Raw genomic sequence first — 57,671 nt, forward strand, 5'->3', positions numbered from 1 at the left:
GCCATAGCCCGGCCCGGCATGCAGGAACTTGGAGCCGATGCGGTTGTCGAGGCCGATGCCGCGCGCGACATCCTGCACGTTGGCGCCGACCTTCTCGCACAGATCGGCGATTTCGTTGATGAAGGTGATCTTCACCGCGAGGAAGGCGTTGGCGGCGTATTTGGTCAGCTCGGCGCCGCGGCGGTCCATCTCCACGATCGGCGATTTGTTGATGTGGAGCGGACGGTACACCTCCCGCATCACCGCCATGGCGCGCGGATCGTCACCGCCGATGACAATGCGATCGGGCCGCTTGAAATCGTCGATCGCCGCGCCCTCGCGCAGGAATTCGGGGTTGGAGACGACCGCGAACTCGGCGTTCGGATTGGCTTCGCGCATGATCCGCTCGACCTCGTCGCCGGTGCCGACCGGCACGGTGGATTTGTCGACGATGACGGTGAAGCCGGTGATCGCCTGCGCGATCTCGGCAGCGGCGGCATAGACGTAGGACAGGTCGGCATGGCCGTCGCCGCGCCGCGATGGCGTGCCGACCGCGATGAACACCGCATCCGCGCCAGCAACGCCTGCCTTTACGTCGGTGGTGAACGCCAGCCGCCCGGCGGCGACGTTGCTCGACACGAGATTGTCAAGACCGGGCTCGAAGATCGGGATCTTGCCCGCCTTAAGCGCTTCGATCTTGCGTTCGTCCTTGTCGACGCACGTCACGTCATGTCCGAAGTCCGCGAAGCATGCTCCGGATACCAGGCCGACATAGCCCGATCCGATCATTGTGACTTTCATGTGAAGAGCCCCCGTTTGTGTTCGTAGAGTGGTGCCGGCGATTACGAGCCGAAATCGCGCGAAATCGTAAAGGTGAAGGTGTTGGCCGCGTACGGATAATCAACCCGCGTCGAATCGCGTTGGTTATGCTCATAAGTGAGAGCGAGCGAGAATTTTAGCCCGGTCATGTAAGAAAGGCCCGCATTGGCGACAGTCGTTTGCTCGGTTCGGTTCACCGCGAACGGATCTGTCGCACGCAGGTCGTAGCGGAACCGACGGTTCTCGCGACTAAGCCCGACGTTCACACTCAGCCTGCCGAACACCGTCTCGCTGACCGACAGGCTGTACCGCGTCGCCACCACACCGTTGGAGAACAGCAGGGTCTCCGACGAAAAGCCACGCCGGAACGCCGGTTTGACGACCAGCCCCGGCAACGGTGACCAGCGTAGTGCGATACTGCCGACCAGCCCCGCGAAATCGGCGTTTAGCACTGATCGATCGTTATGCCTGGTATAGCCGAACGTGCCGTTGATGCTGGTGAGGCCGGTGATCTGGTAATCGACATGCGACAGGATCGAACTATCGAGCGCATTGCCGCGATACACTTGTACCGCGTTACCGATCAGGACGGGGCGTGCGGAATCCCCGGTCGCCTGTGTGCGGGTATATTCGAGCGTTATGCTGTTCCCGCTCCGCGAATAATAGCCGAACCCGCCGCTGCCGGTTACGCGGTCCGAACTGTACGCGGTGAGCCCGCCACCGGAGAGCGCGATCTTGAGATATTCGAACCGCCCGACCGCACGAAAATCGCCGAGCAGATCGTGCGACGCATCAAGGTTCAGATCGGTCGTGCTGCGCAATACCCGGCGGGTACTGTTCGAATCCGCGAACGACACCGGCGCATGCAGGTACGACGCGGACGCGTCCACCGTCGCCTGCCCCGTCTTGTACATCGCACTCAGTTTGCCGATGTAATTGAACGTGTCGACAGCGGGATTGTTGGCGTGGAAGGTCTTGCCCGCCATGGCCTGCGCATCAACCACGATCACGCCGATCCGGGTCTGCGCATCGCCGTTCACCGCCAGATAGGTGACGACGTCCTCACCATGATCGGGCAAGCTCTCCCGGATCGCGGGGGGAAGCCGGAACAGGTTGTCGTCATAGCTGACCGACGCGGTCGGGGTGACGCGGTAGCTTTGCGCAGCCGCGCTCCCGCTCGCGAACAATGCCGCTCCGGCCAGCAATCCAGCCGCACAGCGCGATCGCGCCTTACCTGGCAGGGTCGATGCGGTGTCGTGTTCGATGACGATCATGCCGCGACGCCTGCAAACAGTTCCGGAAACGTCGTCCGCGCGCACGCCGCCCAGGTAAAGCGTTCCGCGCGCGCACGCGCCGCCGCGCCGCGCGCCGTCCGCGCCGCCGCGTTGCCGGCGAACTCAGCGATCCGCGCCGCAAACCGATCAAGGTCGTCCGGCGCGACCAGTGCGCCGGTTTCGCCCAACACCTCCGGGATGCCGCCGACCGACGCCGCGATCGAAGGACAGCCTTGCGCCGCTGCCTCGACGAGCACAAGCCCGAAGCCTTCGATCTTGCCGGGCAATGCGCGCGCGAACAGCAGGTTCGCGGCGGCGCGCGCATAGACACGCTTGATATCGTCGACCGACAGGCGCCCGGCCAGCACCGTGCGGACCCGGTGCGCACGGCCTGCCTCGGCGATCGCCTGCGCATAGCCATCATCCTCGGCCCGGCCGACGACGACATAGACCGGATCGGCCATGCCATGTCCATCGCGCGCGCGGGCAAGCGCGGCGATCGTATCGAGATGCCCTTTGCGCGGTTCCAGCCGCCCGACGCTGCAGAACAGCGGCCCATCCGGCACCGACGCAAGCGCCTGATGCTCGAAAGCACCGGCCGCCGGCGGCGCGAACCATTCCCGGCCAACGCCAAGGTAGGTGATCGCCTCCCGCACAGGTTGGCCGATCTGCGCGCGGAAGATGTCACGCGTCGCCTGCGAATTGTACGTGACCAGTTCCGCCGCGAGATAGGCCCGCCGCACGATCGCGAACATCGCGCTGCCGCGCCGGAACTTGCTCGCCTCGCTGCCGTGCACCATCACGCGGTAACGGAGACCGTGGAACGGCTGAAGCATCCGCAACACCAACAGGCTGCGGATATCGGCGGCGAGCACGATCGTGTCGGATGGCAGGCGCCGCAAGACACCGAGCAGCCTGGGGGCCGCCGCCAACGGCACTTTATGGTGGCGCAAGATCAGATGATGTTCGATTCCCGCCGGCAGCATCTCCGCGCCATCGTAGGCGGCTGCGACGACGATCACCCGGTGTCCGCTCGACACCAATGCGGTGGCGAGTTCGACCGCATAGGTGCCGATGCCACCCGGGAAGGGCGCGTATTCGCAAGTGACGATCATCACCGGCGGGTGGCCGCGTTGCAACATCATGCGACGCCCAGCGCCGCTTGACGCGCCCGCCCACCCGCGCCCAGCATCTTCAGCGCGAGCCTGGGGAACAGGCTTGTTGCGACGAGCGACTGCCAAGCGCGCCAGTTAAGCGGATCGAGCCGCACCGCCAGCCGCAACAGCCGCACCGCGCCCGCCGGGTCGTTGAGCAGGAAACGATGGTTGCCGAGCTTGCGCGCACGCTCCGCCAGGCGGCGCGGCACCAGCGGCAACAGCGCAGGCGCGTCCGCCGCCGCCTTCAAAGCGACATAGGCGTGGTGCGCCATCAGATCCTTGCGCCCACCGGTGATGCTGGTACCGCGCTGTCGCTTATACAGGAGCGGCATGTCGACCAACGCGAAGCGGGTCACGCCCGCGAGCCGAAGATAGAAGTCGGTGTCCTCGAAGACACGCACCGCCGCGTCGAACCCATTCGCCGCGTCATAAGCATCGCGGCGCAACAGCGTCGTGGACGGGATGATCGGTGGATCGTTGAGGAAATAGGTGCGCGACAGATCAGCCTCGGCGGTGATGTCCAGCACGCCCGCGCGCCGCGCCGCGCCAACGTCGCCATCGGGAAACACGTAGAAATCGGCGTAGACCAAGCCGACGGCGGCGTCCCCCGCCAGCACAGGCATTTGCCGTTCGAGCTTGTCGGGTGTCCACAGATCGTCACCATCAAGGATGGCGAGCACCGGCGCACGCGTTTCGGCGATCGCGCGGCGGCGCTGGCCGGGTACACCCACCCCGCCCTCACCGTACAGGACGCAGATTCGCGCGTCCCACCGTTCCAGATCGCGTAGAACCGCGAGGGTCGCGGGATCTGAACCGTCGTCGGCGATCACCACCGCTTCGATCAGGTCAGCACGGGTCTGGTCCAGCACGCTGCGCACCGCCGCGCCGATATACGGGCCCTCGTTATAACAGGTCATGATAACCGCGACTGTCAGCGACATGGCAGTATCTCCGGACAACATGCGTGCCGAGACACGCGGGCGGACAAGGCGAACGTGCGGGACATCACTCAGGCGAGCCGGGCCGAGCGGCGCGGGCTGCGCACGATGCGCATATCCACACGAGGCGCCAGGCATGCTGGCGGCGCCAGTCGCAGGCCACGCGCGGTCGCCGTCATGCCCGCGTTTCGATCAGATCGTTGGCACGCACGGGCTCGGCGACGGCTGTACCCGTACGGTCGATGGCGTCTATCGCAGCAAGTGTGCGGGCAGCGATCGCGTCGATCCCGATATTTTCCTGCGCGAACGCGCGCGCCGCCAGCGACATTTCACGCCGCGCCGCCGCGCTCAGATCGAGCGCACGGCGCATCGCCGCAACGAACGCCTGTGGGGTGGAGTCTTCCACGATGAAGCCGTTCCACCCGTCCGAAACGACCTCCTCGACTCCGCTTGCCTTGAACACGATCGGGATGACACCCGCCGACATCGCTTCGAGCAGGGCGTTGGACTGCCCTTCGCGTTTGGAGGCGCACACGAAGAAATCGCTCACCTGCAATTCGGGATAGACGTCCGCGACGAACCCGGCGAACGACACTGCGGAGGGATGCGACGAAGCCGCCGCGATCGGGGCGAGCCGGTCCTTTTCGGGTCCGTCACCAACCAGGCGAAGATGCACTCCGGCACCTTCCGCAGCGAGCCGCATCGCCGCTTGATAGAGCACATCGACGTTCTTGTCGGGGTGGAGGCGCGCCGCATAAATGAAACGACGGCCGCTTCGCGTGGCGATCGCAGCCTCCAGCAACGTCATTGCCGGCAACGCAACGCCGTTGGGAAATTTGGCGATGCGTTCCCGCGCGATATCGAGCTTGCGCAATTCGCTGGCGATCTGCGTGCTGTTGGCGACGAACAGATCGACCCGTCGCCGCAACAGCCGCTCGACCCAATGACCATATAGGTATTTCTTGGCGCGCAGCGCCGCGAACTCGGACGCTTCGCCGCCGCCGCCGAGCTTGATCAGCAGCGGCGAGCCGAGCCGCATCGCCGCCAGCGCCGGCCCCAACGCATGCAGTCGGGCGTGAAACACGTACACTGGCACGCTGCGCCAGCGGGCGTCACGCAATCGCCACGGCACCCACAGGCTCCACGCGAGGAACGCCAGCAAGTTGCGCCCGCCAAGGTTCGGATAGGCCGACAACCGCTTGCGCACGATGCGGCCGAACACCGCCTCTTCGACCGCGGGCACATCCCGCGCCACGGTCGGCGCGATGAGCGTGACGGTCACGCCGCGCCGGCCGAGCGCTTCGGCGAGGATCAGTGCTTGCCGCTCCGCCCCGCCGTAGCTGTCGGGGAAATAGGCCGCTACGACGAGGATGAGCGATCGCTCGCGCGTGTCCGCCGGCTTTCGCGCATCCTCGTCGTCGCCCATTATTTCCAGACCTTTACGTAGTCGAACAGGACCGTTTGCGGCAACGTCGCCGGTGTGTCCTTCGGATTGATCGAAAGCGTCAGGTTGAAGTAGAACGGACGCGTGAAATAATCCGCGTCCGCTGCAATTCGGCTGACTTCCTTGCCGTCCATGTAAATGACGATCGCAGGCTTGCCGCCCAGCGTCGCAACCCCGCGCAGGTCCGCACCATAGGTGTGCCAACCAAAGTCAGCGATGGCGTTCATGCCGGTATAGTCGTTATGCTGGGTATGGCCTTTTTTCTCGTTCGGCCCCCAGCGGTGGATCGTGTGATGATGGCCGCGCTTGTCGCTCGAACCGTAATATTCGATCGCGTCGACCTCGAGATGCCCGCGCTTTGACGGCAGATCCGGCGTCAGCAGCCAGAACGCCGCCCACGTGCCCTTCGCCTCGGGAAAACGCGCCTTCGTCTCGAAATAGCAAGCGGTGCACGAGAAGCCATTCGCTCCCGGCACTACCGGCGCACCGTCATATGCCTGGCTGCTGTTGACCGACTGAACGTGCCCGCTGTGGATCCCGGCATCGTCCTTATACGCCTGAATCGCCAGCGCACCGCTTTGGTTCTGATACGCGCGACCGCCTGCGGCGTCGAACTTCTCCAGACCAACGTTGGTGTGCTGCTTTGCCCACAAGACCGGACCGGAAAACGGTCGCGGCGTATTGAACTTCTCGCCATAGACCTGTTTCGATTTACCCAGGTCCAACACAGCACCGCGCTGTGCCTCGCTCCATCCGTTGTCGGCGAACGCTGCGCACGGCCACAAAGCCAAAGCGCACACTGCGCCCTTAATGCCAGCACGCTTGATCGTTCCTACCATAACCTTCCTCCTGCAAGAGGACATTCGCAAGCACCCGCTGCCAGCCAACGCTCTCGTCCAAGACAATATAGAAGGTTTAGTTTATTGATTACGCAGATAGGCATCCGCAGTACTGCGGAATAGATGACAAATCTTAGATATATAAACGAATGATTCACCAAGAATCTTTCAAATTACGACTTTTTACAGTCGTCCCCCTTGCCAGAACTCTCACCGCTCTTCAGGCGCAGCGATATACGGCCTGCTGCGCGCGCGCATCTTCACGCGCGCCCATCCGTGCCACGACGCGGGGAAGCGCCAACGTTTCACGATACGCTTCGTCAAGTTGCGCGAACATCGACGGGAACTTCCAATCCTCGACCGGGGCAGTCGATGCCGCCTGAGTCATGTCTTTCAGCCGACCGGTATCGTTCACCAGCGCAACCGCTTCGCTCGCGACCGCCTGCGCATCCTTGCTGCGCACGACGATACCGTTGCGCCCGCTGTCGATGATCTCCTCGATCCCTCGCAAAGGACTGACGACCGCCGGCTTGCCACCTGCAAGGCTCTGCACGATCGTGCGCGGCAGTCCTTCCCGCAAAGACGCGAGCGTTGAAACGTCGGCCAGTGCGACAAGCCGCTCCGGATCGGACCTGTGGCCAAGCAACTTGACCCGATCGCCGACGCCAAGCGAGTGAATCAACGCCGCAAGAATTTCATTATCCGGTCCATCGCCGGCAAGCAGCAGGCGGATGTTTTCGCCCGGACGCGTCACCCGGGCGAAGCCGGTAATGAATTCCGCCTGCCGCTTGCGTGCCTCCAGCACCGCCATCATCAGGATCGTCCGTGGCTTCTCCGCCGTCGGGCCGACGCCCAGCATCCCGCGCCAGTCGTCGGGCATCGTCGCGGTCTGAAATCTCTCGATATTCATGCCCGAGCGCACAACCGAATGGAGTCGCTGACCGCCAAGACGCGCCAGTGCGTAGGCGCGGCGCGTGCCGTGGCTGACGTGGATGAAGTGATCGGTCATCGGCGCGGCGATGTGCTCGGCGGTAAGGTAGACCAGCTTTTCCGCCAGGCCGACATTGCTGAACGGCAGGATATGGACGCCATGCACGATCGCCGGTACTTTTGCATTGCTCGCCGCGAGGCGCCCGACGATGCCGGCCTTGCTGGTGTGCGTGTGGACGATATCGGCCTGCACCTCGTCGAACAACGTCGACAGCTTGCGGTAGGCGGCAAGGTCGTCCTGAGCGGATACCTCCCGCACCAGTTCGCTAACCAGATGCACGCGCACCGGTGTGCCGCGACCCGCATATTCCTCAACGTCGGAGGATCGGCCACAGAACAGATGCACAATGTGCCCCGACTGCGCCTGGTGGACACACGAGGCCCAGGTATTCTCTTCAGCACCGCCAGACCGGTTCATGCGAGTCTGTACGTGCGCAATCACAAGCGGCCGCCCAAGACGTGCAGGTTCGCTAAACTGATTATGCGATAGCTTACCCATCACGATTCCCTTTAATTACCCCACATCATTTAAAATTACGAAGGATATCCAATCGTAATTTGAAGCAACAATGTAAGTCTTATCCCGTTATTGCAGATCGTATCGCAGGTTGGCGACGTGACCTTCGAGTATCATGTTATACGTAGGTATATACACGTAACCCGGTCAGTCAGACTGTTGTTAGATCGACTTCGGATGTTTATTGACGAGGATCTCGCCCAGCGGCGCACTCGCGGTCTGGACCAGTTCCCGGAAAAAACGGGCAAGCAGATTGGCTGGCGTGGTCGCTCCGCCCTGCGCGATGTCATCTTCCAAAAACGAAGCCCTGACCATCACGCCGTCGGGAAGATGCATGGCGAGGCTTTGCCGGAACAAGGCCGCACGAACAGCCAGGGATCCGGACGGCACGGCATTTCCAATTCGCATGAAATAGCCGACGCGCTCGCGACGCTCCTCGCGCTGGCCGACGAACTGGGTGAGGGTGACGTTGTCGCCAGCCGGTCCTAAAGCGATCGGCGCAAGCCGTTTCACGTGGAAGCCTTGCGTCGCATAACAGAATTCCGGCCAGTGGAACCGCTCCTCCTGACGCACTTCGCGCTTGTACGCGATGTTGAGCATGATGCGCGGCAGCACCGGCGAAACATAATCGCGCTCGATCACGCGGTCATACATTTCCAGCGCCTGCGAGAACGCAATGTCCACCACGACCGGATCGATCATGTCGGCGCGCGCAGCCTGTAAATGCCACGAGCCGAGTTGCGCCGGAAGGTGCGTCAGAATGGTACCTCGCCCAACCGGCACCTCCTGCTGCGCCCGCCGAAAGGCGATCGCTCCGGCCGATGCGGTTGCGGCAAGCCCGGCGAACACACCCGCTCCGATCAGGTCACGCCGGCGCATCATGCGGCCTCAGCCCGCGGTCCGAGCGCCTTGCCGAGCAGCATGAACGCGAACAGCACAATGCCGACCTCGAGATACGCCGCCACGTCATGCATGAACGCCTCGCCGCCTACGCCCGCCACGGCCGTCGTCACGATCAGGCCGAATACCCGGAGGAAGTTCACCGCCAGCGCGATCATCGGCATCAGCACGACAAACAACAGCCCGGCGCCCAGTGACCGCGCCGGAAAGAAATGCAGGAAAAGGAACCCGATCGCCGTCATTGACACCATTGCGCGCAGCCCCACGCACGCGCCAGCGACGTTCAGTTCGACGAACCCGACGTAGATGAACACGCCGGAGGTACTCACGGGAAAGCCCAGCCAAGCCGCGAGCCGTGCTGCCGAATGCGTCAGCCCAAGCCGCAACGGCACCAGCAAGGCATCCGCGATCGGCCCGAACCACGGCACGATGAAGATCAGCAACGTACTGAGCAGCAGCCACCGCCGCGCGAGCGCGAACCCGCCAGACGCCATCGCCAGCCCCGTCATGATCGCCGGCAGCGACACGCCCTGCATCTGCACCGAATCCGTGATCCGGCCGACAAAGTACAACAGCAACCCGCACAGGATCGCTGTCGCGCCATAACCCACCTCTCGCGACGTCGCGGTCCACGCGAACGCCTTGCGATCCTGCCAATAGCCGAACAATACCAGCAACAGCAGCAGGCCACTGTGGTTGTCGTCTTCGCTCCACAGGAACAACGCACCATATTCGATCAGCACCGGCGCGTAGAGCGCGACCAGCCCGACCAGGATCAGCCCGAGCGCAACCAGTTCGCGACCCTGCGGCCTGGAGACCGCACCGGCATCCTGAGCCGGCACATCCGACATGCCCTCCGGCAACCGAATGGCGCCCGTCCCCATCACGGTCGCAACATCACGCCGCCGACGATGGCGATCCCGGCATCTTCGCACAGGTCGAGCACCCGCGACGAGCGCCGCGCACGGGTTACGCCTTCACGCGTCACGCACAAGGCCCCGGCGGTGGCCAGTCCGGCGATCTGATAGTCGTTGGAGGTCGCCGCCGCCGGCGTATCGACGAAGATTACTTCGAACTCGCTGCGCATCGTCTCGATCACCGACTGCAACGCCGATTGCATGAAACGATCCGACTTCAGCTCCAGCAACGCACTCGCCGTGATCACCGCGAGGTGATCGACGCCCTGCACCGCCCGGCAGATCGTGCCAGGTCGGGGCTCGTCAAGGCCAAACTTGGCGTGGATCGCCGGATTGTGCAGATCGCCGTCGATCAACAACGTCCGAACGCCCGATTGCGCGAAAATACACGCAAGGTTCACCGCGACGGCGGTGCGCCCCTCCCGCCGGTCCGCGCTTATGATCGAGAGCGCGGGCTGCTTGGGATTGCCAAGGAACCAGCGCATCGCCAGCGTTTGCGCGACACGCCGCAGATCCGCAACGCGCGGTGAGTGCGGGCTCTTCAGAACGAACAGATCGTCCGCCACCCCCATCCCCGGCGGTAACGCGCTGATGTTGCTGGCGGGCGCCGCTTGGCGCGGGGCATCTGCCAGCAACGCCGCCGCACGACTGAACAGCATTTCGCGGTCCTTCACCAACGCGGATTGATCCTCTGCCGCATCACCGGTGCGCTGACGCTCCGCGGCCAAGAGATCGGCGATCCGAACCGAGAGATCGTCCCATTCGTGGCTGACGTGCTCCATCATTGTGCCCTCGTGTTTGGCAAAAGGCCGGTAACCATGCGCGGCAACCGCATCGGCCGCGGTGGGCTGATCCGGATCGCGCCCAGATCCGGAATACCAAGCCAGCTTTCGATCTCGCTGCTGAACCGAATGCGGCGGTCGAAGAACTCGATCGTCAGCGCGAGCAAGATGCCCACAACCACGCCGGTCATCAGCGCCAGCGCCAGCGTCAGCAGCCGCCGCGGCAGCACCGGCGTATCGCTCGGCGTGGCTGGCGACAGCAAGGAAAGGTTGGTCTGCCCGGTATTGTCGAGCACCTGAAGCTGCGCGCGACGTTGCGCGATCTGATCGTAAGACGCCTGGAGGTTGGCGATGTCCTGCTGCATCACCGACACTTCGCTTTGCGCAGCACGCACCTTGGTTACGCGCCCGCGCTGCGCCGTCACCGCGCCGTTGAGACCGGACTGCATTGCCTGCGCCTGTGCCGCCGCCGCTGCCGCCGACTTGCGGATCAGCGCCTCCTGGCTCGATAGCTGCCCGCGCAAGCCGGCGATCTGCGCAACAAGCTGCCGATAATCAGGATTGTTCGGTCCGGCGGTGGCGCTCATCTGGCTGCGTTGCGCTTCGAGCCGGGCGATCTCGGTCTGCAGGCCCTGTACCACCCCGCTCGCCATTGTGTCCGGCAACGCTCCGGCTCCCGCGTGCGCCGATGCCGCGGCGCTCTGCGCCTGTGCGGCAGCGAGTTGCGCGGACAACGCATTGAGCCGCGCGCTGTCCGGGTCGTTCTCGCCCTTGCCCGCTACGATATCGAGTGTGCCTTCCTTGGCGACGAGTTGCGCCTGCATCTCGTGCAGTTTGCCGCTCAACGCGTCGAGCTGGCGCGTGTACGAGGCGACGGTGCGGCGGGCCGGATCCGCCTGCAACTGTACGTTGACGTCGATGAAGGCATTGGCAAACGCGTTCGCCATTGCGGCGGCGAACTGCGGATTCCCGCTCAGGAAGCTGATCTCCATCACGCGCGAATTGGTCACGCTGGAATCGACGAGCAGACCGTTGCGCAACTTGCTGGCGATGAAATCGGGCAACGCACCGTCCGTGGGCTCCCAGCCATATTGCTGGATGACGCCAGGCGCGTTGGCGAGGCCAGTGTCGGTCACCACCTGCCGCGCGACACGGTCGCTTTTGAGGATATCCTCTTGCGTAAGCAGATAGTCCGAAGACAGCTGCTCCGCGACCGATTGCGGGCCGATCGTCTCTGGCGCACGCACGCCCGCGACCACGGTTGCGGTGGATTTATAGACCGGCGTGGTCACGACCAGATCGAGCACCGCCAGCGCCATCGCCAAAGCGATACACAGCGCGATGATCCTCCACTTTTCCAGAAGAACCTTGCCGAGATGCTTGGGAGTCATCGCTGTCGCCTGTCTAGAAAAGTCGTGCGCCGACGGTGATGAGATCGCGCGGTTGCACCGGATCCTGCGGCTTGGCACGGATCAGTTCGTCCGCCGCGCCAACGTGCCGCGTAACCTTGAGGTGACTGCGCGCGCCGCGCATCGTGACGCCACCGGCGAGCGCGATCGCGCGCTCCATCGTCAATCCCGGCTCAAGCGGGAACGAACCCGGTCGTTGCACCTCGCCCGAAATGTAGAATGTCGCGCTCTCCGTCACGATCAACGTATCATGCGGCTGCAGCGGCTGGTTCACCGTTCCCGCCAGCACCTGATCGGCGGCGAGATCTTGCTGCGAGCCGTCCTGATGCAACACGCGGACCGTGCCGCCGCCGACGCCCAGCGTGGCCCCCGCCCGTGCGAGGATCTCGGTGATGGTCAGACCACCGCGATCGAGCGGATATTCGCCGGGCTTGGCAACCGCGCCGAGCACCGAGACGGTTCGGCTGCGGTAGGTTTGCACCAGCACGTTGACCACCGGATCGCGGAAAATACCACCCGTTTGCAGTCGCCGCGCGATTTCGCTGCCGACCTGCGCGGTGGTCATGCCAGCCGCCTTAACGCGCCCGATCGCGTTCAGCACGATCGTGCCGTCGTCGGCGACTTCCACGGTGGCGGCATAGTCCGGCGCGCGGTAGACTGTGACGGTCAGCACATCACCGGGACCAACCGTATAGGATGATGCGTCCGCCGGCGCGCCGCGCGGAGCATCCTGTGGCGCGGCAGTCGCCGGTGCCGACAGCGGCGCGACCACAAGCAGGATCGCTACGGATAAACAACGCAGCTTCATGATTTTGGCGCCTCTTGCGTGTTGCTCGCCGACGCTGCTTTCAGATTGGCGTTGACGATTTCGACGTTGCGAGACTTGCGCAGGGTCTTGACCGCTGCCGCCGTGATCGCCGACGTCCGCTCCGCAGCCAGACTCTGCTCGATGCGCGGCCGTGCCAGATCCAGCGCGACCGGCTCTACCGTTGCAGACTGAATACGACCGAGATGAATTTGGCCCGGCGACTGGTAGACGATGTTCGATCCGGCGCCGAGCTTCTCGAGCATACCGCCGCGATCATCGGGAAGCTCGTCGCTGAAACGGGTCACCGTTGCCGGCTGCATCCCCGGGATCTTCGTCGAAACCAGCGTTGCGAGCGTGGCGAAGTCGCCGTGATCTAGCGTTTCCACATACGACCGCACGTCGGGCAGATCGCTACGCAGCACATATTCTTCGACAACGAAGCGCCGACGACTGCCGAACAGCGCGGGACGGCTGTTGTAATAGCGCTCCACCGCGCTTTCGCTTGGCTTGGGCACGTTGCCGGTCAGGGTATGGACATAAGCTTGCGCGAGAATGTTGCGTTTTGCCGCTGCGATCGCCTGGCTGTTTGCGGGGTCGCGGTCCATGCCGGCGCCCGTCGCCGCCTCGGCCAGCAGCTTCTCGTCGATCAGTTCCTGAAGCACCGCCCGTCGCATCGGCGCGACCGCTTCTTTCGTCACCGGTGGCAGGCCGCGCAGCAACTGCTCATATTCCTGGAGCGTGATCTCGAACTTGTCACCCTTGACGATGAGCTGTTCGGGGTTCTTGGCTGCGCCGCACCCGGCAAGCCCGGCGGCAAGCGCCAGCGCCAGTCCGCGCGACGCGTAGGGCCGATTGCACCGCGCAAGCGGGTGCAGGACGAGACTTAGCAACATCGATACCCCACATAGCGACGGTACGCGAACGCGATCCGTGCAGCTTCCCCACTTTGAAAAAAGCGGGTGCGGTCGCCGCGCGACCGCACCCGTTCACGCTTCGATCAGGCGAGGCCAGCCTTGGCCTTCTGACGACGACGGCGCGCTGCCATCAACGCAGCCGCGCCACCGACGAACAGGATGCCAGCCGGCCCCGGAGCCGCTGCAGGCTGGCTGCTCAGCAGCGACAGCGCGTAATCACCGCCGAGCTTCGGGTCGACCGCAGTGCCGGACACGCTGATATAATAATTGCCTGCCATCAGCTTTTCCACAGTCGTGGTCTGCTCCGTTGCCGCACCGGTGATGTTGGCGATGCTTGACACAAAGGCACCGGCCGCAGTGTAGAGGCTGGCGGTGAGGCTGGTCAGGTAGAAGGTCTGCGTGCTGCCGTTCTTGGGTGTAAGCGCACGCAGCGAACCCTTCAGTACATCAGCATCCAAAGTGTTCTTCGCGGCAACCGAGAAAAACACGCGGTCCGAAGGATTGTAGACGATGCCGATATGACCACCCGACGTTTCGGCAACGCCGGTCTGCAAGGTGCCGAGTTGATAGTCGAACGCCAACGAAGGCGTCGCAACGAAAGCCGCGCAAACACCTGCTAGTATCGAAATTCGTCTGCTGAACCTGATGCCCATAAGGAAACTCCCTAAATGACTGTTGTTGATGAATGCTGAGGACGTAGCGCCGATTAGATAAGTCTATCGGACGGTAACATCATACGTATATTTCCGCATTGCATCAAAACTTATTCGCCGTTTAATCTCTGTGATATCGCCATAACGGACATGTACATGTTATATGTCATGGACGCTTTTAGAATTATCGCAGCTTCAGATACAATTACCTTATGAATTACTACGTTGATACGTAGACTTGTCACTTTTCAGGAGCACGCACACCGCGTTGCTGCGGCTACTCTATTGTGGCAAGTCAGTGTTCGCGGGAACCATTTCTCTCAGCTTTGGATGTATTTAACGTAATAGCGGGAGCGTCGGGCGGCGGCATTTCCCTGGCGCGAGAGGGAAGGCGCTGTACCAGCGACTGCGCAAAGCCGACTATTATGTAGGCAAAACAAAGCGACCGCGCTGTTTGTTACGTTGTCTGTTACGTCGCGCTCCGTAGCCGCGCGAGGAGCGACTACACCGGGCCGGACCGCTCCAACGCGGTGTATCCGCAGTGTGTACCGATTCGCAGCAACCCTTGCGGCGTCAACCGCGTCGCCGCAGCGTCCCGACAAGCTCGGGCTTTCGCCTGCGAAGCGACGCCGCCCGGTTGCGCGGTGCGAAGCGCAGCGCGCCCGATCGCAAGCTGGACGGCGCAACCGGCAACGCACCGACGATCGCCCCGACCGCACCGATCAACAGCAGCATCGCCGTGTCGACCGCCTCGGCGTAACAGTAGCTTAGCAGCAAGGCGACACAGTAGAGCGGCACGCGGTCCAGTGACGGCGCCGCCAGCCCTCCCTGCCGCAAGGCGTGCCGGATCGCCCGCCATAATGCCAGACCCAGGAAACCGATCGCTATGGCGATACCGAACACCCCGCCTTCGACCGGCACGCGGTGATATTCACCGTGCACGTTCATCGCCAGTCCGGTCGGGCCGTAGGTGCCGATCGCCCATGTCCAATATCCGGTTGCACCTAGGCCGAACAGCGGATGATCCGCAAACAGCCGCCGGGCGTTGCGGTTCACGAACTCGCGGATCATGTCGCTCTGGTCGCCGATCGATTGGACCGTGAAGAAGTAGCGGGTCGAGGCAGCGCTATAGTCATGTGAGGCGCTGAGCAGCTGGCGGTGGATGTACCCGCTGTCGTCGAGCAGGATCAGCCCGGTGGTCAGCGCGATCACGCCCGCCATTCCAAGCTTTACCGCAAGCGGCATCCGGCACAACGCGAACAGGATACAGAACAGCATCAGCGCCTTGCGCTCGCCGCTGAGCAGGATGACGATGAACGCCAGCAGCAGCGCGGCCGGAAACAGGATGCGCGCCTTGTCCTTGATCCAGTCCTCCAGACCGAACAGCGGAATAAGCGCGAGCGACAGGATCAGCTTGGTATCGGACAGGTATTTCCACGTCACATAATGGTGGTGGAGCAGATGCCAGACGATGAGGTGCAGCGCGATTGCCGCGCTCACGATGCCGACGCCTTTCAGAAGGAATGCGGCATCGACCCGCCTGGCCGCCTGTGCGTAGGCGTATAGCCCGAGCAGCGCGAAGGCGGTGATGGCAAACTGCACCGTGCGCGCGACGCCTGCCGAGCGCGACACCATGAACGCGGTGACGGTCGCGTCCGCCACGTACAAGGTGGCCAGCACGAACACCGGATCGATCCGGCGCCAGCTGGCGCGAAACGCCCAAAGCCCGACCCCCAGCGCCAGCATCACCACCACGCCCAGCGAGAACAGCTTGTAGCAGAGCGACACGACCAGCAGCCCAAGCGCCGCCAATATCGCGCCGCGCGGCGTCACCAGTCGCACCGTCCCGGCGCGGCGCGGCCCGGTGCGCAGGCCGGCACGACGGCTTTGGAAGGGCGCGCGGCTACCGTGGGCAAGGGCCTGCGTCATGTGCCTGCGCCACCGCGCACGTGTCTGTATCGCTCCATCCGGCGCGCGTACCATGCGCACCGCCTGCGCGGCATCGCATCGCCTCGGTTTCGGTGCGATCTCCCGCCATGATGCGCGCCGCATCGCCCGATTATGATCACCACGAGCCTGAGGCGTCCGGCGCTGCCTGTTGGTCGGCATCGTGCCGCGCATCGTGGGAGGCGGTGGGCACCGCTCTGGTGCTGGTCGAACCGTTGATCACCGCGTGGTCGTGGAGCAGCGGCGGCGCGATCCCTGCTCTGCCAGTTGTGCCGCCAACGCTCTCGCCGAGCGAAGGCATCGGCGGTTACGCTTCGCTTTTGTCCAAGTCGACCTGTTTTACACCGACGGGATCGGCATAGGGCATGATGATCGTGCCGTCGGGCGCGGCTGTGTAGGTGGTCTGGGTCGGATAGGCGATCGTGATCTTCTCATCGGCGAAGCGGCGCATGATGCTGACCATCAGCCTGTCGCGGGTCGGGTGCGCGGTGCCCCAGTCCTCGCCGGGGATGTCGAACAGAAGCGCGAAATCGAGCGAACTTGCGCCGAACGATTCAAACCCCGCCCGCGCTGCCGTCGCGCCTTCCGCCTCCACCAGTTCCTTGAGGATGCCAGGCAGCCGCGCCAGTACATCCGGCGGCGTTTCATAGGCGACGCCGATCGTAAATCCGAGGCGGATGTGGTTGCGCTGCGAGACGTTGAGAATTTCCTTGTCGAGCAGGTTCTTGTTGGCGATCACGCGCAGTTCGCCGGAATAGGCGCGGATGCGCGTCGATTTCAGCCCGATGCTGTCGACGATGCCGCTGCTGTCACCAAAGCTGATCTTGTCGCCACGCCTGAACGGCCGATCGAACAGGATGGCGAGCGCCGCGAACAGATCGGCGAAGATGCCCTGCGCGGCAAGGCCGATCGCAATGCCGCCCACGCCAAGCCCGGCTACCAGCCCGGTGACGTTGACACCGAGATTGTCGAGCACGACGATGAACGCGATCGCGAATACCGCGAAGGTGATGAGCAAGCGGATGATGCCCATCGCGCTTTCGAGCGCTTCGCCGGCATAATGTTCGGAGCCGGTACGCCGCGTGATCGCGCCGAGGATGATCTCGCGCGCCCAGATCGCCACCTGAAACACAGCCGCGATCGTGAACAGGAACTTGATCGTAGCGGCGACTTCGGGTGGCGCGCCGGCATATCCCTGCACGAGTTTGGCGGCGACCATCACGATGAAGAAGTTCTTCGTCCGCACGATCGCATGGCCAACCACCGGCCCCCAGCCAGCGAGTTTGAAGCGGCTGCTGCATAGCTTTGCCCCGAGCTTGCGCAACGTCGCCAATACGACGACGATCACCGCGCCGACGCCGAGCGCGATCAGGATCTGCAGCCAGTGCGTGCCGAGCCAGTCGAACGTCGCGCCGACCAGGTCGCGGACCTGCATGTTGATGTCGCGCACCTTTACCGGCGGAAGGATCGGCGCGGTCGTGTTACTCATGTCAGTTATGCAGCCCTTGATGCTTCGGGCACGCCACCCGCCTCCAGAAACGCGATCAGTCCGCGTTCGGTGCGGCTGAGATAGCGCGCGCTTCGTGGCAGGCGTATCGCGCGAAGCGATGCCTGCCCGCTCTTGGTCGCCTCTATCAGCAGCGGATGAACGTAGGATTTCCGGGAAATCGCCGGCGTATTGCCCAGCGCCGCCGCGACCGGCTCCAGCATCGTCTTGAGGCCGATGTCATGCTCCGCACCGATCAGCGTTTCAAAGGCGACCACGCTCGCACTCCAGGTGCGGAAATGCTTGGCGGTATAGTGGCCGTCCATCGCCTCCCGGATATAGGCGTTGACGTCTGATGAGGTGACCGGGTGCGACTCGCCGGCATCGTCCAGCCAGCGGAACAGGTGCTGACCGGGCAGATCCTGGCACTTCTTCACGAACCGGCTGAGCGAGGCGTCGGTAATGGTGAGCAGCCGCATCTTGCCGGACTTGGCCTTGTACTGCAGCTTGAGCGTCTTGCCCTTGAGCGCGGCATGGCGGCGGCGCAGCGTGGTCGCGCCATAGCTCTTGTTTTCCTTCACATACCCTTCGTTGCCCACGCGGATATGGCCGAGATCAAGCAGCCGCACGATCGCCGAGACGGCAGCGTCCTTGCCGAGCCCGCGCCGCTTGAGATCGGCCTCGACCCGCGCACGCAATTTCGGCAGCGCGCGACCGAACGGCGCGCACAGGTCGTATTTGGCGCAGTCCTGCGCGGTACGGAAATCGAGGTGATAGCGGTACTGCTTGCGGCCGCGTTCGTCCCAGCCGACCGCCTGAATATGGCCGCACGGGTTCGGGCAGAACCACGCGTCGCGGTAGGCCGGCGGCAGGCCGATGCGGTTGAGCCGGTCGATTTCGTCACGATCGGTGATGCGGTTGCCGTCGGCGTCCCAATAGCCCCAGCCGTTTCGCACCTTGCGCCGTGTAATGCCCGGATCGCTGTCGTCGTGATAGGTGATCTCGCCGGTCATCGTGCTTTGCTCCATGGCTTTCAAAATGCGCGGTCTGTCGCTTCGTTCCGGAACGGAGCCGCACGGCCGGGGGTTTGAGGCGCATCTGCCAAGGAGATTCCCCGTGACCGACCTTTCCCACGCCCACGTCCTCATCGTCGCCACCGATGGCTTCGAGCAGGCCGAACTGTTTGAACCGCGTCAGGCGCTGCTCGATGCCGGCGCGAAGGTGACGCTTGCGTCCTTCTCGACCGATCCGATCCAGGGCATGAAGCAGGACGAGAAGGGTGACACGATCACGCCCGACCTGACCATCGACGATGTCGATACCGAGGATTACACCGCGTTGCTGCTGCCCGGCGGCGTCGCCAATCCCGATGCGCTCCGCATGAACGATCGCGCGGTCGATATCGTCGAGGAGTTCGTCGACGCGGACAAGCTCGTCGCGGCGATTTGCCACGCACCGTGGCTGCTGATCGAGGCGGACGTTGTCGACGGCAAGACGATGACGAGCTGGCCTTCGCTGCGCACCGATCTCGCCAACGCCGGTGCTGACGTGGTGGATGAGGAAGTGGTGCGCGACGGCCAGTTCATCACCAGCCGCAAGCCCGACGACATTCCCGCGTTCAACAAGGCAATCATCGCCGCGCTGGCGGAAGAAACCGCAGACGCCTGAGGCGTTCGGGCCGGGCGCTGATCGTGCCCGGCCCAGACCCCTTGCCCAGACAGGATCAGACCGGCGCCGGCTCGGCCGCACCACTCGGCACGGTCTCGCGCTTTGCCTTGCGGAACGGCCGCCAAGCTCCTTCGGATCGCTTGCGCGCCAGATAGGTGTCCAGCCCGATCTGCGCGCCGATCAACTGATAGATGAACGGCTGGAACGCGATGCCGACGAACGACGCGCCGAGCAGGTAGATCAGCAACGCCGACTGCAATGCGCCCGCCAACGGCGCCACCCACGCATCCTCGGGCGCGGGCTTGCGGTAGCGGCGCCTGAGCATCTCCATGCGGAAGATGCCGACCAGGTTCAGACCGCCCCACAGCACGATCCCGGGCCAGCCCTGTTCGCCCAGCATCTCGAAATACGAACTGTGATAGGCGCGCGCCCGGTCCGATGTCGGAATATGCTTCAGCGTCATATTGCTGCCGGTGCCTTCCGCCACGATCAGATCGTAGTTGAGCACGTCCTGCCGGTACATGTCGAAGCCGCCGCCGAACGGGTGCGTCTTCGCGTAATTCCACGTCCACTGCCACACCGCCAGCCGGGTCGAGGCGGATTCGTCGGCCTTGTAGGTCTTGATCGTTCCCATCCGCGACACGAACGCCGATGGCAGGAACGGCACCGCCACCACACCGATCGCAGCGATCACGCCGATATACAGCATCTTGCGTTTGGCATCGCGCAGCAGCAGCACCGCCGCCAGCACGATGCACAACAACCCCGTCCGCGCCGAGGTGCCGACCGGGATCATGCAGCACGCGAACACCAGCGCGTAGCAGAACAGCTTCACCTTCCAGTCGGGTTTGAAGATCGTGCCGTGGCTGGCGAACCACAGCACCAGCGGCACGATCGCCACCGCTACGGTCGAGATGATCGAGCCTTCGTACAGGCCGCTGTTGTTCGAGACCATCAGGTTCAGCTCGCCGTAGCCGCCGCCCGACACCACCGTCTTGATCCCGCCGACGATGATGATCGACGACGCCGACAGCACCATGAACAGCAGCAGCGCCTCCACGCGCAGCTTGGTGCGCAGCGTCAGCGGCAGGAACGCGGCGAACACCAGCGCCTTCCAGACCCAGTCCCATTTGTCGGCGGCGGCCTGCGGGAAGTCGGCGTTGATCGTGGTGATCCCGCAATATGCCAGCAGCAGCAGAATGATGAACTGGCGCGGCGCGAGCCGCACGTCGCGCTTATCGTCGATCATCGCCCAGCTCAGCACCGCCGCGCTGAACGCGATCAGCGAGATCGGGATCGAATTGAGCAGGAGGTACGTCAGCCGCTGCGGACTGACCACGTCTATATAGATATAGGCGAGCACGAAGATGAACGGCTTGCGCAAACCCGCCAGGAAGAACGCAGCCAGGAACGCAACAAAGATGAGGTCACGCACCCGGCCGATCCTCCCTACCCGGCTTGGTCCGCGCCGGCCGATCGCGCGGGCCGGGCTCGCGATCGAGGTCGGGCCGCTTCAGCAACGCCCAGATCGCCAGCATCATCAAGCCATGGCTGATCGCGAGCGCAAAATTGTCGATCATAAAGTCGTCCCTGCGCTGCGTAGCCTCGGTTCGCTCCCGCATAGCCCGCGCGAAGTTGAGGCTCCGTTAAGCAGTCGCGTGGCAGATGAAGCCCCATGAAGATCCTGCACGTCCTCGATCACGGGTTGCCGCTGCAAAGCGGCTACACCTTTCGCACGCGCGCGATCCTGAAGGCGCAGCAGGCACGCGGCTGGGAGGTCGCGGCGGTCACCGGCGTGCGGCAGGGCGTGTCGGACGTGAGCACGGAGACGATCGACGGTATCGACTTCCACCGCACCCCACACGCGCCCAAGCTGCCGCCGGTGCTGGGCGAGCTTGCCGAAATCCACGCGCTGTCGCGTAGCGTCGCGGCGGTGGCGGAGCGGTTCCGGCCCGACATCATCCACGCGCATTCGCCGGTTCTGGGGGCGCTTGCCGCCTTACGGGTCGCGCGCGCGCGCAGGCTGCCGCTGGTGTACGAGATCCGCGCGTTCTGGGAGGATGCGGCGGTCGGCAACGGCACCGGCAGCGAAGGCTCGCTTCGCTACCGCGCCACCCGCGCGCTCGAAACATGGGCGGTGCGCCGCGCCGATGCGGTGTCGGTGATCTGCGAAGGCCTGCGCGGCGACCTGATCGCGCGCGGGATCGCGCCGGACAAGATCCTCGTTTCCCCCAACGGCGTCGACCTCGCACTGTTCGGCGAACCTGCCGCGTATGATGACGTCCTGGCCACGCGGCACGGCATCATCGATGCGGAGGTGATCGGCTTCATCGGCAGCTTCTACGATTACGAAGGTCTCGACGATCTGATCGCCGCCATGCCCGCCCTGGTCGCGGCACGGCCAGCCGCGCACCTGCTTCTGGTCGGCGGCGGGCCGATGGAGGATATGCTGCGCGCGCAGGCCGCCGCCTCGCCGGTGGCGGCCCACATCCACTTTGCAGGCCGCGTACCGCACCAGCAGGTCGAACGTTATTACAGCCTCGTCGACATTCTCGCCTACCCGCGCAAGCACATGCGGCTGACCGATCTCGTCACGCCGCTCAAACCACTGGAAGCGATGGCGCAGCGCCGCCTCGTCGCGGCATCGGACGTCGGCGGGCACCGCGAACTGATCCGCGACGGCGTCACCGGTACGCTGTTCCCGCCCGGCGACCCCGCCGGCATCGCTGCCGCGCTCGCCGATCTGCTCAGCCACCGCGAGGGCTGGGAAGCGCGCCGCACACGCGGTCGCGCCTTTGTCGAAGCCGAGCGCAACTGGGCGGTGAACGTGGGCCGTTACGAACCGGTTTACCAAAAACTTACCGATACTGTGCCATCACACGGATTATGGTCGCGTCCCCCCGTCAGCGTCTGATCCTTCCGCTCGCGCCCACCGGCGCGGGAGTGGCAGGCGTGCTCATCGCCCTTGTATTCGCCGTCATGCCGACCTCCACGCTGGAGTCGCTCGTCGTCGACAGCGGGATCGCCGCGCTGGTCAACGCGGCGCAACCGCCGCTCGGGCTGACCGCACGCGCGATGTTGGCGCTGGTCGGTGGCGGGGTCGTGTCGGTGCTGGCCTGGGTCGCGCTGTTCGTCGCGGTCGGCACGCGCTTGATCATCCTGCAAAATCCCCGTGCGACCGGCGTTGCCGGGCCGGCCTTGCGCCGTGCCGACGTGCATCCCGATGCGCCGCCGCGCCAGCCGGTGTTCGCCAACCGCGATCTCGGCACGCCATTCCTGGAGGTGCGCGCCGAAGTGGCTCCGATCGAGCGGACCCTGCCCGACGATCTCGACATGCCGCTCGCCGCGTTCGATCCGCAATCCTTCACCGCGTCGTTCGACGCGCAAACGCCGGAGCCAGAGCGACTGATGCCGACGCCCCGCCTCGCTCCCGCCGAGCCGCCGCTGCCGATCCGGCTCGACACGTCCGATACGCCCGACCGGATCGCTGCTTCGCTTCGGCTGACTCCCGCCCCATCGCAGGCCGAGGCGCCAGCGCCGCCAGCAGGGCAAGCGGAACCCACCGCCCTGCCCAGGCTGATCCGGCGCGACATCGGTCGCGCCATCGACCTGATCGCCGCTTCCATGCTTCATGCAGCGCCGGCGCCGACGTCCGAAGATCCCACCGAAGAGCACGACGACATGCCGGTCGACCTGCCCGCCCCGGTCCGCGTGGAAACCGGCCAAGCGATCGGCCTGATCGCCGCCTCGATGCAGCAGACGCCCGCGCGCACGCCAGAGGGTGATTCACCCACGTCGGTCCGCGCGCTGCTCGACCGGCTGGAACGCAGCGTCGCCCGGCGCGACGTCACGCCGGACCCCGCTCCGACACGGGCCGCACGGCAGGAGTCGATCCGCGACACGCTCGACACTCTGCGCGGCCTCGCCACCCGCGCCGGCTGATTTGGGGCTCGACCGGAGCCGATTTGCGGGCCGGCGCGCGCGCCGCTAAGGGCTGCGTGATGACCGGCACCCCCCTCACGCTCTACAACAGCCTTACGCGAACCCTTGAGGCATTCGCTCCGATCGATCCCGCCAACGTGCGTGTCTATTCGTGCGGGCCGACGGTCTACAACTATGCGCACATCGGCAATCTGCGCGCCTACGTCTTCACTGACACGCTCAGCCGGGTGCTGACGTGGAAAGGCTATCCCCTCACCCACGTCATCAACATCACCGACGTCGGGCACCTCACCTCGGATGCCGATGCTGGCGACGACAAGATGGAAGCCGCCGCCCGTGCCCGCGCGATGAGCATCTGGGATATCGCCGCGCACTACACGCAGGCGTTCAAGCAGAACCTCGCAGATCTCAACATCCGCAACCCCACGCACTTTCCGCTCGCCACCGATCACATCGCCGAGATGATCGCGTTCGGCGAGAAAATCGCACCCGATCACTGCTACCAACTCGATAGCGGTCTATATTTCGACGTGTCGACCGTACCCGATTACGGCCGACTTGCCCGCGTGAGCGACGATGAGCGCGAAGGACGGATCGATCCCGTCGCCGGGAAGCGCCATCCGCAGGATTTCGCGATCTGGCGCACGTCCGAGCCCGGCGAGAAGCGCCAGATGGAATGGGACTCGCCCTGGGGTCGCGGCGCACCGGGCTGGCATCTCGAATGTTCGGTGATGAGCCGCAAGTATCTCGGCGACGGTTTCGACATCCACACCGGCGGCATCGACCACCGCGAGATCCACCACCCGAATGAAATCGCGCAGAACCAGGCGTTCTGCGATTGCGCGGACACCGGCGCGCGGGTGTGGATGCACAACAACTTCCTGGTCGAACGCGCCGGCAAGATGTCGAAGTCGTCGGGCGATTTCACCACCCTGCAAACACTTGTCGACGGTGGTTTCCACCCGCTCGCCTATCGCCTGATGTGCCTGTCGGCGCAGTACCGTAGCGAACTCGAATTCTCGTGGGAAAACCTTGCCGCGGCGTCCACCCGGCTGAAGCGGCTGGTGATGGCGGTGGAGGCGCTGCGGGCGCGCGACGATGGCGCGGTGAAGGGTGATGCGACCGGATATCGCACGCGGTTGGACGAGGCGGTGTCGGACGATCTCGGCACGCCGCGTGCACTGCCGGTGCTGGACGAGATGCTGGCCGACAAAAAGCTGTCACCAGCGGTTCGATTGGCAGCACTCGCGGATTTCGTCGACGTGCTCGGCTTGCCGCTGCTGACCCTCGCCCGTGCCGATCTGCGGGTGATGCCGGCGGGCGTGGCGATCACGCCGGACGAGATCGAGGCACGCCTTGCCGAGCGCAAGGCTGTGCGGGTGGCGAAGGATTTCGCCCGCTCCGACACACTGCGTGACCACCTTGCTGCCGCGGGTGTCGAGGTGATGGATGGCGATCCGCTCGGGTGGGACTGGAAGCCGGCGGTAGACTGACGACACGATTACTCCAATCGGGTAAACCCACTTGCGGAATTTACCCCGTTCGCGTAATCGTGCCGCATGACGACGCTTGCCGGCATCAAGATCAAACGCTTCCGCGAAGACCGCGCGCTTAGCCGGGCGGCGTTCGGCGCGTGGTACGGTGCGCCCGGCAGCACGGTGCAGGGCTGGGAAGAAGACGGCAAGCGCGCCGGCAGTCAGGCCGTCAACCAGATCGCCGCGAACGGTATCGCCACGCATGCCGACTGGTACATCCAAATTCGAATGGAGAACGACATGAGCACCTGGGCGCCCGATAGCTGGACGACGGCCGAGGCCCGCCAGATGCCGACCTATCCCGACGCCGCCGCGCTCGACGCGGCCACCGACCAGCTCGCCAGCTTCCCGCCGCTGGTGTTCGCCGGCGAGGCGCGCAACCTCACCGGCGATCTCGCCAAGGTGGCGGAGGGCAAGGCGTTCCTGCTGCAAGGCGGTGACTGCGCCGAATCGTTCGCGGAGCATAGCGCCAACAACATCCGCGATACTTTCCGCGTCATCCTCCAGATGGCGGTGGTGCTGACCTATGCGTCGAAGCTGCCGGTGGTGAAGGTCGGCCGGATGGCGGGCCAGTTCGCCAAGCCGCGTTCGGCCGATACCGAGACGATCAACGGCGTCGAGCTGCCGAGCTACCGCGGCGATAACGTCAACGATATCGCCTTCACCCCCGAAAGCCGCATCCCCGATCCGCAGCGCATGGTGCGCGCCTACAGCCAGTCGGCGGCGACGCTCAACCTGCTGCGCGCCTTCGCCGGCGGCGGCTACGCCAACCTGCATCAGGTCCACCGCTGGACGCACGATTTCATGGGTCGCAGCCCCTGGTCGCAGAAATACGCTGCTGTCGCCGACCGAATCGGCGAGGCGCTCGACTTCATGGAGGCGTGCGGGATCAACCCCGAAACGGTGCCGCAACTTGCCGAGACGCGCTTCTATACCAGTCACGAGGCGCTGTTGCTGCGCTACGAACAGGCGCTGACCCGGCAGGATTCGCTGACCGGCGACTGGTACGACACCTCGGCACACATGCTGTGGATCGGCGACCGCACCCGTTTCGAGGGCAGCGCCCATGTTGAATATCTGCGTGGCATCGGCAACCCGATCGGCATGAAGTGCGGGCCTTCGCTGGAGCCGGACGCGCTGCTGCGCCTGCTCGACACGCTCAACCCCGCGCGCGTACCCGGTCGCATGACGCTTATAACCCGCTACGGCCACGACACGATCGAGGCCGGCCTGCCCAAGCTTGTCCGCGCGGTGATGCGCGAAGGCCATCCGGTGGTGTGGAGCTGCGACCCGATGCACGGCAACGTCGTCAAGGCCGCCAACGGCTACAAGACCCGACCGTTCGAGCGCATCCTTGCGGAAGTGCGCGGTTTCTTTGCGGTGCACCGCGCCGAAGGCTCGATCGCGGGCGGCATTCATGCCGAGATGACCGGGCAGAACGTAACCGAATGCACCGGCGGCGCGGTGGCGGTGACCGAACAATCGCTGGCGGATCGCTACCATACGCACTGCGACCCGCGCCTCAACGCCGGCCAGAGCCTCGAACTGGCATTCCTGCTGGCGGAAATGCTTAACGACGAAATGTCGGAGCGTCGCCGCGCCGCCGCATAGCGATAATCCGGCTTGACGCAGCGGAGCGTGCGCCGTACTGCGCCGCTTCGACTGCGTACGGCCCCTTCGTCTAGCGGTTAGGACGACGCCCTCTCACGGCGTAAGCACGAGTTCGATTCTCGTAGGGGTCACCAGGTCGCATCATCGCCTCACCGGCATCGGTTATTGCTGCTAAACACGTGGGTGAGCGCAGGCATGACAGCCCGGCGTGCCGCATGGGCAGATTCCCACCCGTCAACGATCGGCACAAGACGGACCCGACGCGTGACTTGAATCAGGACGATTGTCGGCAAGTTTCAGCCGGGCTTCAAGTTACTCGGCAGTGACATGCGGCGGCACTGCGAAGGGCGGTTGTGCGATGAATTGCGTGGCGAGACATCGGCTCGCAACGAAACCGATGCCTCCGCCGAGCATTTCCTTCCGTTCCGGACTCGAAGGAGAAGAGGGCGATGACGAACCAGACACCAACCGCCGACTCTTCGTTCAAGAATGATCGCCAGCCATCTGGCGATGCACAGGCCCAAGCCGCGCTACTGCTTGTCGAAAGCCTCGTGCACAGCCTGCTCGACAACGGCGCGCTCACCAAAGCGCAGGCGCTCGAGGCAATCGACAGCGCATATGCTGTCAAGGAAGAGAGCGCGAAGGACGAGAAGGAGTTGGCCGCGACGCTTCGGCACTCGTTGGGGCTTTTGGAGAAGATGCGAAACAGCATCAATGCGCACCAGGGCCGCTACGATCATGCATCCAGCGCAGGACCGCAGCCCGCGCAAGTCGGCAGGGGCGCCGATTGACCCCGCCTGATCTACGCATAACCGGCCTGTGTGCGCGACAAGCCCGGCGTGGCGATCCGCGCGGCGCGCTTAACCCTGCGTCCGGCTGCTATTGCCGCACCTTGCCCTCACCTTGTCTCAGCGCGGCTGCGGCAGACGCGCGACGTGGGCGGCGTGATCGGCAACAACACGAACGGTCGTGTCGCCGGTAAAGATGCCGTACCACCCTTGTGGCTCGTGTGGCGGGTCGCCCATATAGGCACGGTCGCCGGGGTGGAAGCGGAAGTCGCCATGCTGTGCGCGCGCCTCACCGTTCCACGCCCAGAAATTGGTGCCGGCGATCGGCCCGCCCGCCGCCATGTCGCGCTCGGCAGCGGCGTAGATCAGCTTGTAGAACTGATCCTTAAACCGCGTCGCGACTGCCGGATCGTTGCTGCCGCCGTCGCGTGGATAGCCGAACTCCTCGATCACCAGCGGCTTGTCGAGCGTGCGCGCGAAGCCGATGTGCTGCGCGATATACTCCTCGGTCAGCGTCTCGCCGCGCGCATAGGTGCCGGGCAGGTCGGTCTGGCGCACCCATTCCCAGTTGTTCGGCCATATGTGCGCGGTGAGATAATCGATCTCGGCGATGCCATGTTCGGCCAGCACGATCTCCGGCTGTTCAAGCGCGCCCTTCAACCCTTCCGAGCCGGTGCAGACGAGGTGGTTGCGATCGAGCGACTTGATGAGCCGCGCGGTGCCCCGCACCCACGCATAGAATTGTGGCAGCACCGCATGCGCGGCATCGCCGGCAGGCCGCGGTTCGTTGGCGAGCTGCCACGCCATGATGGTCGGATCGTCGGCATAGGCCTGCCCTGTCACACCGTTGCGACGCGTGACGAGCCGACGCACCCAATCGTGATACAGGCCAACCGCACGGTCATCGCCGTAGAAGTTTGCGTTGAAATTGGCGAACGCCGGCCACGGATGCGCGGGGTCGTTCATGTCGAGGTAGTGCCCGCCGTTGACGTACCACAGATACGTCATCATCCCGCCCGACCACTCCCAGAAGTTGGTCAGGTACAGCACCGCACGGATGTTGCGCTTCGCCATCTCGGCCAGCGCGAAATCCAGCCCGCCGAGCAGTGTTTGGTTGACGGTGGTGGCGGTGCGGAACCCCGGCTTGATCGCATTGTGCAACGGGCCTTCCTCGGCGGAGGCGAGGATGCGCAGGTTGGTCACCCCCATCGCCGCCAGCGCGTCCAGCTCCCGCATCAGCCGCGCGCGGTTGCCGTACGGCGCGTCGGCGCCGAGGTAGGCGGCATACCACATGTTGCCACCGACGAAGCGGTACTGCCGCTCGCCCGCCATCAGCCGCATGCCGTCACGCCGCACGAAGTCGCGCGCCGGTCCGGCGGCTCCGCCCGCCGCTACCGTGGTACATCCCGCCAGCAGCGCCGCCGACCCCAGCAGCGCGCGCCGATCGATCTTTCCGGTCATCGCATTCCTCTCCCCCGCCGCGCGGCGATCTCGTCGAGCGTCAGATAGCGTTTTGCTGTATAGGCCGCGCGCAGATCGGTCACACCGTTCTGATCGGGCGATTCCAGCCAGCGCGTGTGCCACGTCATGAACCACAGCCAATCGGCATCCGGCCCCAGCGTCGTCGGGTCGGGAATCGGCCCGTTCTCATGCAGGCAGATCGGCACGCTGTCGCTGACGATCCGCTTCACTTCGGCGAACATCGGCGCAAGGTTGCCGTGATGATCGACGTATATGTCCGCCCCCGCAATATCCACCATGCCGCGCCCAGGGTAATAAAGCGCGTCGACGTTCTGTCCCGCCCAACCCAGCACCCAGATCAGATTGTCGAGCGCATGGTGGCCGCAAAACCGTTCGTACATCGTTCGCCACAGGCCGAGGAACCCCTCCGGCCCATGCTTGCCCCACCAGAACCAGTCGCCGCTGAATTCATGAAATGGTCGCCACAGCACCGGCACGTTGTGGTCGCGCAGCCACGCCAGTTCGCCCGCCACCGCGTCCATCTGCTCGGTCATCAGCCGATGTTCGGTGGTGCCCGGCCGCAGCGCGGCGGACACGTCGAAATCGCGCTTGGAATTTTCATATCCCGTTCCGATGTCCGGCGCACCCCAATGCCAGCACACCGTCACGACGCCGCCACGCTGGTGCCAGTCGAGCGCACGCTCGCGCACGCCGCCCCAGTCGGCCGGGTCAATATAGTCGAAGCCGAGCAAAGCGGGCAGCTTGCCGGTGGTACGCTCAATGTACCTCAGCTCGTCACGCGATTTACCCGGGCTTTCCTGTTGCCCGCTCAGCGTTCGCCGACCGTAAAGCGACCATAGCCACGCATAGAGCGCCCGCGCCGGCCTGTTTGCAGCCGGGTTGGACAAGCTTCGCGCCGCGCTGGCGGCACCGAGCCGCCGAGGCAGCATCGCACACGCCGCCGCCCCGGCCAGCGTGTTCCGCCGCGTCAGGACCGGCCCGCCGCCCCTCACCGCGTACCGCAACGAACCGGGCCGGCGACATCCAACGCGCCAGCGGTAAGGCCGCTGATATATCCCGCAGCATGAATGTCGCGCAGCAGCTCTTCAGAAACGCGCGTGTCGCCCTGGTCACGTCCGCCGGTGCCGCCATCGCCGAGGAAATGCCTGATCGAGGAGATGACGTGGCCGGGCTTCATGAAGTCGTCACCAGCGCGGCGCTGAATGCTCTCGACCATCTGCTTAGACGATCGCGGGACGTCGTCCGGCACCGGAGCCATGCCTACGATCCAGTCCTCAGCCACCGATGACCTCACGATCTTTCGTCACCATACCACGGTGGCCATAGACATCGGAAAAGCAAATCATTTCTCTACGTTGTCCGGCCGCCGATGCGCGCCTAGGGTATTCGCCAACAACACAAAGAGGGGAAGAGGATCATGGTCGGCAGGCGCTTCGATCACAGGCTGGTGCTGCTCGCGGTCGTGGCCGCCCCGCTCTGCGCCGCGTCCGCTCCGCAACCGCCGGGGGCGATCGTGCAACTCGGTGCCGATGTCGCCCAAGGCCGCCCGCTTGCGCTTCACATTGGCGGGCGTGTCGTGACGAACGGCACTGCGCCAGATATGCGCTATCAACGACAATGGCCGGGCACCTATCTCGAGGCGCGCTTTCGCGGTCCGGCGGTCGATCTCGCAGTCGGTCCGGGTGACGTCTCGCTACGCATAACGGTCGATGGCCGTGCGCCGATCGCGCTGGTGCGGCCGGCGGCGGCCCGCTACCGGATCGCAGCACCCGGCACAGGCGATCACCGCATCCGCATCGATGTCGTCAGCGAGAGTCAGGCCGGCCCGACCAGCTTCGGCGGCCTGTTCGCACCCCCTGGCACGACCCCGCTCGCGCCCCCGCCGCCGCGTCGTCGGCAGATCGAGTTCATCGGCGATTCGCACACCGTCGGCTACGGCAACACCGCGACCACCACGGATTGCACGCAGGATCAGGTCTGGGCGACGACCGACACGCCACACGGCCCCGCCGGCATTACTGCCGCGCATTACGATGCAGACTATCAAATCAACGCGATCTCGGGGCGCGGCATCGTGCGCAACTACGATGGTTTCGCCGCGCCGACCATGCCGCAGGCCTACCCCTACGCGCTGCTCGACGGCAAAACGCCCGAGCGGAGCACCGGCTGGCATCCGCAGGTGGTGGTGTTCGCACTCGGCACCAACGATTTCTCGACAAAACTAAAATCCGGCGAGCGCTGGGCCACCCGCGACGCACTCCACGCCGATTACGAGCGCACCTATGCCGCATTCGTGCGTCAGGCGCGGCAGCGCTACCCGGGGGCGTTCGTATTGCTATGGGCCACCGACCTAGCCAATGGCGAAATCGCACGCGAGGCCAGTCGTGTCGCCGCGAACCTGCGACAGGCAGGCGACCGGCGCGTCGCGTTCGTGGAGGTCGACGGCCTGCATTTCACCGGCTGCCATAGCCACCCCGATCTCGCCGACGATCGCACTATTGCCGCCACGCTGGAACGGGTGATCGATGCGCAACCCCGCGTATGGGATCGGCACAAGTGATCGCGCCGCTGCTGCTGGTAGCGTCGGCGCCGGCGGTCGATCCCGTCGTCTCGGGCGACAATGCCGCCTGCCGCGCCAGCCGCTATTCATGATCTTCGGGAAGGACCACCATATGGCACGCATCGGCCGGTTCACCGCATCCGCGACGCTACTCGCGCTGCTCGCCAACACGCCTGCTCCCGCGATCCACCTCAACCAGATCGGCTTCCGTCCCGACACCTCACAGCGTGCGATCCTCGCCACGTCCGCTACCGCGCCGCTGCCGTGGCGCCTGCTCGACGCGCAGGATCACGTCGTGATCACCGGTCAGACCCAGCCGTTCGGTGACGATGCCGCCTCCGGCGATCACGTCCACCGGATCGACCTTGGCGGGGTCCGCACGCCCGGAACCTATCGGATCGAGGCCGGCGGCGTGGAATCGCACCCGTTCGCGATCGGTACGGAGGTTTACCGCCCGCTGTCCCGCGCCGCGCTCAACTATTTCTACCAGACCCGCGCCGGCATTCCGATCGAGGCGGCGTTCGCCGGCGGCAAGGCGTGGGCGCGCGCCGCCGGCCACCTGCACGAGGTCGTCACCTGCTTCAAGGGCGTCGATCGCGCCGGCACGACATGGCCGGGCTGCGGCTATTCGCTCGACGTGACCGGCGGCTGGTACGACGCGGGCGATCAGGGCAAATATGTCGTCAACGGCGGCATCGCGGTGTGGACGCTGCTCAACCTGTACGAGACGAACGCCGCCGCGCCGCCCTTCCCGGACGGCAGCGCCGCGCTGCCGGAGGCGGGCAACGGCAGCAACGATCTGCTCGACGAGGCGCGGTGGGAACTGCGCTTCCTGCTCGCCATGCAAGTGCCCGATGGCGAGCGTCTCGCGCTACCGCACGGCCGACAGGGCGACGGCCCGCTCCACCTCGCCCTTACCGATGCCGGCGGCATGGCGCATCACAAGGTCGCGGATCGCAACTGGACCGCGCTGCCGACCGTCCCCGCCGACGATCCGGAGGAGCGGCTGCTCTACCCGCCCAGCACCGCCGCCACGCTGAACCTTGCCGCCACCGCCGCGCAATGCGCACGCATCTGGAAGCCGATCGACCAAGCGTTCGCGCACCGTTGCCTCATCGCGGCGACCAAGGCGTATCAGGCGGCGCTACGCAACCCGGATGTCTACGCCGCGCAGCATTTCGACGGTAGCGGCGGCTATGGCGACGACGATCTGTCGGACGAACTCTACTGGGCCACCGCCGAACTCTACGCCACCACGCGGATGCCCGAACTCGCCGCCGCGCTGCACCGCATGGCGCTCCACGCCGCGCCGCTGGGCGATGCCCCGGGCTGGGGCAGTACCGCCGCGCTCGGCACGATCACGCTTGCCACCGCCGCTGGCATACCGGCGGCGGAACGCGACGCCGCCCGCGCGAAACTGATCGCGCTTGCCGACCGCTTCCTCGCCGAGGATGCCCGCTCCGGGTATCACATCCCCTATGCGTCCAACCGCTACCAATGGGGATCGAACGGCACCATCCTCAACCGGGGCATCATACTGGCGCTCGCCGCGCGGTTCACCGGCAAGGCCGCGTATCGTGACGCGGTGGTCGATGCGGCGGACTATGTGCTCGGTCGCAACCCGCTCGATCAAAGCTACGTGTCAGGCTTCGGCTGGAAGGCGATGCGCCACCCGCATCATCGCTTCTGGGCGCATTCACTGGATCCGCGCCTGCCCGGGCCGCCTCCCGGTGTGATGAGCGGCGGCGCGAACAATACCGCCTTCGCCGATCCCACCTCCGCCACCCTTAAGGGGCACTGCGCACCGCAGCGATGCTGGCTCGATGACGCGCGCGCTTATGCCGACAATGAGGTCGCGATCAACTGGAACGCGCCGCTGCTGTGGGTGTCGACGTATCTGACCATGCCGGACTAACGCCTAGCGCACGGATGTCGTGCGCTCGCGAAAGCCTCACAGCATGGCGATTGAGCGGTTCACGTTCGGTTGGGCTTAGTCGCGGTGGGAGGGCTGCTGCTTCGCCATCCGCTGGTCGCGGATCGCCAGCATCTTGGCATGACATGTCGGCGAGGTCTCGTCGATGCGCTGGATCATGCACGCTTCGGCGGCCTTGCGGTTGAAAGCCTTTACCTGGGCGGGGCAAAGACGCTTGGCATCCGCGAAACAGGCCTTGCGCCCCTCGTCGGCAGCTGCCGCGGGCGTGGCCGTGCTCACGACGGCAAGCGCCAGAACCATCGCCAGATATCCTGCTCGTTGCATATGTCGTCCTACTCGTCCGGGGGTTGCTTTACGTAGCGCATCATCAGGCGTGGCTCACCCCGTTGTCGCCTAACGCACGGTTTTCGGCGGTCATCCTGATCCAAAGCACCAGCGCGTTGAGGATCGAGAACAGCAGCGCCACCCACGGCAACCCGAACGCCAGCGGCAACAACGCAATTTCGGCGATCACCACGCAATAATTCGGGTGCCGCAGGAAACGGAACGGACCATTCGTCACCAGCGGCGCACCGGGCAGCACGATGATACGGGTGGTCCATCGCCGCCCCAGCGTCGCCAACACCCACACGCGCAGCACCTGCATCACCATGAACAGCGCGAACAGCGTGAGATTGACAGAAGCCCGCCATCCGAACCACCACAGCGCGGCGAGCCACGATGCGTGCAGCACGACCAGCAGCGGATAATGCCGACGACCGACTTCGTAGGCACCACGGCGCAGCAGAAACGCGGTGTTGCTGCGCGCGATGACGAGTTCGATCAGTCGCTGCACGGTGACAAACACCAGCACCGCAATGGCAAGCGTCATGCCGCGCGCTTCAGGGTAACGGTGCTGGCGGTGAAGCCGGGTCCGAGCGCGGTCAGCACCGATACCGGCGGCAGCGCGTCGGCCCGCACCCGGTCGAGCACGAACAGCGCGGTCGGGGCCGACATGTTGCCGTGGTCCCGCAGGGTCGCGCGTTCATGGTCGAGCGAGCCCTGATGCAGCGACAGGGCGAGTTCCAGCGCGTCCACCACTTTCGCACCGCCCGGATGGCAGATGAAACGATCCACCGCCTCCACCCGCAGGTTTTGCGGACCGAGCATCTCGTCCATCGCCGCGCGCATATTGCGGCGCGCGAACGCGGGTATCGCGCGGTTGAGCACCACGCCGAAGCCACCCGGCTCGATCTCCCAACCCATGATGTCGAGCGTGTCGGGCCATGTCTTCTCGGCGGAAGCACTCACCTCCGCGAAACCCTCGTCGCCCACCTTCAAGATGCAGGCGCCCGCGCCATCACCAAACAACGCTGTCGAGATGATGTCCGCCTTGCCGGTCCCTCGCGTCCGCAACGTCAGGCTGCACAATTCGATCGTCACGAACAGGACGATCGATCCCGGTGTCGCGCCCGCCAGCTTCGCGGCCAAGCCAAGCCCCGTCACACCGCCCGCGCAGCCAAGCCCGAACACCGGCACGCGGGCGACGTTCTGGCGGAAGTCCATACGACGCATCGCGCGCGCTTCCAGGCTTGGCGTGGCGATGCCGGTGGTGGTCACGGTCACGATCGTATCCACATCCGCCGCCGCCAGCCCGGCGGCGGCGAGCGCCTTGCCGGCAACCTCGACGAACAGGTCGTCGGCGGCGGCCAGATAGGCAGCGGTCTTTTCGGTGAAATCGCGCGGGGTGCGATACCAGTCCGGCGGGCACGCCAGTTGCCGGGTCTGGATACCGGCGGTTTCGAACACCGATGCCATCCGCTCGAAATCGCCGAAGCTTTCGCCGAGCACGTCCCGGCTGATCTCCAGCGCGACCGCCTGATCCAGGATATGGGGTGGCGTCGCGGTCGCCAGCGACAACATCGTTACCGGGTGGCGCATGCAGGTCCTATCCGACCGGCGTTCCCGGCACATCTGTTATGACGCGAAGGAAACGATCTCCCGCGCCGTGGGTTCCGGCAAGGGTTGATCCAGCCCGCCGAAGTGTCGTTCCCGAAAGGTATCATGACCGAGTCCCAACCGCACGTGACCGCCCGTACCTGGATTGGTTTCGCCTTCATGTGCCTCGGCATGTTCATGGCGATCCTCGACATCCAGATTGTTGCGACCTCGCTACCGACGATCCGCGCCGCGCTCCACATCGGTGCGGATCAGATGGTCTGGGTGCAGACCGCATACCTCACCGCCGAGATCGTCGCCATTCCGATGACCGGTTATCTGACACGGCTGCTCGGCATGCGCAGGCTGTTCGTGGTGGCGATCACAACGTTTACGCTGGCCTCGGCGGGGTGCGCGATCAGTCACGACTTCGCGACGCTGATCGCATTCCGGGTCTTGCAAGGATTTGCCGGCGGCACGCTGATCCCGGCGGTTTTCTCGGCGGTTTTCCTGCTGTTCCCGCAGCGTAGCCAGGGGCTGGCCACGACGATAGCCGGTCTGGCCGCCGTTTTCGCGCCCACGATCGGCCCGATCGTCGGTGGATGGTTGACGCAGACCTATTCGTGGCATTGGCTGTTCCTGGTCAATATCGTGCCTGGCATCGTCGCCGCGACCGGCGCCGCCGCCATGCTGCCGCACAGCCCAATCGATCGCCACGCGCTGCGGACGATCGACATCGTCGCCGTGCTCTTGCTGGCTGTCGCGCTGACCGCGCTGGAGATTGGGCTAAAGGATGCACCACGCTTCGGCTGGGGCTCGCTGCGGGTGGCAATGCCGTTGGCGCTATTCGTCGTGGGCGGCGTCGTGTTCGTCTGGCGCACATTGCGGTCGCAGCATCCCATCGTCGAGCTTCGCAACTTCGCCGATCGCAATTTCACAATCGGCTGCGCCTTCAGTTTCGCGCTCGGCGTCGGGCTGTTCGGATCGACCTACCTCATGCCGTTCTTTCTCGGACTGGTGCGCGGGCACGGCGCGCTCGAGATCGGCGAGATCATGCTCGTGACCGGGATCGCGCAACTCGTCGCCGCCCCGATCGCGGTTGCGCTGGAGCAACGCGTCGATGCGCGCGTGCTGACCGGCCTCGGCTTCGCGGTGTTCGCCGTCGGCATGGGGATGAGCGTGACGCAGACCAAGGATACCGACTTCGCGCAGATGCTCGTGCCGCAAACCCTACGAGGCGCGGCGATCATGTTCTGCCTGCTGCCGCCGACGCGGCTGGCGCTCGGCAACATCCAGGCGCGGATGGTCGCGGACGCAAGCGGCCTGTTCAACCTCATGCGCAATCTCGGCGGGGCAATTGGGCTGGCGCTGATCGATACCGTCATCTTCAGCCGAAGTGCCGGACATGCGCGAGACATCGCGAGCAGCCTGCGCCACGGAGACGTCGCCACGGCGGTGTCGATCGGCATTCCGCGCGACGCGTTTCTCGATCAGGTCGGCCAGCCGATCGGGCCGGAGGTCGAGGAGATGGTGCGCCCCTTGATCGCAAAAGCCGCGCTGGTTCACGCGATCAACGACGCATGGTTGATGCTCGCGGTGCTGACCGCGGTTTCGCTCCTGCTGATCGCGCTGGTCCGCAGGGGGAAACAGGCGGACCAACACGCATCGCAGCGCCCGTAGACGACAGGCGGCTGCGCCTTGGCCGACTTACGTCCCGCACAGACGCCCCCGTCCCGCCGCGAAGGCGAAGCAGTTCCGCTCCTCAACCCTCATCCAGATCGAGGAACGCGACCACGTCGCTTTCCGTCGCCAGCCAGAGGCCGGTCTGTACGTCCTCGGGCTGCTGTCGCGCCACCATCAAGGCTTCGCCCAGCGGCCCGTAGAACAGGGTCTGCGCAGCCGCATCCTCTTCGCTCAAGTGATATAGACGGGCGCTGGCGGTGCTGGAGACGGTACGCATCCTACTTTCCTGTCATTGCCGCTTGTCAAGTTCAAGTTCCGGGCGGGTAATCGCAAGGATCACGTAACAAAATCAAGCAGACACGAAGAAGCTGCGGTTCGATATGACTAGACACATTTCGGCAATTGTTCATATCGTGGCCGATCGGCAGAGTACGCCGATTGGGGGGGAAGCACATGAGCAAGGTCGGTATCGACGCATCCGCGCGTCGGTGGAAGTTCGCTGTCGGTAGCAGCGCGATGGCGCTGATGATGGCGAGCGCCAGTGCGGCGACGGCGCAATGTTCACCCGACCCCACCATTGCGGACGGCACCACCGCCTGCTCCGGCAATGACACCGACGGGATCCGGGTGACCACCGCGAACACAACGCTGACGGTCGCGCCAGGCGCGAACGTCACCACCACCGGCACCTCAGCGATCACGGTCGACGTCCTGCGTGGCGATTATAGCTCTTTTACCGCGAACACGATCAACGTGGGTGGCAGCGTTTCCGCAGACGGACAGAGCGCGATTGCGGTCATGTCGGGGACTTCGACAACGCCATCTTACTACAGTACGCAGCAAATCGCGCTCACCGTAGGCGCAGGCGGTGCTGTTTCGGGCGCGACGGCACTCGCCTTGCTCCCGTCGCCCGGCAATGCAAGCGGGACGATCTCCGCGACAGTGGATAACGCCGGAACCCTTACCGGTACGGGCGGCATCGCCCTGCTCGGCAACGCTACCACAAACACCTACGGCTACGACCAATCGATCGCAACTTTCACGACGATTACCAACCAGGCGGCCGGCGCAATCGTTGGCGGCATCCTGGGCCCGGTGGTCACGCTGGGCAACGCGGGCAGCATCGATGGTGGCGCGAGTAGCGCGGTGGACTCCGGAAACTCCAATAGCAGCTACTACGCCACCATCACCAATTCAGCGGGCGGCGCGATCCGCTCCACCTCGAACGCCGCGACGCTACGCAATACCACCGCTTCAACGACCATCACCAACGATGGTACGATCGCCAACGCAGGCTCCGGCGCGGCATTGTCGGCCGGATTACTGACGATCGCCAACAACGCAGACGGCGAGATTACCTCTGCGGGCAGCACAGCAGTGCAAGCGTCGTTCATCAACCTTGTCAACAAGGGGGTCGTCACCGGCAATGTCGTGGCGACCGGCGGCGGCAATACGATCGACTCCACGACGGGGCGGATCGATGGCGCGGTAACGTTTGGCAACGACAACAACACGGTGGCGGCAACCTACGTCGGCCGTCGCGCGCTGGCGACCGGGATCACCGGCACGATCACCACCGCCGGCACTAACAATGTCGAGCGTGTAGTATTCTCCGCAGACACCGACGTAACTACCCCGATCGACCTCGACGCCGGGTTTCAAAAACTCGTCCTGGCGCCTGACGCCCAGGTGACCGCGACGCTTTTGGCGGGATTTTCGACCGCAAACTCCCTGACTCTGAGCGGCCGTGGAGCGGTGATCAACCGGACGACCCTCACCGCGCCTGGCATCAGCGATCTCGATTACGGCTTCGCCTCCTCCGCCGTGTTCACCAACGAAGGAACGATCGAAGGTTCCGGCGTCGTGGATACCTATGGGCGTGGTGGCTATGCGGTAACCTTTAGCAACCATAACTTCATCAATCGCGGCATCGTGACCAATGATAGCCGTGGCGTCTCGATGTTCAACAACACGTTGGAGAACAGCGGCCAGATCACGACCAAGAACACCGGCGTTGAGATGTCCGACGCCGTGCTGAACAACAGCGGCACCATCACGTCCACGGCAGGGGTCGGTGTCTCGCTGTTCGGAAATGTCGGGCTTCGATCGTCGAACAGCGGCACGATCACTGGTGCGACCACCGGAGTGATGTCGTACGGTTATTATCTTACCAACACGGGGACGATCAGCTCGGCCGGGACGGGTGTGTCGATCGATCAGTCCTTTACCAATGCTGCAGGCGGCGTGGTAAGCGGCGGCAGTGGTCCGGCTGTCATGGGTGGATACAACGCCAGCATCGCCAATGCGGGTACGATCAACGGCAACGTCGTGGTGGGCGATGGCGCCGCCGCGTACCTGGCGCTGAGCGGTGGCACGCTCAACGGAAACCTTGCGATGGGTGATGGCAGCACGCTTCTCACGGATCTGGTCAACACCGGCACCGGATCGTTCGCGGGTATCAACGGAACCGTTACCGTGACCGGCAAGGCTTCGCTGCTTTACGCCATCAACACCGACACATCCGCGAATTTGATTTCCGGCGATACAACGCCGTTTTCCAGTGTCGGCTACCAAGTCGCCCACGGCGCCAAGCTGACGCTTAGCGGTCCTGATGGCCAAGCCCGCACGCAGACGCTTGTTTTAGCCGGCAACGGGAGCGTCGATCTCAACGGGGCGGTTTCGGTCATCGATGCACCGGCGATCCGGTCAACCAAAGCGATCACGTATCCGGACGGCAGTCCTGAAACCGCGGCATTGGCAATCACCAACCGCGGCAACATCACAGTCTTGCAGTCAGCAGATAGCACGGCCTATTCCCTGTCCGGCGTATCCCTGAATAGCGACGACACTTTCGCGAACCTCGGAACAATCACCGTGACCAACCGAGCTGCCGCCGGCTCACTCACCGCCATTACCGGTGGCGCTAGCATCACCAATGCCGGCTCGATTCTGCTCGATGGCAGCACCGGCATCAGCAACTTCCAGCCTGAAACTCTGGTCAATTCGGGTGACATCACGCAGGTTGACGGCGGCGCGATGGCGAACGGCATCACGGGGCCAATCACTGTCAACAACAGCGGGACGATCCGCGTCGGCGGCGTCGCGGTCGAGGCCTCGGGTTCTACGATCTCAAATTCAGGCACCATCGCCAGCACTGGTGGCGTCGCGATCGGCGCCATTCGTAACAGCTATGGCTCCGCGACGGCTGTGATCGTCAACGCGGCAGGCGGCATGATAACGGGGACCGGCGGCACCGCGGTGCAGCTGTATTCCGGTCTTTTCAGCAACGCCGGAACCGTGAGCGGCACCGTCGACCTGGGCTATGACGTTTCATATTATTCTGGCGCACCCACCCGCTCCTACAGCAACAGCACCTATGTGGCGGCCGGCGGCACCATCGCAGGTGACCTGCTGTTCGGCGACGGCGACGACCTGTTGTTGCAAACTGCGGATGCGTTAGGTGTTTCTGGCACCATCGATGGTGGCGCCGGGCGGGACATATATGGACGTTCTTTGACGAGCAGCGACACGGTCGCGCTCGACCTTTCAAAAGTCCGCAATTTCGAAGACGGCCTCGTGCAGGTACTCGGCGCCGACACGGTCGCCACGGTAACGGCCAACGGCACCTTTGGCGGCAACCTGTTTGTGGCCGGCAACGGTCAGGTCGTCAATCAGGCCAGCATCACCGGCAGCTTGTCGACTGCACTGCCTAGCAGCATACCATATTCATTTGCTTCGGCCGCGCTGTTCCCGGACGATCAGGTTCTGGCGGCGATCACCAACACAGGCTCGATTGCGGGCGGCGTTTCCGTCACGACGTCCGCCTTCACCAACAGCGGCACGATCACGCAAGCGGAGGCGTCGCTCCCCAGCTATTCCTACCCCGGTTACCCATATTATCCCTACGGGGACTCCACACCGAGCGTCTTGCTAAGCGGGACCAGTGTCATGACGATCCGCAACAGTGGCCAGATCAGCGGAGGCGGTTTAACGGCGACGAACTATAGTTACGTGGATGTCGCCCCCACCGCGATCGACTTCGCGAACAGCGGTACGATCTCCAGCGACAACAAAGCGGCGGCAGCCGCAATCAACGTCTATGATTTCGGGTCGGACAACGGAGGCACGATCCAAATCGCCAATTCAGGTACGCTTTCCGCGCAGGTCGATGCGGCAAGCGGCACGAACGCGACTGCGCTCAGCCTGAATGCGGATCCGGATCCACAGCCGATCGCGTACACCATCACCAATAGCGGCACGATCCGTGCGACCGCCACCGGCGCTAGCCCCGATCTTTACCCGCAGACCAACGCGTTGCTGGTGAGCGGCGCCGGGTTGTCGGGTACGATCACAAACACGGCTAGCGGTGTGATTACCGCCAGCGGTGAACGTGCTTACGCCATCCTCATCGCGGAGACCGCGCTGAACCTGAGCAATGCCGGCGTCATCACCGCGACCGGCACGAAGACGAGCACCGCAATCCAGACGTTCGACGCGTTCGACAACGTGATCGTCAACACCGGCACGATCACCGGCGACATCTTTCTAGGTGATGGCGCGGACACGCTCGACAATGCCGGCACCATCAACGGTGCGGTTTCGCTCGGTGCGGGCGACGATCGCTTCATCCAGCGTGTCGGTGCGACCGTGAGCGGCCTAGTTGACGGCGGTGACGGTAACGACCGCTACATCGTCGATGCGAGCGGCGGTACCGCCACCCTCGCCGCATCGCAGATCAGCAATTTTGAAACCGTCACGCAAACCGGCACCGGCACCGGCACCGGATACTACTCGGGCACGTTCAACGTCGATACGATTGCGCTCGCGGGCGGGACGCTGGCAGTGGCCGCGGGGCAGACGCTGGCAACGTCAGGCGTAACCACGATCACCGGCGGTGACGCGGGCGTCAGCATCGTGAACGCCGGTCGCATCGCCGGCGCGGTGAGGCTCGGCGCGGGGGACGATAGCTACACGGACATGGCCGGCAGCATCGCGGCCGGCGGCGTTGATGGCGGCGGCGGCACCAACCTATACCGCGTGATCCTCAACGGGAATCGCAGCGGGATCGGCGCGCGCGCCAACTTCCAGCAACTCGCCGTGGCCGGCACCGGCACGCTTACGCTGGCGCTCGATCAGAACTTCCAGTCGGTTTCGCTCGCCGGTGCGAACCTGAACGCGAGCCTGGGCGGGTTCACGATCGGCCGGATCGACGGCAGCGCCGCTGCCGAAAGCGCGTCCGTCGACGGCGACGTCGCCGCAGCCTCGCTCGGCGGTGGCGACGACACGCTGGCACTCGGCGCGACGACTCTGGCCGGCCGCTACGACGGCGGCGACGGGACTGACGTGCTGCGCCTTACCGCTAACGGACCGGTCACGCTTACTGGCACCGCCACGCATTTCGAAACGGTATCGCTGGCGAACGGCACGCTGACGATCGCAGGAACGCTTGGTAGCGATGGTGCGGCACTCGCGTTTGGCGACGGCGCGCAGGCGGTGACGGTCGCCTCCGGCGGCACCTTGGCCGGCTCGATCGACCTCGGCGCGGGCGACGACAGCTTCACGCTGGCGCGTGGCGGCGCCTTGATCGGAACCGTCGCGGGCGGCGCCGGCGCCGGCACCGACACGGCAACGCTCGATTTTGCGAACGGCCTGACCCTCAACAGCGGTACGCTGACCGGCTTCGAGCAGCTGGTCGCACAAGGTAGCGGCACGCTGGCGCTGAATGGCGGCGGCTTCTCGTTCGACACCGCCACCATCGCCGGCGACCTGACCATCGCAGCAGACGCATCGCTTACCACCTCACACCTCACGTTTGGCCCGGCCGACAATCGGCTCACGATCGCGGGTACTTTCGCCGGCTCGGTCGCCGGTGGCATTGGCACCGACAGCATCGACGTGTCCGGCGGCAGCGTCGCCGCACCCGTCGCATTCGAAACCGTCTCCGGCATCGAGGCGCTGCGGATGAGCGCCGGTTTCGCGACCGTGTCGGGCGATGCCGCATTCGGCACGGTGGCGCTGGCGGGCGGCCGCCTGGTCGGTCTTGCCGGGTCGACCATCGCGGCGTCCAACATCACGGTGGGCAGCAACGCGACGTTTGGCTCGGCGGGCACCGTCAATGGCAACGTCACGGTGAACGGCACGCTCAGTCCGGGCGCATCGCCCGGCACGATGACGGTCAACGGAACCGTCTCGCTGGCGGGTGGCTCGACCTCGTTGTTCGAGATCACGCCGAGCGTATCGGACAAGCTCGTCGTCAATGGCGCGCTTTCGATTGCGCAAGGCGCGACGCTGCAACTCGTCGCCACTGGCGCCGTCAAACCGGGCACGGTCACCGATCTGATCGTGGCGAGCGGCGGCATTACCGGCAGCTACACCACCGTGGTGAAACCGGCCTCGTTGTTCGGTTTCCTTGTTCAGGACGACACCCGCATCCGACTGGCGGGCGAGTTCCTCAACGACGCGAGCTTCTCGGCGCCGGTCCGGCGCAGCATCGATTATGTAAATACCGTTCTGGTCAGCGGGAAATCTAGTGCGGCACTGCTCGCGGTGGCGCCCTCGCTGGTTACAGCGTCCGGCGCGTCCAACGCCGCGCTGTTCGGGCAACTGACGCCGGAGGCCTATGCCTCGGCCCAGCAGATCACGGTCGGTAACGGCCTGTCCCTTGCCGCGTCCGGGCGCGGCGCGGATTTTGCCGCACGGCGAGACACGCCGGGGCTGTTCACCTTCGCGAGCGTGCTGGGCGGAACGGCAACGCTGGAGGCGGATGCGGTTTCGGGCAACGCGCTCGCGCGCACCAACGGCTATGGCTTCCTCGGCGGGATCGGCTTTGGCGGCGCAACCTGGTCGATCGGCGCGTTTGGCGGCTACATGAACAACCGCCAAACGCTGGTGGGCCTGGCCGCGCATACCCGCGCGGATGGCGCGGTGGCAGGCGTGCACGGCCGCTTCGCCAGCGGCGGCTTCGGCATCAAGGCGACGGTCGCTTATGATGGCGGTGATGCCAGCACCCGGCGTTCGGTGCCCGACGGGAGCGTCTATGCGGAATATCGCCTGCATGGTTGGACAGCGGACGCGTTAATCGACTACGCGTTGCCCGTCACCGGAACCTGGACGGTGCGACCGAGCCTCGGCGCAACCGCAATTCGCGCCACCCGCTCCGCAGCAAACGAGGTCGGCACCAGCGCTTTCGCATTGTCGGTTGCGCGTCGCAACCACACGGCGGTGTTCGTAGATGGCGGACTGACGTTCAGCGGAAGCGCGCTTGTGCCAGGTGCGCGGATTACACCGTACCTGTCACTTGGCGCGCGTTATCAGGCGAAGGGCCGCACGCCGGCCGCGTTGGCCGGGTTCGGCGGCGGGGACCTCACCCTGCTGGCCGAGGGTGCATCACGGGCACCGGTTCTCGCAACCGCAACGCTTGGGGCTGAGATCGCGCTCTCGCCGCGCCTTACGCTGTTCGGCGCACTTACCGGTGAAAGCGGCGAGGCCGATCATCGTGCCGGCGGACGGACCGGTCTGCGGCTTGCGTTCTGACGCGCGGCTGTGCGACACGCGCGTTGCTGGCCCGATCCGGCCGCGCGTGTCGCATGAGGGGTGGATCCGACGGGCCCCGGTCCGTAGCAACACGCACTCCCGAACCCGCATGGGATGAGCGGTCCCGATCCCCCATCGTATTGTGAACAAGAAGTCATCTTCGCGACTGGAACCAACCCGTCGCGGTCGCGGTTGGCGCGTCGAGGATCTGGCAGTCGCGGCGGCGCCAGGCAGCTGCCAAGGACCATCATGACCGCGTACGTTGCAACGATCGCGTCCGACCGGCTCACTGCCGGTATTTCCACGCTGGGCGCGGAACTCCAGCACCTGACGGATCGCGACGGACGCGAATTGCAGTGGGACGGCGATCCTGCCGTATGGCATGGCCGCGCGCCGATCCTGTTCCCAGTTATTGGTCTGCTGGAAGGCGGGCATTACCGGCTTGACGGCACGAGCTACCCGATGCCGAAGCACGGATTCGCCCGCCACGCGACGTTCGACATAGCCGCGCAGACCGCCGACGCCGTCACGTTGCGGCTGACGGCATCGGATGAGACGCGCGCGATCTACCCGTTCGACTTCCAGCTCGACATCGCCTTTTCGCTAGCCGGCGCGACGCTGGAGGTGGTCGCCACGATCACCAACGATGGTGATCGTGCGATGCCTGCAAGCTTTGGCTTCCACCCCGCGCTGCGCTGGCCGCTCCCTTTCGGGCAGCCGCGTGATGCCCATGGTATCCGCTTTGACCACGACGAACCCGCGCCCGTCCGCCGCATCGACGCGAATGGCTTTCTGCTGCCCGAGCCGCAACCGTCGCCGGTGGTTGGGGACCTGCTGACGCTCCGCGACGACCTGTTCTTCGACGATGCGCTGATCTTCGATGCGCTGGCGAGCCGCCGGGTCAGCTATGGCGCCGCGACCGGACCGAAGCTGACAGTCGATTTCGCCGATTTTCCTACCCTTGGCGTGTGGACCAAGCCCGGCGCCGGCTTCATCTGCATCGAGCCGTGGCAGGGCTTTTCCGATCCGGTCGGCTTCTCCGGCGATATCCGCGACAAGCCCGGCATCATCGAAATCGCGCCCGGCGCCAGCAAGCGCCTCGCCATGCACATCGCGCTGACCGCCTGATGCCCGCACCTTCCCCCGTTCGGAGACGATAAGATGTTCGACAATGCCGTAGCGATCGTAACCGGTGGTGAATCCGGGATCGGCGCAGCCTGCGCCAAGGCGCTCGGCGATGCCGGCGCGCGTGTGGTCATCACTTATTACAAGGACGAGGCCGCGGCGCAGCGCGTGTGCGCCGCGATCGGCGGTGCCGACCGGGCGATCGCCGTACAGACCGACGTGGGCAACGAGGCCGGTGTCACCGCGCTGTTCGCTGCGGCGGAGAAAGCGTTCGGCACGGTCAGCCTGCTGGTCAATTCGGCCGGGATGAACATGAGCGGCGTGTTCCTCGTTGATATGGAGCTGGCGCAGTTCGACCGGGTGGTGCGGTCCGACCTATACGGCCCGTTCCTCACCTGCCGCGCACTGGTGCGCGGGCTGGAAGCCAAGGGGATGAAGGGCCGGATCGTCAACATATCCTCCATCCACGAACGCGCGCCACGACCGGGCGGCGTCGATTACGATTCCGCCAAGGGTGGCCTGTCGCAGCTCACCGCCACGCTCGCGCTGGAACTCGCGCCGAAGGGCATCGCCGTCAACGGCGTTGCTCCCGGCATGATCCTAACGCCCATGAACCAGAGCGCGATCGACAATGCCGCCGAGTTGAGAACGAAGGAGGCGGCAATCCCGTGGCAGCGCGCCGGCCGGCCGGACGAGGTTGCGGCGCTGGTCAACTTCCTGCTGTCGCCGGTGGCGGACTACATCACCGGCACCACCGTGACGATTGACGGCGCGCTGTCGCTCACCGTCGCCCAGGGGGCGTGACGATGCCGATTGATTTCAACGTCGAACAGATCGACGCGATCACGATGACGGGCAATCAGGCGGTCTCCTGCCGCGACCTGATGAGCCCCTATGTCTGGCGCACCGACGGCGGCGTGTATGCGATGCTGGTGCGGGCGGTACCTAAGCCCGGTGAGACCGGCGACACCGGCACGATCTGGTACGCGACGAGCGAGGACGGCCTCAGTTTCACCGCCACCGACACGCCGATCCTTTCGCCCGGACCCGGCGCGGAGGATATCGGCGGGTGCGAAGACCCGACGCCGGTGTTCCGCGCGGATGGCAGCGTCGTCATCTATTATACCGGCGTGGATGCGACGCGCACCCATGGCGAGATGCTCTACGCCACCGGCCCGTCGATCGATCGCCTCACCAAACGGGGTGTCGCGATGCAGAACACCCCGAGCCAAGGCAATATCAAGGAAGCCACGGTCGACCGTACCAAAGACGGCGGCTGGCGGATGTTCTACGAATATGCGCGCAACGAGGCATCGCTGGTCGGCCTCGCGGTCAGCAACGGTGACGCCGGCCCGTGGACCGACGCGGCCGATCCGTTCTCGCCGCGCACCGATGGCTGGGATAGCTGGCATCTCTCGACCGGCCCGCTGCTCACCACCGACAAGACCCGGCCGGTGATGTTCTACAACGGCGCCACGCACGACGCGCGCTGGCGGATCGGCTGGGTCGCGTTCGATGCCGAATACACCAAGGTGGTCGCGCGCTGCGTGGAACCGCTCATCACGCCGCCGCCCGGGCCGGATCGCACCGGCACCGACATCGCCTTCGCCGCATCGGTGGTGACAGTCGACGGGCAGATCTGGCTGTATTACTCGCTGGCCGACACGCACCTGTACCGCGCCATCATCCGCCAGAGTTAGTCCGGCATAGCGCCACGCCAACCTAGCCTGTAGCACCGGATCGTACGCTGTCGGGCCGGCGGCGTACGATCCGAACGGTACGGGGAAAGCATGACAATCGAGCTGCTGATTGCGCGATACGGGTTGATCGCGCTGTTCTTCGGTGCTGGCATAGAAGGCGAGGCCTGCGTCATCACCGGCGGCGTGTTCGCGCATCGCGGCGTGCTGTCGCTCCCGGCGGCGATGGTGGCAGCGGCGCTCGGTTCGTTCGCGGCGGACCAGGTGCTGTTCCTGCTCGGGCGGCGTTACCGTAACCTCGCCTGGGTACGTCGGCTGCACGACAAGCCTGCGTTCGCGCGGGCGATCGCGATGATCGAACAGCATCCCAACCGCTTCATCTTCGTGTTCCGCTTCCTCTACGGGCTTCGCACCGTCAGCCCGGTTGCGATCGGCACCACCAAAATTCCCGCGCGTCGTTTCCTGCTCATCAACGCGCTCGCCGCGATCATCTGGGCGATCGCGTTCACCACGGTCGGCTTCGTGTTCGGTCACGCGCTGGAGGCGCTGCTCGGGGAGTTGCTCACGCCGGTCAACATCGCCATCGTGGTCGCCGTGATCGCCGTATTGGCGGCGGTGATTTGGTTGGTGCGCAGATCGCGCAACCGCGCGTCCGACACGACACGCTGAAGACCTTCGGGATCGGCCGTTTGTTCGACAATCAAGCCTGATCCGCCCATCATTACGCTTTAGCGACCAGCGCCGGAGACACCGCCGCATTGGTCTTTCGCAACCGTTTCGCGTTATGCGCTCGCATCTTCGACGGAGCCGCATTGCTATGGCCAAGGCCAGAACATCCAACGACCAGCCCGACCGCGAACAACTCCAGCGTATCGTTGAGGGTTTGAGCGATGGCGTGATCCTGATCGAGCCTGATGGCAGGATCGTCTGGGCGAACGCGGCCGCGCTGGCGATGCATGGCTGCGCGGGCGTGGCCGATCTGGGCGCGACGGTCAGCGAGTATCAGCATCGCTTCACGCTGCGGTTGCGTGCTGGACAGCCCCTGCCCGCTTCCGCCTACCCGATGGCGCGGCTGTGTCGTGGCGAGGCGTTCGAGAACGTAATCGTTGATGTCTGCAAGACTGGCCAGCCCGAGCCGGACTGGGTCCACCGTGAGCGCGGCTTTGTCCTGGATCGCGACGGCAAACCCGATTGCCTGGTGCTCATCATCTGCGACGCGACCGAGGCGTTCGAGGCCGAGGAGCGCTTCGAGAGCATGTTCAACGCAAACCCTGCGCCTGCGCTGATCGTGCGGCTCGCCGATCTGCGCTATGTCCGCGTCAACGAAGGCTTCCTCGAGCTGTCCGGCTGGGAACGCGACCAGATCGTCGGCCGCTCGCTGTACGATTTCGACATCCTTGAACACGCCGTCGAGCGGGACAAGGCGAAGGCACGGCTCGGGCGCGGCGACGCCGTCCCGCAAATGGAGGCGGAATTGCCGCTGCCCGGCGGCGACAGCAAACTGGTGCTGCTTGCCGGCCACCCGGCCGAGATGGCCAACAACGAACCGTGCATGATCTTCACCTTCGCGGACCTCGAACCGCGCCGCCGCGCGGAAATGGCGCTGCGCCAGAGCGAGGAGCGGTTCGCCACCGCATTCCGTTTCGCGCCGGTGCCGATGCTGCTGACCAGCGTCGACGGGCACCGCATCCTCAACGTCAACCACGCCTTCCTGGCGCTGACTGAATGGGGCCACGACAGCGTGGTCGGCCGCAAACCCGCCGAGATCGAACTGTTCGAAAGTTCGGCGACACGCCGCGAAATCGAGAAGAAGGTCTCCGAAAGCGGATCTTTCCGGGGGTACGAGGTGCAGATCAAGACGCGCACCGGCGATCTCGTCACCTGCCTCGCCTCGGCCGAGACGGTCACGATCAACGGCCAATACTGCATCCTCGCCGCGTTTCAGGACATCAGCGACCGCAAGCGCACCGAACTCGACCTGATCGCCGCGATCGAAGGCGCGATGCAGGATTCGAGCTGGCTCAGCCAGAAGATCATGGACCGCCTCGCCGCCTTGCGCGGGCCGCCACCGCAGCACGGTGCGCCCACCCCGCCGGTCGAGCTGACGGCGCGCGAACGCGAGGTGCTCGCCCTCATCACCAAGGGCAAGACCGACGACGCTATCGCCGATGCCCTTTCGCTGAAGCGCAACACCGTGCGCAACCACGTCGCGCGACTCTACGCCAAAATCGGCGCGCACAGCCGCGCGGAAGCGATCATCTGGGCACGCGACCGGGGCCATCAGCTCGGCATCGATCCGCAAAGTTAATTGCATGAACTGGTGCCGGCGCACCCATGCAACGGGTGCCTGCGCATCTTTGGCGCATCCGGCTCCGACCTTACCTTTCCAACATCGAGCCAACCGCTCGTGTCTGAAAGGAGAACGTCAATGTCCATTCTTGCATGGATCATCCTCGGTCTGGTCGCCGGGTTCATCGGCAGCAAGATCGTCAATCGCACCGGCGAAGGCGTGCTGCTCGATATCGTGCTTGGCGTGGTCGGCGCGGTCGTCGGCGGCTTTCTGTTCAACCAGTTCGGCGCGGCCGGCGTCACCGGCCTCAACGTCTACAGCCTGATCGTGGCAGTCATCGGCGCGATCATCGTGCTGGTGCTCTATCACATGGTGGTGCGCGGCACGCGCCGCTGAACATCCCGCTTTCGAAACCACAAAGCCCCGGCCGATCCACGGCCGGGCACAGGAGAGACAAATCATGACACAGACCATCACAGGCTTGTTCGACCAGTACGACGACGCCCGCCGCGCGGTGCAGGATCTGGAAGCCGCCGGCGTCGCACACCGCGACATCAGCATCGTCGGCCATGACAAGCGCAATGCGGCTGGTGATGTCGCCGAACCGGCCGCGGAGGACGCGGGCACGGGTGCGGGCATCGGCGCCGCGGTAGGCGGCGTCGGCGGTCTGCTCGCCGGGCTCGGCCTGCTCGCCATTCCGGGTATCGGTCCGGTGGTCGCGGCTGGCTGGCTGGCGGCGACCGCAGCCGGTGCGGCGGGCGGCGCGCTCGTCGGTGCGGCGGCAGGCGGTCTCGTCGGTGCGCTGACCCATGCCGGCGTTTCCGAGGACGACGCGCATGTCTATGCGGAGGGTGTCCGCCGTGGCGGGACGCTCGTCACCGCCAAGGTCGACGAACCGCTGGTGCCGACCGCGCGCAACATCCTCAGCGACGACCGCACCGTCAACCTGAGCGAACGCCGCAGCGCGTATCAGGCACAGGGCTGGAATCGCTTCGACGAAAGCGCACCTGCCTATTCGGACAGCGACATCGCCGCCGAACGCGCCCGCTACAATCGCGTCTGACCTCCATCAAAGGAACATCACTATGCGTATGTCCACCACGATCCTGTTAGGCGCGGCGCTGTTCGCCGCTCCCGCGCTGGCGCAAACCGCCCCTGCCAAGAACAACGCGGCGATCAAGACCGCGCATACCGTCAACGACGGTCAGGCGCGGCGCGGCGCCAACTCGTTCACGCAGGCGCAGGCACGCGAGCATATCGCCAAGTCCGGCTTCACCAACGTCTCGGCGCTGACCAAGGACAAGCAGGGCGTGTGGCGCGGCACCGCGACGAAGGCCGGCCAGACCGTCCACGTCGGGCTCGACTTCAAGGGCAACGTCTCGACCGCGCAGTAACACGAAACGAAACGGCGGCGTGGCTCACACAGCCACGCCGCCGTTTTCGCGTGTCCGGCTCTAGCGGCCGCTGACCCGCCAGACTGTATTGCCGAGATCGTCGGCGATCAGCAGTGCGCCGGTCTTGTCGAGCGTCAGGCCGACCGGGCGGCCATGCGCCGCATCGCCCTCGACAAAGCCGGTCACGACGTCGATCGCCTTACCCGCCGGGCGACCGTTGGCGAACGGGACGTAGATCACCTTGTAGCCGTTGAGGTGACCGCGATCCCAGCTGCCGTGTTCGCCGATGAACGCACCCGAACGCCAGCGCGGCGGCAAAGCGGTCGCCCCGGCCGAGAACACCATGCCAAGCGGTGCGACATGGCTGCTCAAGCCATAATCCGGCACGATCGCCTTCGCCACCAGATCGGGCCGCTGCGGCTTGACGCGCGGATCAACGTGCTGGCCCCAGTAGCTGTACGGCCAGCCGTAGAAGCCACCGTCCTTCACAGAGGTGAAGTAATCCGGCACGAGATCGGGGCCGAGTTCGTCGCGTTCGTTGACGACCGCCCACAGCGCCTTGGTCTGCGGTTCGAACTGCAGGCCGTTGGGGTTGCGGATACCGGTCCCGAACAGGCGGTACGCGCCGGTCGCGCGATCGACCTCCCAGATCGCAGCACGGCCGCGTTCGGCCGACATGCCATTTTCGGTGATGTTGCTGTTCGAACCGACCCCGACGTAGAGCTTGCTGCCATCGGGGCTGGCGACGAGGCTCTTGGTCCAATGGTGATCGATTGGGCCGCCCGGCAGATCGACCAGCTTGGTGCCGAGCGTGTTGATGCTGGTCTGCCCCGGCTGGTAGGCATAGCGGATGATCGCATCGGTGTTGGCGACGTACAGATCGTTGCCGACCAGCGCGACGCCGAATGGCGACTTCAACCCGGTCAGGAACTTGGTGCGCTGTTCGGGGATGCCGTCACCGTTGGTGTCGCGCAGCAGAACGATATCCATACCCGCCTTGGCGTCATTATGGCCGTGCGCCTGGATCAACTGCATGACAATGTCCTTGGGCCGATGGACCGGCTCGGGCTGGCCGTCAGTCTCGACAACGAGGACGTCGCCATTGGGCAGCGTGTACAGCGATCGCGGATGTGCCAGTCCGGTGGCAAGCGCCTGGACCTTCAGATCGGCAGGAACCTTCGGCGTCTTGCCATTCCACGGGCTTGGCGGAACGACGTGCATCGGCGGGATCAGATATTCGCTGAGGTCCGGCAAGGCCGGATTGGCGCCGATTTGCTTTTCCGTATCGCCACCCTGCTTGGCGCAAGCCGACAGCGCGAGCAGCCCGACGGCTGCGAGAAGTACACTACGCATCAAACGATCCCTCCGGTGCGGCTCGGGCGCAGCAGCGGAACGCTGATCCCTGCGGCCACGGTCAGCGCGATGACGGTCAACACCGACAGCACCAGCCCAGTCGGCATCGCGCCATAGGCATCGCGGCTATGTACGAAATTGTTGAACAGGCCGAGGATCATCGCGACCGCGTAGGTGATCGCGTAGGGCCAGATCAGCCGGTTGGCGCGGACGTGAGGGCGCACCAGATCGAAGATGCCGACCAGCGCCGCCAGCGCGCCGACCGCTTCACCGCCGGCGAGCAACCAGTCCGAGAAATTCTTCCAGGTGACGTCGAACGTGTTGTAATATGCGATATCGGTGATGAGCGCGCCGAGGAAGCAGATCAGCGGAATACCGAGCACCATCGGATGCAAAGGTCGCCTCACGGCATGAAGGGGCGGCGAGGTATAAGCTTCGGGCAACGGCCCCTCCCACGATGATCATGTTTCTGCGGAACGGATTCCATCGGGATGGAGTTCCGGAGGTATCTGCGAGTTCCGAAATATTCATCATCGCCTGAGCGACGCCGGATTTGGTTTGGTCGCGCCGTATGGCATGACGTTCGCTCAGCAACGAGAAAGGCTCCCTCATGGCGCATGTCGATATCCCCGCGCTGGGGCTGCTCCTGCTCGTCGCGTGCCTGGTGGCGATCGTCACCCGGCGGATCGGGTTGCCCTATTCGGTCGGCCTCGTGGTCGCCGGCATCGCGCTCAGTCTGGTCGGCTACCGCAGTCAGATCGTGCTCACCCCGGAGCTGATCTTTACCGTGCTGCTGCCGCCACTGGTCTTCGAAGCGGCGTTGCATCTCGGCTGGAGCCAGTTCCGGCGTGAAGCCCCGCTCGTGCTGAGCATAGCCTTTGTCGGCACCTTCCTGTCGGCGCTGGTGGTGGCGGCGGGGATGCACTGGCTATGCGGCTGGGGCTGGCAGGGATCGCTGCTGTTCGGCGCGCTGATCGCCGCGACCGACCCGGTGGCGGTGATTGCGATGATGAAGGAGCAGAAGGCGGAACAGCGCCTCGCCTTCCTCATGGAATCGGAAAGCCTCGTCAACGACGGCGCCGCCGCCGTGCTGTTCGCCGTGGTGGCTGCATGGATTGCCGGCGCGGACAGTTCGGCCGGCAGCATCGCGATATCGCTGGTCAGCACGGTGGCGGGCGGCGTGCTGTGCGGGTTGGTCGTCGCCAGTGCGATCATGCTGCTGGCCAAGGGGTCGAACGATCACCTCGTCGAGATCACGCTGACGGTACTCGCCGCTTATGGATCGTTCCTGATCGCGGAGGAACTCAAGGTGTCCGGCGTGCTGGCGACGCTGTCCGCCGGCATGCTGGTCGGTAATCGCGGGCGCGGGCGTGCAATTACCGACGAGGGCAGCGCCGCGATGATCCGCTTTTGGGATTTCGCCGCGTTCCTCGCGAATTCGGTGATCTTCCTGCTGATCGGCAGCCGCGAGGCCGCGCAGCCGATCATAGCCTATCTGTTGCCTGCCGTGGTCGGCACCATTCTCGTGCTTGGCGGGCGCGCGGTGGCGATCTACCCGATCGTCGGGCTGTTCCGCCGCTCTTCGCTGGCGGTGAACGGCATCACCCAGCACATCCTGTTCTGGGGCGGCTTGCGCGGCGCACTCGCGCTCGCCCTTGCGCTCGCCGCCCCGGCGGCCCTGCCCGAACACGACGCGCTGATCAGCGTGGCGTTCGCGGTCGTCGCATTCTCGATCTTCGTGCAGGGTCTGACCGTGCCGAGGCTTCTACGGCGCAGCGACGCAAGCTGACGTCACGGCCTTCGAAACCGGCGCGCAATGTTTCGTTACGATTCCGGGGTCCGTGCGTTGGACGTCTTCATACGCACGCAGGTGACCCACGAATGCCGATGCCAAGCCCGACCGAACGACATGAGATTCTCGAAACCAATCGTACCCGCAAGATGGCGCGTTCCGCCCACGCCTATGTGCGCGGCAATACCGTGAAGTTCTACGAATGGCTGGAGGCATCGCCGGTCGCGGGGCGCGTACCGATCGGACCGGCGGTGTGGATCTGCGGCGATTGCCACCTCGGCAACCTTGGGCCGATCGCCAATGGTGACGGCAATGTCGAGATCCAGATCCGCGATCTCGATCAGGCGGTGATCGGCAATCCCGCGCACGACTTGATCCGGCTTGGCCTGTCGCTCGCCACCGCCGCACGCGGCTCCGACCTGCCCGGAGTGACCACCGCGCGGATGATCGAGGAGATGGTCGAGGGCTATGCCGCCGCGATGCACGATCCGACGAGCGGTGATGCCGGTGTCGAACCGGACGTGGTGCGGAGCATCAAGCGGCAGGCGCTTGGCCGCCGGTGGAAGCACCTCGCGCGGGAGCGGCTCGACGCGATCGACCCGCAAATTCCGCTCGGCAAGAAGTTCTGGGCGCTCGACGACAACGAGCGCAGCAGCCTGGAAGCGGTATTCGCCGACCCGGAGGTGGCGCGCCTGATCCTCTCGCTCGATCACAAGGACAAGGATCGCGCGGTGCGGATGGTCGACGCGGCCTATTGGATGAAAGGGTGCAGTTCGCTCGGGCTGCTTCGCTTCGCCGCGATCATCGGCCTGAAAAATGCCAAGGGCCGCTCCGACTACGCACTGGTCGACATCAAGGAAGCCGTCGCACCGATCGCCCCCACGACACGCGGAGCGAAGATGCCCGACGACAACGGCGAGCGCGTCGTCACGGCGGCCCGCGCGCTGTCGCCCCACCTCGGCACGCGGATGACCGCCGCGAAGATGCTCGGCCGATCGCTGTTCATCCGCGAGTTGTCGCCGCAGGATCTCAAGCTCGAGGTCGATCAGTTCAGCGAAGGTCAGGCGGTGATGGCGGCGCGGTACCTGGCGTTCGTCGTCGGCAAGGCGCACGCGCGGCAGATGGACACGGCCAGCCGCAACGAGTGGCTCGGCGTGCTGGAGGCGGACCGGCGCGGGATGATCGATGCGCCCTCCTGGCTGTGGCAGAGCGTGGTTTCGCTGGCCGGTAGCCATGAGGCGGGCTATCTCGAACACTGCCGTCGCTACGCGTTGGCCGCCTGATGCCCCGCCCCGATGACGAGCGCTGGATGCGCATGGCGATCGCGGTGGCGCGCTCCAAGGGTTCCGACCCGGCGAGTTCGCCGCTCGGCTGCGTGATTGTGCTGGATGGCAAGGTGATCGCCGCCGAACGCAACCAGACGCACGAATTGCCCGACGCCACTGCCCATGCCGAGATGATGGCGATCCGCCGTGCCTGCGAAAGCACCGGCGAGCTCGAACTGCGCGGCGCGACGCTATACTCCACGCTTCAGCCGTGCGGCATGTGCACGATGGCGTCGATCTGGTCGAAGGTCGGTCGTGTCGTTTACGGCGCAGGCCGCGCTGACGTGCATCCGATGTATTTCGAGGCGCGGCACATCGATACATTGTCGTTCATCGGCGATGCGTACCGCGATGACATCACGATCGAAGGCGGCTGCCTGCGCGCGGAGTGTGCGGAGCTATATTACGGTCCGGACGTGGACCTTCCCAAGGAAGAACAGGCGAACCTATGAGCAACGACGAAGCTCTCAACATCAATACCGCGACCGCTGCCGAGATTGACGGCATTGCGCAGTTGAAGGGACACGGCTTCGAAATCGTGCGCTACCGTGAGGAACGCGGCGGCTTCAGCGATCTGCGGCAGCTCGATGAAGTGCCGGGGCTGACTGGAAAGGCCGATGGACTCGACGGAACGATTACGATCGGCGACGCCTAGCGGTTACACCGGTGCGAGATCACGAAAGGTCGCGACCAGAACATGCGCCTGGATCGGCTTGGCGAGAATGACCATCGGCGGGGCGCAAGGCGTACACGCTTCGGGCGTACCGGTCATGAAGATCACCGGCACCGCGCCATGTTCGGCGATGATCGCCTGCACCGCCGCCGGTCCCGTGCCCTCGGCAAGTCTGACGTCCGACATGATGCAGTCGGGCACGCGCGCACGGGCGGCTTCGATCGCTTCCGCCTGGGTGGATGCCAGATCGAAAGACGATCCACCCGCACCTTCGAGGATCTGGACGATATGGTCGGCAATAAGGAGATTGTCTTCGATGACGAGCACGTGGCACATGGCTTGATCCCGGCTGAATGCTGCTACAACCGCCGACCAACATGTTTAGTCGCAAAAAACTAATCCAGATTAAGCCCATCGTTGCTTAATGTTAATTCGGGATTGTCGTAGCGGTATTTGGGTCACATCGGCGCCTCAATGCCAAATTGCACACCATCGGCCGGATAGTGGATCGTGGCCTTGCCGCGCACGTGCCTGGACAGGACACGTTCGATCATCCGCGTGCCGAAGCCGGTTCGCGACGGCGGCACGACAGGTGGACCACCCTCCTCGACCCAGGTGAAGGTGAAGCGCCGCTCCGCATTCGCACCGGTCAACGCCCAGCCGATCACCACCCGCCCGGCGTCGTTCGACAGCGCGCCGTACTTCACTGCATTGGTGGCGAGTTCGTGCAACGCCATCGACAGCGCCAGCGTCACCTCGGGTGTGAGGTGGATCGTCGGCCCCGCCATGGCGATGCGTCGCCCGTTGCGATCGATGAACGGCGCCAGCACATTTTTGACGATATCGCCGATCGCGGCTCCCTCGATCTCGTCGCGCAGCAACAACTCGTGCGCGGTACCGAGGCTGGCGATACGCCCCTCCACGGCATGCCGCGCATCTTCCAGCGATGCCGCGTCGCGCAACGTCTGACCGACCACCGCACCGACGGTGGCGAGCGTGTTCTTCACCCGGTGCGTCAGTTCGCTGGCGAGCACCGCGCGGTGTTCCTCGGCGAATTTGCGATCCGACACATCCGCCGCGAAACCGGTCATGGTGAGCGGCGTACCGTCTGCACGATACTGCATCTCGCCCTGGGCGCTGATCCAGCGCTGATCGCCGGCGGAGGTCAGGATGCGGTAGTCGATCCGATAGGGCGCGGCGTTCTCGATCGTGTCGGCAAGCGCGGCGACTACGGCCGACAGGTCGTCCGGGTGGATCGAGCCGATAAACTCGGCATAGGTGAACGGCGCGTCGAGCGGACGCCCGAACACCTCTTTGCAACTCGCCGAAGCCGTGATCTCCTCCGCGCCGGGATCGTAGCTCCACGTGCCGAGGCCACCCGCCTTCAGCGCCATCGCCAGCCGTATCTCGCGTTCCGCCAGCGCCGCCTCGCGATCCGAAAGCTCCGCCGCCAGCGCCTCGCGATCCTGCTGGAGCCGGATGACACGGTGCCGCTCCACCGTAACGTCGAGTTGCGAGGCGACGAAGTAGCGCGGCTTGCCAGCCTCATCGAACACCGGCGCGATCATCAACCGGTTCCAGAACGGCGTACCGTCAC

52 protein-coding genes and 1 tRNA gene (1 of these 53 running past the window's edge) are annotated in these 57,671 nt (G+C 65.0%); 23 read left to right on the forward strand and 30 right to left on the reverse strand.

The genetic code is table 11. The features are described from left to right. The 17 genes from L8F97_RS17325 to L8F97_RS17405 form a co-directional block, all read right to left on the reverse strand. Positions 1-780, reverse strand: a 780-nt coding sequence (locus L8F97_RS17325) for a UDP-glucose dehydrogenase family protein (protein ID WP_242153069.1), incomplete at its 3' end; no start/stop codon positions are given. A gap of 41 nt (positions 781-821) precedes the next feature. Continuing rightward, positions 822-2,072 (reverse strand): outer membrane beta-barrel protein, encoded by a 1,251-nt coding sequence (locus tag L8F97_RS17330; protein ID WP_242153072.1) that lies wholly within the window; start codon positions 2,070-2,072, stop codon positions 822-824. Further along, positions 2,069-3,217, reverse strand: coding sequence for a glycosyltransferase family 4 protein (locus tag L8F97_RS17335; RefSeq protein ID WP_242153075.1), 1,149 nt, complete (start codon positions 3,215-3,217; stop codon positions 2,069-2,071). Before L8F97_RS17335 ends, L8F97_RS17330 begins: the two co-directional genes overlap by 4 nt. Beyond that, positions 3,214-4,170, reverse strand: coding sequence for a glycosyltransferase family 2 protein (locus L8F97_RS17340; RefSeq protein ID WP_242153078.1), 957 nt, complete (start codon positions 4,168-4,170; stop codon positions 3,214-3,216). Before L8F97_RS17340 ends, L8F97_RS17335 begins: the two co-directional genes overlap by 4 nt. Positions 4,171-4,342: 172 nt before the next feature. Continuing rightward, on the reverse strand, positions 4,343-5,593 hold the full coding sequence (locus tag L8F97_RS17345) for a glycosyltransferase family 4 protein (protein WP_242153080.1): 1,251 nt from the start codon (positions 5,591-5,593) through the stop codon (positions 4,343-4,345). After that, a complete protein-coding gene (locus tag L8F97_RS17350) occupies positions 5,593-6,450 on the reverse strand; it encodes a glycoside hydrolase family 16 protein (RefSeq protein ID WP_242153083.1) in 858 nt (285 codons plus the stop codon). Before L8F97_RS17350 ends, L8F97_RS17345 begins: the two co-directional genes overlap by 1 nt. Positions 6,451-6,670: 220 nt before the next feature. Continuing rightward, a complete protein-coding gene (locus L8F97_RS17355; protein ID WP_313932039.1) occupies positions 6,671-7,939 on the reverse strand; it encodes a glycosyltransferase in 1,269 nt (422 codons plus the stop codon). 180 nt (positions 7,940-8,119) lie between these two features. Then, on the reverse strand, positions 8,120-8,806 hold the full coding sequence (locus L8F97_RS17360; RefSeq protein WP_242153089.1) for an exosortase C-terminal domain/associated protein EpsI: 687 nt from the start codon (positions 8,804-8,806) through the stop codon (positions 8,120-8,122). Positions 8,807-8,835: 29 nt separating this feature from the next. Further along, the gene (locus L8F97_RS17365; protein ID WP_242153092.1) at positions 8,836-9,741 is read right to left on the reverse strand and encodes an exosortase/archaeosortase family protein; all 906 of its coding nucleotides are present in this window, start codon (positions 9,739-9,741) and stop codon (positions 8,836-8,838) included. Next, the gene (locus L8F97_RS17370) at positions 9,741-10,559 is read right to left on the reverse strand and encodes a tyrosine-protein kinase family protein (RefSeq protein WP_242153094.1); all 819 of its coding nucleotides are present in this window, start codon (positions 10,557-10,559) and stop codon (positions 9,741-9,743) included. The genes L8F97_RS17365 and L8F97_RS17370 overlap by 1 nt, the downstream gene beginning before the upstream one ends. Then, positions 10,556-11,947 (reverse strand): Wzz/FepE/Etk N-terminal domain-containing protein, encoded by a 1,392-nt coding sequence (locus tag L8F97_RS17375; RefSeq protein WP_242153097.1) that lies wholly within the window; start codon positions 11,945-11,947, stop codon positions 10,556-10,558. Before L8F97_RS17375 ends, L8F97_RS17370 begins: the two co-directional genes overlap by 4 nt. A 13-nt stretch (positions 11,948-11,960) precedes the next feature. Continuing rightward, on the reverse strand, positions 11,961-12,773 hold the full coding sequence (locus L8F97_RS17380; RefSeq protein WP_242153100.1) for a polysaccharide biosynthesis/export family protein: 813 nt from the start codon (positions 12,771-12,773) through the stop codon (positions 11,961-11,963). Next, complete coding sequence (locus L8F97_RS17385; RefSeq protein ID WP_242153103.1) at positions 12,770-13,666, reverse strand: EpsD family peptidyl-prolyl cis-trans isomerase; 897 nt, start codon at positions 13,664-13,666, stop codon at positions 12,770-12,772. The genes L8F97_RS17380 and L8F97_RS17385 overlap by 4 nt, the downstream gene beginning before the upstream one ends. 104 nt (positions 13,667-13,770) lie before the next feature. After that, positions 13,771-14,268: a hypothetical protein gene (locus tag L8F97_RS17390; protein WP_242153108.1), complete on the reverse strand. Its 498-nt coding sequence runs from the start codon at positions 14,266-14,268 to the stop codon at positions 13,771-13,773. Positions 14,269-14,913: 645 nt separating this feature from the next. Then, complete coding sequence (locus L8F97_RS17395; protein ID WP_242153111.1) at positions 14,914-16,269, reverse strand: O-antigen ligase family protein; 1,356 nt, start codon at positions 16,267-16,269, stop codon at positions 14,914-14,916. 325 nt (positions 16,270-16,594) lie between these two features. Next, entirely contained in the window at positions 16,595-17,776 is a 1,182-nt protein-coding gene (locus L8F97_RS17400) for a mechanosensitive ion channel family protein (RefSeq protein WP_242153114.1), read from the reverse strand. Positions 17,777-17,781: 5 nt separating this feature from the next. Beyond that, positions 17,782-18,786, reverse strand: coding sequence for a DNA topoisomerase IB (locus L8F97_RS17405; protein ID WP_242153117.1), 1,005 nt, complete (start codon positions 18,784-18,786; stop codon positions 17,782-17,784). A 103-nt stretch (positions 18,787-18,889) separates the two neighbouring features. Between L8F97_RS17405 and L8F97_RS17410 the strand changes: the two genes are divergently transcribed. Continuing rightward, complete coding sequence (locus L8F97_RS17410) at positions 18,890-19,441, forward strand: type 1 glutamine amidotransferase domain-containing protein (RefSeq protein ID WP_242153120.1); 552 nt, start codon at positions 18,890-18,892, stop codon at positions 19,439-19,441. A gap of 55 nt (positions 19,442-19,496) precedes the next feature. On the opposite strand, the gene L8F97_RS17415 is transcribed toward L8F97_RS17410, so the two are convergent. After that, positions 19,497-20,876: a putative O-glycosylation ligase, exosortase A system-associated gene (locus L8F97_RS17415; RefSeq protein ID WP_242153122.1), complete on the reverse strand. Its 1,380-nt coding sequence runs from the start codon at positions 20,874-20,876 to the stop codon at positions 19,497-19,499. Further along, positions 20,869-21,021, reverse strand: a complete 153-nt coding sequence (locus tag L8F97_RS17420; RefSeq protein WP_242153125.1) for a hypothetical protein — start codon at positions 21,019-21,021, stop codon at positions 20,869-20,871. Before L8F97_RS17420 ends, L8F97_RS17415 begins: the two co-directional genes overlap by 8 nt. A gap of 95 nt (positions 21,022-21,116) precedes the next feature. Between L8F97_RS17420 and L8F97_RS17425 the strand changes: the two genes are divergently transcribed. From L8F97_RS17425 to L8F97_RS17450, 6 genes are all read left to right on the forward strand, one after another. Further along, entirely contained in the window at positions 21,117-22,355 is a 1,239-nt protein-coding gene (locus L8F97_RS17425) for a TIGR04063 family PEP-CTERM/XrtA system glycosyltransferase (RefSeq protein ID WP_242153128.1), read from the forward strand. A gap of 38 nt (positions 22,356-22,393) precedes the next feature. Then, positions 22,394-23,383 (forward strand): hypothetical protein, encoded by a 990-nt coding sequence (locus L8F97_RS17430; RefSeq protein WP_242153131.1) that lies wholly within the window; start codon positions 22,394-22,396, stop codon positions 23,381-23,383. Between the two features lie 59 nt (positions 23,384-23,442). After that, positions 23,443-24,876 (forward strand): cysteine--tRNA ligase, encoded by a 1,434-nt coding sequence (gene cysS, locus L8F97_RS17435; protein WP_242153134.1) that lies wholly within the window; start codon positions 23,443-23,445, stop codon positions 24,874-24,876. A gap of 282 nt (positions 24,877-25,158) precedes the next feature. Beyond that, complete coding sequence (locus L8F97_RS17440) at positions 25,159-26,529, forward strand: class II 3-deoxy-7-phosphoheptulonate synthase (protein WP_242153259.1); 1,371 nt, start codon at positions 25,159-25,161, stop codon at positions 26,527-26,529. A gap of 59 nt (positions 26,530-26,588) precedes the next feature. Then, positions 26,589-26,663: transfer RNA gene (locus L8F97_RS17445), tRNA-Glu, on the forward strand. 315 nt (positions 26,664-26,978) lie between these two features. Then, positions 26,979-27,320: a hypothetical protein gene (locus L8F97_RS17450; protein ID WP_242153137.1), complete on the forward strand. Its 342-nt coding sequence runs from the start codon at positions 26,979-26,981 to the stop codon at positions 27,318-27,320. A gap of 117 nt (positions 27,321-27,437) precedes the next feature. Here the strand turns inward: L8F97_RS17450 and L8F97_RS17455 are convergent, their stop codons facing one another. From L8F97_RS17455 to L8F97_RS17465, 3 genes are read right to left on the reverse strand one after another with little or no spacing between them, the layout of a single operon-like run. After that, on the reverse strand, positions 27,438-28,778 hold the full coding sequence (locus L8F97_RS17455; RefSeq protein ID WP_242153140.1) for a glycoside hydrolase 5 family protein: 1,341 nt from the start codon (positions 28,776-28,778) through the stop codon (positions 27,438-27,440). Then, on the reverse strand, positions 28,775-29,728 hold the full coding sequence (locus tag L8F97_RS17460; RefSeq protein ID WP_242153143.1) for a glycosyl hydrolase: 954 nt from the start codon (positions 29,726-29,728) through the stop codon (positions 28,775-28,777). The genes L8F97_RS17455 and L8F97_RS17460 overlap by 4 nt, the downstream gene beginning before the upstream one ends. A gap of 59 nt (positions 29,729-29,787) precedes the next feature. Next, a complete protein-coding gene (locus tag L8F97_RS17465) occupies positions 29,788-30,081 on the reverse strand; it encodes a hypothetical protein (RefSeq protein WP_242153146.1) in 294 nt (97 codons plus the stop codon). A 135-nt stretch (positions 30,082-30,216) separates the two neighbouring features. Here L8F97_RS17465 and L8F97_RS17470 point away from each other — a divergent pair, with 135 nt between their 5' ends. Then, on the forward strand, positions 30,217-31,359 hold the full coding sequence (locus L8F97_RS17470; protein ID WP_242153149.1) for an SGNH/GDSL hydrolase family protein: 1,143 nt from the start codon (positions 30,217-30,219) through the stop codon (positions 31,357-31,359). Positions 31,360-31,471: 112 nt separating this feature from the next. Beyond that, on the forward strand, positions 31,472-33,274 hold the full coding sequence (locus L8F97_RS17475; RefSeq protein WP_242153151.1) for a glycoside hydrolase family 9 protein: 1,803 nt from the start codon (positions 31,472-31,474) through the stop codon (positions 33,272-33,274). A 75-nt stretch (positions 33,275-33,349) separates the two neighbouring features. On the opposite strand, the gene L8F97_RS17480 is transcribed toward L8F97_RS17475, so the two are convergent. From L8F97_RS17480 to L8F97_RS17490, 3 genes are all read right to left on the reverse strand, one after another. Beyond that, positions 33,350-33,592 carry a hypothetical protein gene (locus L8F97_RS17480; RefSeq protein ID WP_242153153.1) on the reverse strand — a complete coding sequence of 81 codons (243 nt, stop codon included), beginning with the start codon at positions 33,590-33,592 and terminating at the stop codon, positions 33,350-33,352. A 67-nt stretch (positions 33,593-33,659) separates the two neighbouring features. Further along, entirely contained in the window at positions 33,660-34,163 is a 504-nt protein-coding gene (locus tag L8F97_RS17485) for an isoprenylcysteine carboxyl methyltransferase family protein (RefSeq protein ID WP_242153156.1), read from the reverse strand. Further along, positions 34,160-35,245, reverse strand: coding sequence for a type III polyketide synthase (locus tag L8F97_RS17490; protein ID WP_277925047.1), 1,086 nt, complete (start codon positions 35,243-35,245; stop codon positions 34,160-34,162). The genes L8F97_RS17485 and L8F97_RS17490 overlap by 4 nt, the downstream gene beginning before the upstream one ends. 90 nt (positions 35,246-35,335) lie before the next feature. Between L8F97_RS17490 and L8F97_RS17495 the strand changes: the two genes are divergently transcribed. Beyond that, positions 35,336-36,889 carry a DHA2 family efflux MFS transporter permease subunit gene (locus L8F97_RS17495; RefSeq protein ID WP_242153161.1) on the forward strand — a complete coding sequence of 518 codons (1,554 nt, stop codon included), beginning with the start codon at positions 35,336-35,338 and terminating at the stop codon, positions 36,887-36,889. Positions 36,890-36,971: 82 nt separating this feature from the next. Here L8F97_RS17495 and L8F97_RS17500 read toward each other — a convergent pair whose 3' ends face one another. Continuing rightward, positions 36,972-37,169 carry a hypothetical protein gene (locus L8F97_RS17500; protein ID WP_242153164.1) on the reverse strand — a complete coding sequence of 66 codons (198 nt, stop codon included), beginning with the start codon at positions 37,167-37,169 and terminating at the stop codon, positions 36,972-36,974. A 176-nt stretch (positions 37,170-37,345) separates the two neighbouring features. On the opposite strand from L8F97_RS17500, the gene L8F97_RS17505 reads away from it, so the two are divergent. From L8F97_RS17505 to L8F97_RS17545, 9 genes are all read left to right on the forward strand, one after another. After that, complete coding sequence (locus tag L8F97_RS17505; RefSeq protein WP_242153167.1) at positions 37,346-44,425, forward strand: autotransporter outer membrane beta-barrel domain-containing protein; 7,080 nt, start codon at positions 37,346-37,348, stop codon at positions 44,423-44,425. Positions 44,426-44,674: 249 nt separating this feature from the next. Further along, the gene (locus L8F97_RS17510; RefSeq protein WP_242153170.1) at positions 44,675-45,553 is read left to right on the forward strand and encodes an aldose 1-epimerase family protein; all 879 of its coding nucleotides are present in this window, start codon (positions 44,675-44,677) and stop codon (positions 45,551-45,553) included. Positions 45,554-45,586: 33 nt separating this feature from the next. Continuing rightward, entirely contained in the window at positions 45,587-46,354 is a 768-nt protein-coding gene (locus L8F97_RS17515; protein ID WP_242153173.1) for an SDR family NAD(P)-dependent oxidoreductase, read from the forward strand. A 2-nt stretch (positions 46,355-46,356) separates the two neighbouring features. Beyond that, a complete protein-coding gene (locus L8F97_RS17520; RefSeq protein WP_242153175.1) occupies positions 46,357-47,250 on the forward strand; it encodes a glycosidase in 894 nt (297 codons plus the stop codon). 90 nt (positions 47,251-47,340) lie between these two features. Then, a complete protein-coding gene (locus L8F97_RS17525) occupies positions 47,341-47,916 on the forward strand; it encodes a DedA family protein (protein WP_242153179.1) in 576 nt (191 codons plus the stop codon). 148 nt (positions 47,917-48,064) lie between these two features. Continuing rightward, on the forward strand, positions 48,065-49,555 hold the full coding sequence (locus tag L8F97_RS17530) for a helix-turn-helix transcriptional regulator (protein WP_242153182.1): 1,491 nt from the start codon (positions 48,065-48,067) through the stop codon (positions 49,553-49,555). A 120-nt stretch (positions 49,556-49,675) separates the two neighbouring features. Beyond that, on the forward strand, positions 49,676-49,933 hold the full coding sequence (locus L8F97_RS17535; RefSeq protein ID WP_242153185.1) for a GlsB/YeaQ/YmgE family stress response membrane protein: 258 nt from the start codon (positions 49,676-49,678) through the stop codon (positions 49,931-49,933). A gap of 64 nt (positions 49,934-49,997) precedes the next feature. Continuing rightward, on the forward strand, positions 49,998-50,600 hold the full coding sequence (locus tag L8F97_RS17540; protein WP_242153188.1) for a general stress protein: 603 nt from the start codon (positions 49,998-50,000) through the stop codon (positions 50,598-50,600). A gap of 22 nt (positions 50,601-50,622) precedes the next feature. Continuing rightward, complete coding sequence (locus L8F97_RS17545) at positions 50,623-50,931, forward strand: hypothetical protein (protein ID WP_242153191.1); 309 nt, start codon at positions 50,623-50,625, stop codon at positions 50,929-50,931. A gap of 60 nt (positions 50,932-50,991) precedes the next feature. On the opposite strand, the gene L8F97_RS17550 is transcribed toward L8F97_RS17545, so the two are convergent. Next, positions 50,992-52,284, reverse strand: coding sequence for a PQQ-dependent sugar dehydrogenase (locus L8F97_RS17550; protein ID WP_242153194.1), 1,293 nt, complete (start codon positions 52,282-52,284; stop codon positions 50,992-50,994). Further along, positions 52,284-52,691, reverse strand: coding sequence for a DUF2231 domain-containing protein (locus L8F97_RS17555; RefSeq protein ID WP_313932043.1), 408 nt, complete (start codon positions 52,689-52,691; stop codon positions 52,284-52,286). Before L8F97_RS17555 ends, L8F97_RS17550 begins: the two co-directional genes overlap by 1 nt. A 203-nt stretch (positions 52,692-52,894) precedes the next feature. On the opposite strand from L8F97_RS17555, the gene L8F97_RS17560 reads away from it, so the two are divergent. From L8F97_RS17560 to L8F97_RS17575, 4 genes are all read left to right on the forward strand, one after another. After that, positions 52,895-54,073, forward strand: a complete 1,179-nt coding sequence (locus L8F97_RS17560; protein WP_242153198.1) for a cation:proton antiporter — start codon at positions 52,895-52,897, stop codon at positions 54,071-54,073. A 92-nt stretch (positions 54,074-54,165) separates the two neighbouring features. Beyond that, positions 54,166-55,359 carry a DUF2252 family protein gene (locus L8F97_RS17565; protein ID WP_242153201.1) on the forward strand — a complete coding sequence of 398 codons (1,194 nt, stop codon included), beginning with the start codon at positions 54,166-54,168 and terminating at the stop codon, positions 55,357-55,359. Next, positions 55,359-55,853, forward strand: a complete 495-nt coding sequence (locus L8F97_RS17570) for a nucleoside deaminase (protein ID WP_242153204.1) — start codon at positions 55,359-55,361, stop codon at positions 55,851-55,853. Before L8F97_RS17565 ends, L8F97_RS17570 begins: the two co-directional genes overlap by 1 nt. Further along, the gene (locus L8F97_RS17575) at positions 55,850-56,056 is read left to right on the forward strand and encodes a helix-hairpin-helix domain-containing protein (RefSeq protein ID WP_242153207.1); all 207 of its coding nucleotides are present in this window, start codon (positions 55,850-55,852) and stop codon (positions 56,054-56,056) included. The genes L8F97_RS17570 and L8F97_RS17575 overlap by 4 nt, the downstream gene beginning before the upstream one ends. A 3-nt stretch (positions 56,057-56,059) precedes the next feature. Here L8F97_RS17575 and L8F97_RS17580 read toward each other — a convergent pair whose 3' ends face one another. Continuing rightward, positions 56,060-56,410, reverse strand: a complete 351-nt coding sequence (locus tag L8F97_RS17580; protein ID WP_242153209.1) for a response regulator — start codon at positions 56,408-56,410, stop codon at positions 56,060-56,062. Positions 56,411-56,532: 122 nt separating this feature from the next. Next, positions 56,533-57,671: the 3' portion of an HWE histidine kinase domain-containing protein gene (locus L8F97_RS17585; RefSeq protein WP_242153212.1), read on the reverse strand. The gene runs 295 nt beyond the window's last position; only the last 1,139 of its 1,434 coding nucleotides appear in the window; the start codon falls outside the window, past its right edge; the stop codon is at positions 56,533-56,535.

The organism is Sphingomonas sp. BAUL-RG-20F-R05-02 (assembly GCF_022662305.1).
Classification (GTDB): Bacteria; Pseudomonadota; Alphaproteobacteria; order Sphingomonadales; family Sphingomonadaceae; genus Sphingomonas.

Excerpts from the sequence above, each read along its gene's own strand:
- L8F97_RS17330 (WP_242153072.1), bottom strand. The coding sequence starts at position 2,072 with ATGATCGTCATCGAACACGACACCGCATCGACCCTGCCAGGTAAGGCG.
- L8F97_RS17335 (WP_242153075.1), bottom strand. The coding sequence starts at position 3,217 with ATGATGTTGCAACGCGGCCACCCGCCGGTGATGATCGTCACTTGCGAA.
- L8F97_RS17340 (WP_242153078.1), bottom strand. The coding sequence starts at position 4,170 with ATGTCGCTGACAGTCGCGGTTATCATGACCTGTTATAACGAGGGCCCG.
- L8F97_RS17345 (WP_242153080.1), bottom strand. The coding sequence starts at position 5,593 with ATGGGCGACGACGAGGATGCGCGAAAGCCGGCGGACACGCGCGAGCGA.
- L8F97_RS17350 (WP_242153083.1), bottom strand. The coding sequence starts at position 6,450 with ATGGTAGGAACGATCAAGCGTGCTGGCATTAAGGGCGCAGTGTGCGCT.
- L8F97_RS17355 (WP_313932039.1), bottom strand. The coding sequence starts at position 7,939 with ATGGGTAAGCTATCGCATAATCAGTTTAGCGAACCTGCACGTCTTGGG.
- L8F97_RS17365 (WP_242153092.1), bottom strand. The coding sequence starts at position 9,741 with ATGGGGACGGGCGCCATTCGGTTGCCGGAGGGCATGTCGGATGTGCCG.
- L8F97_RS17370 (WP_242153094.1), bottom strand. The coding sequence starts at position 10,559 with ATGATGGAGCACGTCAGCCACGAATGGGACGATCTCTCGGTTCGGATC.
- L8F97_RS17375 (WP_242153097.1), bottom strand. The coding sequence starts at position 11,947 with ATGACTCCCAAGCATCTCGGCAAGGTTCTTCTGGAAAAGTGGAGGATC.
- L8F97_RS17380 (WP_242153100.1), bottom strand. The coding sequence starts at position 12,773 with ATGAAGCTGCGTTGTTTATCCGTAGCGATCCTGCTTGTGGTCGCGCCG.
- L8F97_RS17385 (WP_242153103.1), bottom strand. The coding sequence starts at position 13,666 with ATGTTGCTAAGTCTCGTCCTGCACCCGCTTGCGCGGTGCAATCGGCCC.
- L8F97_RS17395 (WP_242153111.1), bottom strand. The coding sequence starts at position 16,269 with ATGACGCAGGCCCTTGCCCACGGTAGCCGCGCGCCCTTCCAAAGCCGT.
- L8F97_RS17400 (WP_242153114.1), bottom strand. The coding sequence starts at position 17,776 with ATGAGTAACACGACCGCGCCGATCCTTCCGCCGGTAAAGGTGCGCGAC.
- L8F97_RS17405 (WP_242153117.1), bottom strand. The coding sequence starts at position 18,786 with ATGACCGGCGAGATCACCTATCACGACGACAGCGATCCGGGCATTACA.
- L8F97_RS17420 (WP_242153125.1), bottom strand. The coding sequence starts at position 21,021 with ATGATCGACAATTTTGCGCTCGCGATCAGCCATGGCTTGATGATGCTG.
- L8F97_RS17425 (WP_242153128.1), top strand. The coding sequence starts at position 21,117 with ATGAAGATCCTGCACGTCCTCGATCACGGGTTGCCGCTGCAAAGCGGC.
- cysS (WP_242153134.1), top strand. The coding sequence starts at position 23,443 with ATGACCGGCACCCCCCTCACGCTCTACAACAGCCTTACGCGAACCCTT.
- L8F97_RS17440 (WP_242153259.1), top strand. The coding sequence starts at position 25,159 with ATGAGCACCTGGGCGCCCGATAGCTGGACGACGGCCGAGGCCCGCCAG.
- L8F97_RS17450 (WP_242153137.1), top strand. The coding sequence starts at position 26,979 with ATGACGAACCAGACACCAACCGCCGACTCTTCGTTCAAGAATGATCGC.
- L8F97_RS17455 (WP_242153140.1), bottom strand. The coding sequence starts at position 28,778 with ATGACCGGAAAGATCGATCGGCGCGCGCTGCTGGGGTCGGCGGCGCTG.
- L8F97_RS17460 (WP_242153143.1), bottom strand. The coding sequence starts at position 29,728 with ATGCTGCCTCGGCGGCTCGGTGCCGCCAGCGCGGCGCGAAGCTTGTCC.
- L8F97_RS17470 (WP_242153149.1), top strand. The coding sequence starts at position 30,217 with ATGGTCGGCAGGCGCTTCGATCACAGGCTGGTGCTGCTCGCGGTCGTG.
- L8F97_RS17475 (WP_242153151.1), top strand. The coding sequence starts at position 31,472 with ATGGCACGCATCGGCCGGTTCACCGCATCCGCGACGCTACTCGCGCTG.
- L8F97_RS17480 (WP_242153153.1), bottom strand. The coding sequence starts at position 33,592 with ATGGTTCTGGCGCTTGCCGTCGTGAGCACGGCCACGCCCGCGGCAGCT.
- L8F97_RS17485 (WP_242153156.1), bottom strand. The coding sequence starts at position 34,163 with ATGACGCTTGCCATTGCGGTGCTGGTGTTTGTCACCGTGCAGCGACTG.
- L8F97_RS17490 (WP_277925047.1), bottom strand. The coding sequence starts at position 35,245 with ATGTGCCGGGAACGCCGGTCGGATAGGACCTGCATGCGCCACCCGGTA.
- L8F97_RS17495 (WP_242153161.1), top strand. The coding sequence starts at position 35,336 with ATGACCGAGTCCCAACCGCACGTGACCGCCCGTACCTGGATTGGTTTC.
- L8F97_RS17500 (WP_242153164.1), bottom strand. The coding sequence starts at position 37,169 with ATGCGTACCGTCTCCAGCACCGCCAGCGCCCGTCTATATCACTTGAGC.
- L8F97_RS17505 (WP_242153167.1), top strand. The coding sequence starts at position 37,346 with ATGAGCAAGGTCGGTATCGACGCATCCGCGCGTCGGTGGAAGTTCGCT.
- L8F97_RS17510 (WP_242153170.1), top strand. The coding sequence starts at position 44,675 with ATGACCGCGTACGTTGCAACGATCGCGTCCGACCGGCTCACTGCCGGT.
- L8F97_RS17515 (WP_242153173.1), top strand. The coding sequence starts at position 45,587 with ATGTTCGACAATGCCGTAGCGATCGTAACCGGTGGTGAATCCGGGATC.
- L8F97_RS17520 (WP_242153175.1), top strand. The coding sequence starts at position 46,357 with ATGCCGATTGATTTCAACGTCGAACAGATCGACGCGATCACGATGACG.
- L8F97_RS17525 (WP_242153179.1), top strand. The coding sequence starts at position 47,341 with ATGACAATCGAGCTGCTGATTGCGCGATACGGGTTGATCGCGCTGTTC.
- L8F97_RS17530 (WP_242153182.1), top strand. The coding sequence starts at position 48,065 with ATGGCCAAGGCCAGAACATCCAACGACCAGCCCGACCGCGAACAACTC.
- L8F97_RS17535 (WP_242153185.1), top strand. The coding sequence starts at position 49,676 with ATGTCCATTCTTGCATGGATCATCCTCGGTCTGGTCGCCGGGTTCATC.
- L8F97_RS17540 (WP_242153188.1), top strand. The coding sequence starts at position 49,998 with ATGACACAGACCATCACAGGCTTGTTCGACCAGTACGACGACGCCCGC.
- L8F97_RS17545 (WP_242153191.1), top strand. The coding sequence starts at position 50,623 with ATGCGTATGTCCACCACGATCCTGTTAGGCGCGGCGCTGTTCGCCGCT.
- L8F97_RS17550 (WP_242153194.1), bottom strand. The coding sequence starts at position 52,284 with ATGCGTAGTGTACTTCTCGCAGCCGTCGGGCTGCTCGCGCTGTCGGCT.
- L8F97_RS17560 (WP_242153198.1), top strand. The coding sequence starts at position 52,895 with ATGGCGCATGTCGATATCCCCGCGCTGGGGCTGCTCCTGCTCGTCGCG.
- L8F97_RS17565 (WP_242153201.1), top strand. The coding sequence starts at position 54,166 with ATGCCGATGCCAAGCCCGACCGAACGACATGAGATTCTCGAAACCAAT.
- L8F97_RS17570 (WP_242153204.1), top strand. The coding sequence starts at position 55,359 with ATGCCCCGCCCCGATGACGAGCGCTGGATGCGCATGGCGATCGCGGTG.
- L8F97_RS17575 (WP_242153207.1), top strand. The coding sequence starts at position 55,850 with ATGAGCAACGACGAAGCTCTCAACATCAATACCGCGACCGCTGCCGAG.
- L8F97_RS17580 (WP_242153209.1), bottom strand. The coding sequence starts at position 56,410 with ATGTGCCACGTGCTCGTCATCGAAGACAATCTCCTTATTGCCGACCAT.